Source organism: Telluribacter humicola, assembly GCF_017355935.1.
Taxonomy (GTDB): domain Bacteria; phylum Bacteroidota; class Bacteroidia; order Cytophagales; family Spirosomataceae; genus Telluribacter; species Telluribacter humicola.
In genome coordinates this window covers 1-57,671 of record NZ_JAFIQT010000006.1, presented here as the reverse complement: position 1 = coordinate 57,671, position 57,671 = coordinate 1, and the positions used below count along the sequence as shown (strand labels likewise).

The 57,671-nt window shown below is 48.5% G+C and carries 50 protein-coding genes, 1 other RNA gene and 1 pseudogene (1 of these 52 running past the window's edge); 28 read left to right on the top strand and 24 right to left on the bottom strand.

The window, feature by feature from the left end:
• The 3 genes from JUB14_RS21220 to JUB14_RS21210 form a co-directional block, all read left to right on the top strand.
• Positions 1–314, top strand: the 3' portion of a protein-coding gene (locus JUB14_RS21220) for a DUF1599 domain-containing protein (protein WP_310586179.1). Its footprint begins 232 nt before the window's first position; 314 of the gene's 546 nt are visible here — the last part of the coding sequence; the start codon falls outside the window, past its left edge; its stop codon occupies positions 312–314.
• A gap of 79 nt (positions 315–393) precedes the next feature.
• Positions 394–1,488: a BT_3928 family protein gene (locus JUB14_RS21215; protein WP_207508838.1), complete on the top strand. Its 1,095-nt coding sequence runs from the start codon at positions 394–396 to the stop codon at positions 1,486–1,488.
• Between the two features lie 8 nt (positions 1,489–1,496).
• On the top strand, positions 1,497–2,000 hold the full coding sequence (locus JUB14_RS21210) for a shikimate kinase (protein WP_207508837.1): 504 nt from the start codon (positions 1,497–1,499) through the stop codon (positions 1,998–2,000).
• Between the two features lie 97 nt (positions 2,001–2,097).
• Here the strand turns inward: JUB14_RS21210 and JUB14_RS21205 are convergent, their stop codons facing one another.
• A complete protein-coding gene (locus JUB14_RS21205) occupies positions 2,098–3,642 on the bottom strand; it encodes an OmpP1/FadL family transporter (protein ID WP_207508836.1) in 1,545 nt (514 codons plus the stop codon).
• A gap of 134 nt (positions 3,643–3,776) precedes the next feature.
• Complete coding sequence (locus JUB14_RS21200) at positions 3,777–5,105, bottom strand: hypothetical protein (RefSeq protein WP_207508835.1); 1,329 nt, start codon at positions 5,103–5,105, stop codon at positions 3,777–3,779.
• 179 nt (positions 5,106–5,284) lie between these two features.
• Between JUB14_RS21200 and proS the strand changes: the two genes are divergently transcribed.
• Complete coding sequence (gene proS, locus JUB14_RS21195; protein ID WP_207508834.1) at positions 5,285–6,760, top strand: proline--tRNA ligase; 1,476 nt, start codon at positions 5,285–5,287, stop codon at positions 6,758–6,760.
• A gap of 80 nt (positions 6,761–6,840) precedes the next feature.
• Positions 6,841–7,272 carry an FKBP-type peptidyl-prolyl cis-trans isomerase gene (locus tag JUB14_RS21190; RefSeq protein WP_207508833.1) on the top strand — a complete coding sequence of 144 codons (432 nt, stop codon included), beginning with the start codon at positions 6,841–6,843 and terminating at the stop codon, positions 7,270–7,272.
• Positions 7,273–7,325: 53 nt separating this feature from the next.
• On the opposite strand, the gene JUB14_RS21185 is transcribed toward JUB14_RS21190, so the two are convergent.
• Entirely contained in the window at positions 7,326–7,964 is a 639-nt protein-coding gene (locus JUB14_RS21185) for an AlbA family DNA-binding domain-containing protein (RefSeq protein ID WP_207508832.1), read from the bottom strand.
• Between the two features lie 7 nt (positions 7,965–7,971).
• Positions 7,972–9,030, bottom strand: a complete 1,059-nt coding sequence (dprA, locus tag JUB14_RS21180; protein ID WP_207508831.1) for a DNA-processing protein DprA — start codon at positions 9,028–9,030, stop codon at positions 7,972–7,974.
• Between the two features lie 484 nt (positions 9,031–9,514).
• Here dprA and JUB14_RS28035 point away from each other — a divergent pair, with 484 nt between their 5' ends.
• The gene (locus JUB14_RS28035; protein WP_310586178.1) at positions 9,515–10,261 is read left to right on the top strand and encodes a hypothetical protein; all 747 of its coding nucleotides are present in this window, start codon (positions 9,515–9,517) and stop codon (positions 10,259–10,261) included.
• A 121-nt stretch (positions 10,262–10,382) separates the two neighbouring features.
• Here JUB14_RS28035 and lepB read toward each other — a convergent pair whose 3' ends face one another.
• The 6 genes from lepB to JUB14_RS21145 all read right to left on the bottom strand — a co-directional run bounded on the left by lepB (position 10,383) and on the right by JUB14_RS21145 (position 16,033).
• Entirely contained in the window at positions 10,383–11,534 is a 1,152-nt protein-coding gene (gene lepB, locus JUB14_RS21170) for a signal peptidase I (RefSeq protein ID WP_207508830.1), read from the bottom strand.
• Between the two features lie 122 nt (positions 11,535–11,656).
• Complete coding sequence (dapB, locus tag JUB14_RS21165; RefSeq protein WP_207508829.1) at positions 11,657–12,376, bottom strand: 4-hydroxy-tetrahydrodipicolinate reductase; 720 nt, start codon at positions 12,374–12,376, stop codon at positions 11,657–11,659.
• Between the two features lie 45 nt (positions 12,377–12,421).
• On the bottom strand, positions 12,422–13,096 hold the full coding sequence (locus JUB14_RS21160; RefSeq protein WP_207508828.1) for a DUF5683 domain-containing protein: 675 nt from the start codon (positions 13,094–13,096) through the stop codon (positions 12,422–12,424).
• Positions 13,093–14,013 (bottom strand): ParB/RepB/Spo0J family partition protein, encoded by a 921-nt coding sequence (locus JUB14_RS21155; RefSeq protein ID WP_207508827.1) that lies wholly within the window; start codon positions 14,011–14,013, stop codon positions 13,093–13,095. The genes JUB14_RS21160 and JUB14_RS21155 overlap by 4 nt, the downstream gene beginning before the upstream one ends.
• Positions 14,014–14,048: 35 nt before the next feature.
• Positions 14,049–14,846 carry a ParA family protein gene (locus JUB14_RS21150; RefSeq protein ID WP_207508826.1) on the bottom strand — a complete coding sequence of 266 codons (798 nt, stop codon included), beginning with the start codon at positions 14,844–14,846 and terminating at the stop codon, positions 14,049–14,051.
• 164 nt (positions 14,847–15,010) lie between these two features.
• A complete protein-coding gene (locus tag JUB14_RS21145) occupies positions 15,011–16,033 on the bottom strand; it encodes a radical SAM protein (protein WP_207508825.1) in 1,023 nt (340 codons plus the stop codon).
• Positions 16,034–16,399: 366 nt separating this feature from the next.
• Here JUB14_RS21145 and JUB14_RS21140 point away from each other — a divergent pair, with 366 nt between their 5' ends.
• Positions 16,400–17,521, top strand: coding sequence for an NAD(P)/FAD-dependent oxidoreductase (locus JUB14_RS21140; RefSeq protein WP_207508824.1), 1,122 nt, complete (start codon positions 16,400–16,402; stop codon positions 17,519–17,521).
• Positions 17,522–17,548: 27 nt separating this feature from the next.
• Here JUB14_RS21140 and JUB14_RS21135 read toward each other — a convergent pair whose 3' ends face one another.
• Complete coding sequence (locus JUB14_RS21135) at positions 17,549–17,785, bottom strand: hypothetical protein (RefSeq protein WP_207508823.1); 237 nt, start codon at positions 17,783–17,785, stop codon at positions 17,549–17,551.
• An 86-nt stretch (positions 17,786–17,871) separates the two neighbouring features.
• Positions 17,872–18,330: an Lrp/AsnC family transcriptional regulator gene (locus JUB14_RS21130; RefSeq protein ID WP_207508822.1), complete on the bottom strand. Its 459-nt coding sequence runs from the start codon at positions 18,328–18,330 to the stop codon at positions 17,872–17,874.
• A gap of 188 nt (positions 18,331–18,518) precedes the next feature.
• On the opposite strand from JUB14_RS21130, the gene ald reads away from it, so the two are divergent.
• Positions 18,519–19,655: an alanine dehydrogenase gene (gene ald / locus JUB14_RS21125; protein WP_207508821.1), complete on the top strand. Its 1,137-nt coding sequence runs from the start codon at positions 18,519–18,521 to the stop codon at positions 19,653–19,655.
• 411 nt (positions 19,656–20,066) lie between these two features.
• The gene (locus JUB14_RS21120; RefSeq protein WP_207508820.1) at positions 20,067–21,827 is read left to right on the top strand and encodes a DEAD/DEAH box helicase; all 1,761 of its coding nucleotides are present in this window, start codon (positions 20,067–20,069) and stop codon (positions 21,825–21,827) included.
• A gap of 139 nt (positions 21,828–21,966) precedes the next feature.
• On the opposite strand, the gene JUB14_RS21115 is transcribed toward JUB14_RS21120, so the two are convergent.
• Positions 21,967–22,830, bottom strand: a complete 864-nt coding sequence (locus JUB14_RS21115) for a DUF4142 domain-containing protein (protein WP_207508819.1) — start codon at positions 22,828–22,830, stop codon at positions 21,967–21,969.
• Between the two features lie 235 nt (positions 22,831–23,065).
• Here JUB14_RS21115 and JUB14_RS21110 point away from each other — a divergent pair, with 235 nt between their 5' ends.
• Both JUB14_RS21110 and JUB14_RS21105 read left to right on the top strand, forming a co-directional pair.
• On the top strand, positions 23,066–23,968 hold the full coding sequence (locus JUB14_RS21110) for a YihY/virulence factor BrkB family protein (protein WP_207508818.1): 903 nt from the start codon (positions 23,066–23,068) through the stop codon (positions 23,966–23,968).
• Between the two features lie 110 nt (positions 23,969–24,078).
• A complete protein-coding gene (locus JUB14_RS21105; protein ID WP_207508817.1) occupies positions 24,079–26,568 on the top strand; it encodes a penicillin-binding protein 1A in 2,490 nt (829 codons plus the stop codon).
• A 15-nt stretch (positions 26,569–26,583) separates the two neighbouring features.
• Here JUB14_RS21105 and JUB14_RS21100 read toward each other — a convergent pair whose 3' ends face one another.
• From JUB14_RS21100 to apaG, 3 genes are all read right to left on the bottom strand, one after another.
• A complete protein-coding gene (locus tag JUB14_RS21100) occupies positions 26,584–27,936 on the bottom strand; it encodes a monooxygenase (RefSeq protein WP_207508816.1) in 1,353 nt (450 codons plus the stop codon).
• A gap of 82 nt (positions 27,937–28,018) precedes the next feature.
• Entirely contained in the window at positions 28,019–28,792 is a 774-nt protein-coding gene (locus JUB14_RS21095) for an O-methyltransferase (RefSeq protein ID WP_207508815.1), read from the bottom strand.
• A 72-nt stretch (positions 28,793–28,864) separates the two neighbouring features.
• Positions 28,865–29,251, bottom strand: a complete 387-nt coding sequence (gene apaG / locus JUB14_RS21090; RefSeq protein ID WP_207508814.1) for a Co2+/Mg2+ efflux facilitator ApaG/CorD — start codon at positions 29,249–29,251, stop codon at positions 28,865–28,867.
• 106 nt (positions 29,252–29,357) lie between these two features.
• Here apaG and ung point away from each other — a divergent pair, with 106 nt between their 5' ends.
• Positions 29,358–30,023 (top strand): uracil-DNA glycosylase, encoded by a 666-nt coding sequence (gene ung / locus JUB14_RS21085; RefSeq protein WP_207508813.1) that lies wholly within the window; start codon positions 29,358–29,360, stop codon positions 30,021–30,023.
• A gap of 79 nt (positions 30,024–30,102) precedes the next feature.
• On the opposite strand, the gene JUB14_RS21080 is transcribed toward ung, so the two are convergent.
• Complete coding sequence (locus JUB14_RS21080; protein WP_229368097.1) at positions 30,103–30,507, bottom strand: Dabb family protein; 405 nt, start codon at positions 30,505–30,507, stop codon at positions 30,103–30,105.
• A 310-nt stretch (positions 30,508–30,817) separates the two neighbouring features.
• Between JUB14_RS21080 and JUB14_RS21075 the strand changes: the two genes are divergently transcribed.
• Positions 30,818–31,909: a zinc dependent phospholipase C family protein gene (locus JUB14_RS21075; protein WP_207508812.1), complete on the top strand. Its 1,092-nt coding sequence runs from the start codon at positions 30,818–30,820 to the stop codon at positions 31,907–31,909.
• Here the strand turns inward: JUB14_RS21075 and JUB14_RS21070 are convergent.
• A complete protein-coding gene (locus JUB14_RS21070; RefSeq protein ID WP_207508811.1) occupies positions 31,890–32,810 on the bottom strand; it encodes a sugar phosphate isomerase/epimerase family protein in 921 nt (306 codons plus the stop codon). The genes JUB14_RS21075 and JUB14_RS21070 overlap by 20 nt on opposite strands.
• 96 nt (positions 32,811–32,906) lie before the next feature.
• Between JUB14_RS21070 and JUB14_RS21065 the strand changes: the two genes are divergently transcribed.
• The 3 genes from JUB14_RS21065 to JUB14_RS21055 all read left to right on the top strand — a co-directional run bounded on the left by JUB14_RS21065 (position 32,907) and on the right by JUB14_RS21055 (position 35,030).
• On the top strand, positions 32,907–34,109 hold the full coding sequence (locus tag JUB14_RS21065) for a class I SAM-dependent rRNA methyltransferase (protein ID WP_207508810.1): 1,203 nt from the start codon (positions 32,907–32,909) through the stop codon (positions 34,107–34,109).
• 26 nt (positions 34,110–34,135) lie between these two features.
• Positions 34,136–34,327, top strand: a complete 192-nt coding sequence (locus JUB14_RS21060) for a hypothetical protein (protein WP_207508809.1) — start codon at positions 34,136–34,138, stop codon at positions 34,325–34,327.
• 316 nt (positions 34,328–34,643) lie between these two features.
• Positions 34,644–35,030 (top strand): DUF1801 domain-containing protein, encoded by a 387-nt coding sequence (locus tag JUB14_RS21055; RefSeq protein WP_207508808.1) that lies wholly within the window; start codon positions 34,644–34,646, stop codon positions 35,028–35,030.
• On the opposite strand, the gene JUB14_RS21050 is transcribed toward JUB14_RS21055, so the two are convergent.
• From JUB14_RS21050 to lpxK, 4 genes are all read right to left on the bottom strand, one after another.
• Positions 35,006–37,915 carry a PD-(D/E)XK nuclease family protein gene (locus JUB14_RS21050; protein ID WP_207508807.1) on the bottom strand — a complete coding sequence of 970 codons (2,910 nt, stop codon included), beginning with the start codon at positions 37,913–37,915 and terminating at the stop codon, positions 35,006–35,008. The genes JUB14_RS21055 and JUB14_RS21050 overlap by 25 nt on opposite strands.
• An 81-nt stretch (positions 37,916–37,996) precedes the next feature.
• Positions 37,997–38,590 (bottom strand): MiaE family protein, encoded by a 594-nt coding sequence (locus JUB14_RS21045; protein WP_207508806.1) that lies wholly within the window; start codon positions 38,588–38,590, stop codon positions 37,997–37,999.
• A 146-nt stretch (positions 38,591–38,736) separates the two neighbouring features.
• Positions 38,737–40,695 (bottom strand): putative porin, encoded by a 1,959-nt coding sequence (locus JUB14_RS21040; RefSeq protein WP_207508805.1) that lies wholly within the window; start codon positions 40,693–40,695, stop codon positions 38,737–38,739.
• Between the two features lie 8 nt (positions 40,696–40,703).
• Positions 40,704–41,798, bottom strand: a complete 1,095-nt coding sequence (lpxK, locus tag JUB14_RS21035; RefSeq protein ID WP_229368096.1) for a tetraacyldisaccharide 4'-kinase — start codon at positions 41,796–41,798, stop codon at positions 40,704–40,706.
• Positions 41,799–41,837: 39 nt separating this feature from the next.
• On the opposite strand from lpxK, the gene JUB14_RS21030 reads away from it, so the two are divergent.
• Positions 41,838–42,941, top strand: coding sequence for an o-succinylbenzoate synthase (locus tag JUB14_RS21030; protein WP_207508804.1), 1,104 nt, complete (start codon positions 41,838–41,840; stop codon positions 42,939–42,941).
• Positions 42,942–42,945: 4 nt separating this feature from the next.
• On the opposite strand, the gene hemF is transcribed toward JUB14_RS21030, so the two are convergent.
• On the bottom strand, positions 42,946–43,878 hold the full coding sequence (gene hemF, locus JUB14_RS21025) for an oxygen-dependent coproporphyrinogen oxidase (RefSeq protein ID WP_207508803.1): 933 nt from the start codon (positions 43,876–43,878) through the stop codon (positions 42,946–42,948).
• A 246-nt stretch (positions 43,879–44,124) separates the two neighbouring features.
• Here hemF and JUB14_RS21020 point away from each other — a divergent pair, with 246 nt between their 5' ends.
• The 4 genes from JUB14_RS21020 to JUB14_RS21005 are packed head-to-tail and all read left to right on the top strand — an operon-like array spanning position 44,125 to position 47,198.
• Positions 44,125–45,165 carry a sensor histidine kinase gene (locus JUB14_RS21020; RefSeq protein WP_207508802.1) on the top strand — a complete coding sequence of 347 codons (1,041 nt, stop codon included), beginning with the start codon at positions 44,125–44,127 and terminating at the stop codon, positions 45,163–45,165.
• Positions 45,162–45,938 carry a LytR/AlgR family response regulator transcription factor gene (locus JUB14_RS21015; protein ID WP_207508801.1) on the top strand — a complete coding sequence of 259 codons (777 nt, stop codon included), beginning with the start codon at positions 45,162–45,164 and terminating at the stop codon, positions 45,936–45,938. Before JUB14_RS21020 ends, JUB14_RS21015 begins: the two co-directional genes overlap by 4 nt.
• Positions 45,939–45,991: 53 nt before the next feature.
• Positions 45,992–46,573, top strand: a complete 582-nt coding sequence (locus JUB14_RS21010; protein WP_207508800.1) for a hypothetical protein — start codon at positions 45,992–45,994, stop codon at positions 46,571–46,573.
• Positions 46,574–46,616: 43 nt separating this feature from the next.
• Positions 46,617–47,198: a hypothetical protein gene (locus JUB14_RS21005; protein ID WP_207508799.1), complete on the top strand. Its 582-nt coding sequence runs from the start codon at positions 46,617–46,619 to the stop codon at positions 47,196–47,198.
• Between the two features lie 64 nt (positions 47,199–47,262).
• Here JUB14_RS21005 and JUB14_RS21000 read toward each other — a convergent pair whose 3' ends face one another.
• Entirely contained in the window at positions 47,263–47,919 is a 657-nt protein-coding gene (locus JUB14_RS21000) for a TetR/AcrR family transcriptional regulator (RefSeq protein WP_207508798.1), read from the bottom strand.
• Positions 47,920–48,100: 181 nt separating this feature from the next.
• On the opposite strand from JUB14_RS21000, the gene JUB14_RS20995 reads away from it, so the two are divergent.
• The 7 genes and pseudogenes from JUB14_RS20995 to JUB14_RS20965 all read left to right on the top strand — a co-directional run.
• Positions 48,101–49,057: a sodium-dependent bicarbonate transport family permease gene (locus tag JUB14_RS20995; RefSeq protein ID WP_207508797.1), complete on the top strand. Its 957-nt coding sequence runs from the start codon at positions 48,101–48,103 to the stop codon at positions 49,055–49,057.
• 91 nt (positions 49,058–49,148) lie between these two features.
• Positions 49,149–51,359 carry a peptidase domain-containing ABC transporter gene (locus JUB14_RS20990; protein WP_207508796.1) on the top strand — a complete coding sequence of 737 codons (2,211 nt, stop codon included), beginning with the start codon at positions 49,149–49,151 and terminating at the stop codon, positions 51,357–51,359.
• 40 nt (positions 51,360–51,399) lie between these two features.
• Positions 51,400–52,767 carry an HlyD family secretion protein gene (locus JUB14_RS20985; RefSeq protein WP_207508795.1) on the top strand — a complete coding sequence of 456 codons (1,368 nt, stop codon included), beginning with the start codon at positions 51,400–51,402 and terminating at the stop codon, positions 52,765–52,767.
• 45 nt (positions 52,768–52,812) lie between these two features.
• A complete protein-coding gene (locus tag JUB14_RS20980) occupies positions 52,813–54,243 on the top strand; it encodes a TolC family protein (protein ID WP_207508794.1) in 1,431 nt (476 codons plus the stop codon).
• Between the two features lie 80 nt (positions 54,244–54,323).
• A complete protein-coding gene (locus JUB14_RS20975; protein WP_207508793.1) occupies positions 54,324–56,660 on the top strand; it encodes a TonB-dependent receptor in 2,337 nt (778 codons plus the stop codon).
• A gap of 117 nt (positions 56,661–56,777) precedes the next feature.
• Positions 56,778–57,151: a transfer-messenger RNA gene (gene ssrA / locus JUB14_RS20970) on the top strand.
• A 310-nt stretch (positions 57,152–57,461) separates the two neighbouring features.
• A pseudogene (locus JUB14_RS20965) lies at positions 57,462–57,671 on the top strand (acyl-CoA desaturase); the annotation flags it as partial.

Sequence of the window (57,671 nt, the reverse complement as noted above, 5' to 3'; positions counted from 1 at the left end):
CTCTAATCCAGATCGCCCTGGACCAAAAGCCCGGCGAACTCGACTCCGATGAGCTCAGCCGTCTGTACAATGAGCAGGTGGAGGAAGTGAAGCAACTGCTATTTAACAAGAACCACGACTACGGCGAGGCCTGGCGGGATATGCGCGTAAGCTCCATGACGGATATTATCCTGATGAAACTGCTGCGCATTAAGCAGATTGAAGATAACCAGGGACACACGCTGGTATCGGAGGGAGTGAAGGCTGGTTATCAGGATATCATCAACTACTCAGTGTTCTGCCTGATTAAGTCCAACGCACTGCTAACTAACTAACAGCACCAGATTTCTGAACATATCCGGCAATAAATCAGCCGGATTGTACTTTGCTATATAAACCCTCTTTGATTCTATCATGAAGATTGTTGCTCAATTAGCCCGCGTAGTAGTAGGAGTCATATTCATATTCTCGGGATTGATCAAACTAAATGATCCCGTTGGTACCCAGATCAAGCTGGAAGAGTACTTCGAGGTGTTTGCCACCGATGTACCTGCCCTGCACGACTTTTTCATGGCGCTGGTCCCGTTTGCGCTTTACTTCTCAGTTTTCCTTTGTGCCGCTGAAGTTATCCTTGGAGTAGCGCTGCTGGTCAGCTACAAGCCCAAAACTGTATCATGGCTGCTGCTGATCATAATTGTGTTCTTTACCTTCCTGACGTTTTATTCGGCCTACTTCAACAAGGTGACCGACTGCGGCTGCTTTGGGGATGCGATCAAGCTTAAGCCATGGACTTCGTTTGGTAAAGACATATTCCTGCTGGTACTTATCCTTATTATCCTCTGGCAGCGTCACCTGTTTAAGGCACTTCCTACGGGTTTCATTGTCGTGACTGCTACGGTATTCTCCCTGGGAGTCGCCTTCTACGCCATTCGTCACCTGCCCATCCTGGACCTACTTCCTTACAAAGAGGGAGCTAATATCCCAACGCAGATGCAGCCTTCGGAGCCCCTGCGGTACAAGTACGTGTTCGAAAAAGATGGCAATGAATACGAGTACGAGCAGTTTCCTTCGGATACTACCTACAAGTTTAAGGAGATGGTAATCTTGAATGAGAACGCTAAGCCTAAAATTACTGACTACCGGACCTGGAACGACGAAGGCGACTTTACTCAGGCTACCTTTGAAGGCAAAAAGCTCTTTATCATCATCAAGAATCTGAAAGACTTGAATCTGGCAGCTTTCCCAGATATCCGCAAACTGATGAAGGAGGTAAAGGCTCAGGGTATTGAGCCAATCATCCTGACATCAGCCAGTGGTACTGAAATGGAGAAGTTCATCAAGGCTCAGCAGCTCAATGTACCCTACTACTACGCGGATGCTACCGTTCTGAAAACCATCTCCCGCTCGAACCCGGGCATATGGCTACTCAATGAGGGTACCGTTAAAGGCAAGTGGCACTACAATGATACTCCAACAGCCGAGGAAGTAGTAGCGAAAGTAAACAGTTAGTAGAGCCGATGAAGAATATATTTCTGACAGGAATGCCTTCATCGGGCAAATCCACTCTTGGCAAAAGGCTGGCCAAGGAGCTATGGTACCGGTTTGTAGATATGGACAAGCTGATTGTAAAAGATCAGCAGATGACCATTCCAGAAATCTTTGCCCAAAAAGGAGAAGGGTACTTCAGGGAGGTCGAAAGTCGCATCCTCAAAGCTACCTTACCCAATCGGGGACTGGTTATAGCGACCGGGGGCGGAGTACCCTGCTTTTTCGACAACATGGACTTCATCAAAGCAAATGGTGTAAGTGTGTTTCTGGATGTACCGCCCGCCATCCTGGCTCAGCGGATCGAGAACCACGGCCAGGACGACCGGCCACTGCTGTCAGGAGTGTCATCTTTAGAAAAAGAATTGACTCTGAAGTACGAGGCACGACTCCCCTACTACTCCCGGGCCGACCTGACCATTTCGGGAGAAACGGATATTGACACGCTTCTGTACCTTATCCGACCGTTTCTGTAACAGTAGCTTCTATTTAAAATCACAACTAATAAGGGCTGCCGGTAATCCGGCAGCCCTTATTAGTTGTGTATGTACCAAGACTTCTATTGCTAGCGCATCAGAAGAAAGTACCTAGAGTCAGTACTACGTTTACATTCCGGTTATTGATATCTACCGATGCGTAGTCATTCGGATTGTTCAGCACGTAAGGCGTAAAGGTAGATTTGAAGGTATAGTAGGAACCTGTAACATCTACAAAGAAACGCTCGCTGCGGAAACCTACTCCACCAGAGAACAGCAGCTTGCTACGATCCAGGCCATCCAGCATAAAACGATAAGGATCGCCCAAGTAGGCTATACCCGCCCGCGCACGGAATTGATTGATACGGGCCTCACCTCCAAGTCGTACATTGACCGTATTATTGAAGGTATTCCTGATCTCACCGTTATTTTCATTCCGGAAGTTGGTGTTGTCAATTCCACTCAGGTTACGGGAGTTCACCCGCATGCCCCGGTAGCCAACGTACTCAACAGTACCCGAAAGAAATCCACTGGTACCAAAGAAGTAGGTAGCTCCACCCGATGCCCGAAGCGGACTGGTTATGCTATATTCAAAATCATTGGGAGCCAGAGGTATCTGGGTGATATCCGGCAAAAAGGTAGTCTGGTTATCTGCAGGTATGCCTATCACGTCCACTGATGCTACCTCATTAAATGTCTCACGCAAAGACATAAAGGTAGGTGATGTAATAGATCCGCCTAGCTGCAAAGTAGGGGTCGCCTTATAGATAAGCCCCAGAGTTCCGTTCAGACCGTTGCCGGTCACATTCAGGTCCTCGGTATGCGTAAGCCCTCTGAATACCTGCCCCCCCGTATAACGCTCATCCAATGTATGCGTGTAGTTGTAGTTAATGCGGTTAAAACCTAATGAAAGGCCTATGTACAGCTTGTCCGCGTAGTTGCCTGCGTAGGCAAAGGTCCACTGTGAATGAGCTCCTTTTGACTCAAAAGTACCTATCTGATCGGTTGGGCTGTTGCGATCATAACGGAAGTACGGAGGTCCCACCGCGGTAGAAGGATTAATGAGGTAAAGCTGGTAGTAGGCACCTTCCAGTGAGTAGGCTTCGTTGGAGTTGGGATTGTAATCATCCATATCCAGGCGCTCAGCCGAAATATTACGGGCGTTGGCCTGCTCAACGACGTAATCTCCAAATGAAGAGCGGTTGTTGGTTCCCCGGTAGGTAAAGAGGTTCTGAAATGACTGCTGCCGGGAGAATGATATACCAATAGAGGTACGTTTCCACTTGCGGTTGTAACTCTGCGGATTACCTGCAATAACGAGAGAAACGTTAGCCAGATTGGGAGTCGTCTTGCCATCGGTCGTAACCTGGCCGGTATAGCTGCTCCGGGTATTGATGTTAGTAAAGGCCGGACTTATACTCAGCTCAGAGCGATTGTAAAATCCCAGACCTGCCGGATTTCCTGTGATCGCACTGGCGTCTCCTCCCAGCGAAGCCTGGTTACCACCTATGCCCTGAAAGCGGGCTGTTCCCGTCTGAAACATTTCGGAGAACCGTAATGCATCGTAGGCATATTGCGCCTGAGTAGGCAGAGACAGCAGTAACGCGGCCATGCCACCTATCAATATTCCTGTTTTTTTCATGGACTGTATAGTATTGTAGTAGAATAAGCTATTTATATAACAACGAAAGACCCCGCAAAATATCACATTCTACGGGGTCTTTGTATATAACTCACTTCGGTGAATCTTGTTTCACCTATTTCATTCAACTCTTATCATCTAGGACCACGCGAACGGGGAGCGCTGCTGCCACCGCCACTGCTTGATGGCGCTGAGGCCGGAGCACTGCTACGCGGGCTGCTCTGGTTTCCCCACGAAGGAGAAGACTGGCGAGAGGGAGCCTGGTAGGTAGAGTTGCTACGCGTTCCACTATCGTAGGTCCTGCTGGACGGTTGACTGTTGGTTCCGTAGCTACGGCTGGTACCGTTGCTTCCTGAGTACGTTCCGCTGCTGTTGGAGCGGGGACGTGAGTAGTAATAATCGCTGTTAGACGAAGAACCACGGGTAGTGTTACCTGAGTAGGTAGATGTACCGGCAGCACCTGTACGGCCCGTGCGGCTCTCACCACTGTAGTAGGTTCCACTGCTATTGCTTCTTGGTCTAGCGTAGTAAGCATCGCTGCTGGTAGTACCACGGGAGTTATTAGTAGCTGAATTATCATATCCGCCATTGGCTCCCTGACGACCGGTAGCATTATTATTACGGCTGCTACGGGTGGTGTTTACAAAGTCACGGTTATAGGTATCAGTACTGCGACCAGTGGCACTTCCACGAGGACCGTAGGTACGGCGATACTCATTACGGTCGCTGTTATTGTTTACAACTACCACCGGACGGTTGTAGGCCCACGGATTATAACCATATCCATACATACCTCCGTAAGGACTGCCCCAGTTGTTAAAGCCTGAGTAGCCATAGAAAGGATCATACATACTGAATCCAAATGGACTACCCCAGCCGAGAGCACCATAGCCATAACCACCATACGGCATGCTAGCCATGCCCCAGGGACTATACATACCCCATGGGCTGTAGCCCATATGGTTCATAGCATACATACTGCCCATTCCCATACCGATAAAAGGGCTGAATCCCATACGCAGGGAACGGTTGACTCCCATCTGGAAGCCCATACTGAAAGAAGCACTGGCGCCAGGCCAGAAGCCTCCGTAGGAATTCATGAAAAATGGATCAAAAACGGCAGTCCGTCCAGCCAGGTATCCTTCACGGAAACCAGCGTTGTATCCTACTTCATCAGAAACAGGACGCTGCACCTTGCGGGATGACAGATAGTTTTCGTCGTAGTAATCGGCGGTGCCTTCATTAGCAGCAACGCCTTCAGTAGATTGAAAATCGGGATTGTCGTAGCGACTACGGGCTTCGTTGGTAGGTCGATTTTTTACGGCTACCTCAACATCAGATGAGTTGCCATAAAGATCATCATACTCTACCCCGGAGCGCGATGCATATTGGTTAGAGGAACAACCCCAAACCCCTATGAGAGCAACCACCGACAAGTACTTCACATTTCGTAAGGTAGTCATGGCACAATCGGGTTATATTCTATTAATTAACTCAAAAAATCCTAAATATGTTCCTGTTATTTACTCAACGATAGAGAAACTTTGTTAAGTACAAATATAGCATAAAAAACTATCTTTGCAACCTTTAAGCGTATTTGCCCGGCAATACGTCACCAATTGTATACTAACTACTACTACTCATGAGTAAAGCCTTACCTTCTCGTAGCGAAAACTACTCCGAATGGTACAATGAACTGGTAAGAAGGGCCGATCTGGCCGAGAATTCAGCCGTACGCGGATGCATGGTTATCAAACCCTACGGATACTCAATCTGGGAAAAAATGCAGCGGGCTTTGGACGATATGTTCAAAGAAACCGGCCATACCAACGCTTACTTTCCTCTTTTTATCCCAAAATCTTATCTTAGCAAAGAAGCCGACCACGTGGAGGGTTTTGCCAAGGAGTGCGCCGTCGTTACCCACTACCGTTTAAAGAATGACCCAGATGGCAAGGGAGTGGTTGTAGACCCCGATGCAAAATTAGAAGAAGAATTAATCGTAAGGCCTACTTCGGAGACCGTTATCTGGAGTACCTATAAGAACTGGATCCAATCGTACCGCGATCTCCCGCTACTTATTAACCAGTGGGCCAACGTAGTACGATGGGAAATGCGTACCCGTCTGTTCCTGCGTACAGCCGAGTTTCTGTGGCAGGAAGGTCATACGGCACACGCTACCGCTCAGGAAGCCATAGCCGAAACCGAACAGATGCTGGAAGTATACGCTACCTTCGCCGAAGAGTGGATGGCAGTACCTGTGGTTCGTGGGGTCAAAACGCCTAACGAACGCTTCGCCGGAGCCCTCGAGACCTACTGTATCGAAGCACTCATGCAGGACGGCAAAGCGCTGCAGGCCGGAACTTCTCACTTCCTGGGTCAGAACTTCGCCAAGGCCTTTGATGTAAAGTTTCAGGACCGTGACGGTAAGCTTGAACACGTATGGGGTACCTCGTGGGGTGTAAGTACCCGCTTGATGGGAGCACTCATCATGGCTCACTCTGATGACAGTGGTCTGGTACTGCCTCCCAAGCTGGCTCCTATACAGGTGGTGATCGTACCTATATTTAAGAATGAAGAGCAACTGGGCCAGCTGCGTGAGAAAGCCGATGAGATCCGGAAGGAGCTAAAGAAGATGGGCATCAGTGTGAAGTTTGACGACAGTGACGCCAACAAGCCCGGCTGGAAATTTGCCGAATATGAGCTTCGTGGAGTACCTGTTCGCCTGGCTATGGGTATGCGTGATCTGGAAAACGGTACCGTAGAAGTAGCCCGTCGGGATACCAAAACCAAGGAGACGGTATCATTGGAAGGCATCTCTACTCATATCAGTAACCTGTTGGATGATATTCAGCAGTCAATCTACAACAAGGCGCTGGCGTTCCGGGAGGACAACACCACCAAGGTAGATACCTATGAGGAATTCAAAGCAGTACTGGATGGAAAAGCAGGATTTGTTCTGGCCCACTGGGATGGTACGCCTGAAACCGAAGAGCGGATCAAGGAAGAAACTAAGGCTACCATTCGTTGTATCCCATTGAATGCTCCCGTAGAAAAAGGTACCTGTATTCTGACCGGTAAGCCTTCCAGCCGTAGGGTTGTGTTTGCACGTTCCTACTAATTATTTATTAGAACAATAGTGAACAATTTAGGCTTTACCTATTGTTTATAGTTTTTTACATCCTAAAAAAGAAAAACAACATGAAAACAGCACAATCCGGTGATACCGTTAAAGTGCACTACACTGGCACACTACCTGACGGACAACTGTTCGATTCTTCGGCCGGACGTGATCCTCTTTCATTCCAACTCGGAAGCGGACAAGTAATTAAAGGATTTGACGAGGGCGTAACGGGCATGGAAGTGGGCGAGAAAAAGACCATTCATATTCCAAGCAACGAAGCCTACGGAGATATAAATGAAGACCTGGTAATCAATTTTGATCGTAAAGAGATTCCTGCTGAAATTCCTCTGGAAATCGGTACTACCCTGAACATGCACCAGGATGGTAGCGGTCAGGTGATCCCGGTTGTCGTAAGAAATGTTACCGAAGATACAGTAGTATTAGACGCCAACCACCCATTGGCCGGCAAAGATCTGGTATTTGAACTGGAACTCGTAGATATCGAGTAGTCCATATTCGTTCACTAACAGAAAAGGGAGGCAATTAGAGCTTCCCTTTTCTGTTATTTGGCCAGCTTAAGACTATATGCAATGGGCTTATAGTGGCTCAGGCGAAGCAGAATGCTCTTCTCGGCCAGGTCGTTCAGCATACGGGAAGCTCTTTTTTCAGAGATATTAATCATCTGCGAAAGAATCTTATCCGTAATCAGGTCATTCTGCTTGAGGTACTGAATGATAGTTTTGACCTGTTTGGAAGCGAGCAACTTGTCCGTATCCGCGTCTGCTTCACCAGGTAGCATGAGGCGGTTGGTCGGTACGCTTTTGTCCTTGGTCCGGATATATATGATCCGTTCCCCCTTTTCATTGATAGCATAGTGAGGCTTATCTTCACTTTCCTCTACCTCTATCCTCAATACCAGCTTAGTACCCAGCCTGATGGCTTTGTACTGAATAAGCAGTTCTTTCTCGACCAGCTGTGTACTGGCTTTTTCGAGCTTTTGCATTTCACGCAACTCCGAAAGTACTCCTACTACATCCCTGTTGTCTGCTACTCCTACAAGTAATGTCCCCCCCGAAGTATTGGCAAACGAGGCCAGCGTACGGGCAATTCGGAAAGGACTATCAATACTGCGTTTAAATTCAATTGTGAGGCCTTCCCCCATCTGGATCAACTCCAGTGTACTTTTAGATGCATTCGCCATAGATTAGTTATACAAGTGCGTATTTTTTGCCGGGTAATGAACGCACCATACCCTGAAATTCCAGATTTAATAATAGCGTAGCCAGTTTGCCTAGGTGGATTCCACTCTGCCAGCTTAGTTCGTCCAGCTGCATATCACCCTGTCGTTTTAAGAGCGATAGCACCTGCCCTTCTTCCTGAGTAAAGCCTTCGAATATGTGATTTGGTTCAGGCGTATTAGTCTGAGTAGTGGGTTCGGGCTGTTTACCACGTTTCCACCCCAGCGCTTCGGCCATTTCGTCCACCGTTGTAAATACCGCAGCCTTATTGTCTTTGATCAACTGATGACAGCCCTCTGATTGTGGACTTGTCAGAGGGCCGGGTACCGCATATACCTCCCGGTGGTAGTTCTGGGCATACTCAACGGTGATCAGGCTTCCTCCCTTCCTGGTCGACTCTACCACTATAGTAACGTCGCTCAGGCCGGCTATGATACGATTACGGGCCGGAAATCGTTTAGAGTCGGGCTTGGTACCGATGGGATTCTCGGTTAGGATACCGCCGTTCTGCTGCATGTCCTGGGCCGTACGCCTGTGTACCGCCGGATAGATCACATCCACGCCACTTGCCATCACGCCTACCGTGGGAATCTGGTGCTTCAGACAAGCCCGATGCGCTGTGATATCTACTCCATAAGCCAGACCGCTTACCACTAATGGATGATAAGGTACCAGATCCCGGATTATCGACTCGGTGATGGTCTTGCCGTAATCAGTTACCTGCCGGGTACCTACTATACCTACTGTACGGTGAGCATTCAGTTCCATCTTGCCCTGGCTATATAGTACCATTGGTGAATCGTAGAGAGGCTTCAATCGGCGGGGATAATCCGAATCTGTGTAAAAGTATAATCGAACGCCCTCCTTCTGACAACGTATCCATTCTTTCTGAGCCAGTTCCACCCCCTGCTTCTGAAGAATGATTCGGGCCGCTTTATCGCCAATGCCCGGTATTTTTATCAACTTCTTGTAATCAGCCTTAAATACATTCGTTGCACCACCACAATAGCTGATTAGTTGTCTGATCATGACTGATCCAACTCCGGGTGTAAAAACAAGTGCTAATGTATATATAGAATCCTCTTCCTTATCGTGCATACAGAAATATTTCCTTACTCAATTGCTAAAGCAAATTAGATAAATTTTCCGAAGTCATTCCTATGATTGGTATAGCAACATCTGTACCTGACATGACTTTTGATCCTGTCAGAATACTACCTGTGCATTTAATTTCACAGCAGTTGAGATTATGTAACTGACCTTCTTACCACACACCAGGCTTCGAAAACTTTAACAAATTTTTTTTATCACTAATAATTCCAACGCCTTCTCTAAAATCCTCGCATTTAAGGCTTCCCAAAGTTTATAAAGTGATAAAACACCTTACAGGCTGGCTATTAAGGCTACGTATATTGGCCCAGCTATATCCACCATTGGTGACTTATTGGTATGATTATTTATCATTTCATACACGTATCATATATAACTAACAATCCCACAAACCTTTTTTGTTATGGAAAATTTCAGAGATTCAGACCGCGATTACAAATCAACTTCTCACGATTCAAACTTTGATCATGAAACAGGTACTATTACCGGTGTATTCAGAGACAAAGACGATGCGGAGAGAGCTTACCAGTCACTGATTGATATGGGCTATTCGCGCGATGAAATTTCAGTTCTAATGTCTAACGATACCCGCGATACCCACTTTAAGGGTGTCGACAAAGAGGACCGCTCAGAACTTGGTAATAAGGCAATGGAAAAAGCGGGCATTGGCTCTGCGATCGGTGGTACAGCTGGTGCTATCATTGGTGCTATCGCTGCCATAGGTACTGCAGTTGCCATTCCTGGTCTTGGACTGGTAGTAGCAGGCCCCATTGTAGCTGGACTTACGGGTGCTGGTGCTGGTGGTCTGACAGGAGGTATCATTGGTGCTCTGGTAGGATCAGGTATTCCTAAGGAACGCGCAGAGGTTTATGAAAACAGCATCAAGGAAGGTGGTATTGTAGTAGGTGTACAGCCTCGCTCCCGTGAAGAAGGTATGAAGATATCAGACACCTGGAGATCATACCGTGGTGAGAATATTCATACAGGATGGGATAGCGGCTCATGGAGTACTACCGGAAATACCAGTACAACCGGATCAACCGGTTATTCGGGTAATACAGGTACTACTGGTACAAGCGACCGTGATCGGTATGGCAGTACAGATAGTGACCGGTTCGGTACTACTGACAGAGATAAAGATAGATACTAATCAGCTTTATTGATAGGCGTAGCGAATACGAATAATAAGCCTATGCTTTATCAATGGACTGATAGTAAAAAGAGTCGCCAAATGGCGACTCTTTTTTTATGCTCTACATGTAGGATAATTCTTATTCAATTACCCGGAATAAGCGGTTCCAGCGAATTTTGTTGGCTATGCTGGTTGGGTTAGGATCAATAGACATCCATACAAACACCGCTTTTCCTACAATATGATCCTTAGGTACAAAGCCCCAGTAGCGTGAGTCAGCCGAGTTGTGACGGTTATCACCCATCATGAAGTAGTAATCCTGCTTGAAGGTATAAGAGGTGATAGCCTGGCCACCAATGCTGATGTTATTGCCATCGATAGCTACATTCTCGTTCCCATCATAATTCTTGATAACATCTTTATAGAGGGCTACATTCTCCGGAGTCAACTGGATGGTCATACCTTCGGCGGGAATTACTATTGGACCATAGTTATCACGATTCCACTTGAATAATGGTGACTGTGGGTACAGGCCAGGCTCAACATAGTCGCTGGAAGCTTTTACTACCCGTACATCCTTCACAAAATCATACTCTTTGAGCTTGGCAGCAATGGCAGAGGTTGTATATACTATATAACCTGATTCGTCATTGGCAGGAATAGAATCACCAAACGTTTCTGAATAGCTGTAATACTCAGAGATACCATTCTCTTTGAATACTTTATCTTCATTAACCGCTGTACTAGTAGCTACAAAGTACTCATCTTCCATGCGGGGAGGATTTTCAATGGCTTTCCCATTTACATATACCTGCGCATCCCTAATCACCAGTGTATCTCCCGGTAAGCCTACACAACGCTTAATATAGTTAGTACGCAGATCCACCGGATGCTGCAGCTCGGGAGGATAATTAAATACTACTACATCACCCCGATTCACCTCCGAAAAGCCCGGCAGACGGTACTGAGGCAACTGAATAGCATCCGAATAAGATGATATATTGGTTCCCCAGATAGTCTGGTGAGTCAAAGGTACCTGCAGAGGTGTCTTGGGCGTACGCGTACCATAGTGGAGCTTACTTACGAACAGAAAATCGCCTACCAACAGGCTATTTTCCATTGAGGGGGTCGGAATGGTGAAGGCTTCAAAGAAAAGCCAGCGGATAAGGGTGGCAGCCACTACCGCAAACAGTATAGAATCAAACCATTCGCGGGTAGCTGATTTCTTTTTGCCGTTAGATGTATCTCTTCGCTCTGCTTCCCTTTCGAAAGTCCTGTTTTTAGTGGTCATTTTTGAGTTTTTGTAAGTAACAATGTAACAGAAACAACTATTTACTACTTTTTATTCTTAATTTAAGAAAATTTAAGCTTTTAAGAATGAAGTTTCTCTTTTACCAGCCCTCTCCGATACTACTACTCCAGATTTTCCAGAAGATCATCCATTCCAAAAACACCTGTCTTTCCTACTAACCATTCGGCTGATACCACCGCTCCGGAGGCAAATCCTTTACGTCCGTGAGCAGTATGGCTGATTTCAATGGTGTCAATCTCTGAATCGTAGCGGATGATATGAGTACCCGGTACTTCACCCTCCCGCTCCGACTTGATAGGCAAATGCCCCTCTTTGGTTTCAGGTACTAAAGCCCAGCCTTTGATACTATCATTTACAGCGCTTACACCTTCGGCCAGGGTAATGGCGGTTCCGCTGGGAGCATCCAGCTTGTGTTTATGGTGGATCTCCGTCATCGACACATCATAAGCCTGCCCTTTCATGAGGCGAGCCAGGTAGCGATTCAGACGGAAGAAAAGATTTACGCCGATACTGTAATTGGAAGCGTAAAAGAATGCTCCCTGTTGCTGCTGGCAAAGGGTTTCGATTTCGGTTCTGTGTTCGAGCCAGCCGGTAGTACCACTCACGATTGGCCAGCCTTTACGCAGACAGTACGTGATATTGTCAAAGGCAGCCTCCGGAGAACTGAATTCAATGGCTACATCTACATCCTCTTTAGCTAATGCGTCCATTTCACTACGGTTCTGGACATCAATTTTTCCAACGATGCGATGGTCTCTTTCCAGAGCTATCTGTTCAATAGTTCGGCCCATTTTGCCGTATCCTATCAGCAGGATATTCATAATTCGTAAATAAGAGTAAATGTATATACAGAATATTAATGAGTTCTACCGTACCCCAAATACCAACCTGACTCCGGCAGTAGGGCCAGGCATATTGGGCTGGTAAAGTGATGGTTCTATGCGTAAGGATAAATCTTCGGATATGTCAAATGTCTTCAGGTGGGCAGCTACGTTGGCTTCGACGGCAGCCAGTGCGTACACCGCAACGGATATGACGTAGGAGTAGTCGCGGTAGCGACGGTAGGCGGTACGCCCCCGTTTGACCTGGTCCAGGGTTAGCTCGCGGGTTTCGTCGGTTCCTCTCAGATATACAGGATAGGTAGTAATATCAGTCCGAGGCTTACCCGTGGATAGGTCATAGAAAGCCTTATAAGCAGTCAGAAAATCATTGTAGCGCAATGTATTCCATCTGATAGCGTACACGGCACCTCCAAAGGCACCGTATACCAGCGGGAGCTTCCAGTAATCACGGTTATAGATCTGTCCACCTCCCGGAAAGGCAATGGCAAATATGGTAGCTTTGCGGGGTACTGGCCGGAACTTTTCTTTGGTACGCACAACCAGCGAATCTATGGCCAGATTGGGATCCACAGCAGGTTTGATGGTATCACCTTTGACGATAGGCAACACGACTTTCCCTAAGCTGTCCGTATTAACGCGCTGTGCCTGTGCACCTCCGATACTCAGAGCTACTATCCCTATCCAAAGCCACCTGCTCAAGCCTTATTTTCAAATTTCAAAGTGTCCAAAATCCGGTCAAGTTCTTCCTGGGAAGTAAAAGGTATTTTTATTTCTCCCTTATGGTTATCATCACTCTTGATGGAAACCTTAGACCCAAAGAAGGATGACAATCTAAATTGTAACGACCGTATCTCCTGCTTGATTGTCTGGGGACGACGTTCCTTTTCGGAAGATTCGGGCACTAGTGATAGTTTCCGTACCTCTTCCTCCACTTTCCGTACCGACCATCCTTCTTCGATGATCTTCTTGAAGATCTTTAGCTGGATATCAGGGCTATCGATCGTAATGATGGCCCGGGCATGTCCCATACTGATCTGGTTGTCGCGCAGAGCGGCCTGAATCACCGGTGGGAGCTTCAGTAACCGGATGTAGTTATTGACTGTCGTACGGTTTTTGCCTACGCGCTCACCCAATTCCTCCTGCTTCAGGCTACATTCGTGCATGAGCCGCTGGTAGCTGAGGGCGATTTCGATGGCGTTGAGGTTTTCGCGCTGGATGTTCTCGATCAGCGCCATTTCCAGCATTTGCTGGTCATTGGCTGTACGAATGTAGGCCGGTATCTTGAGCATACCAATGGACTTGGAAGCCTGCAGACGCCGCTCTCCCGAAATCAACTGGTACTTATCCTTACTTATCTGCCTTACAGTAATTGGCTGTATGATACCCTGCACCCGGATCGAGTCAGCAAGCTCCTGCAGAGCCTCCTGGTCAAATCTGGAACGGGGTTGGAACGGGTTTGCCTCGATGAGATTGACATCAATCTCATTCATGGCGCTTATAGTTTCAAACGGTGTTGGACGTGTGGGGGTCCGTGGAGCGTTTACTGAGTCCGAATCCTGCAACAAAGCACCCAGGCCACGGCCTAGCCCCACCATTTTCTTATTTTTATTTTCCATACTGCACAAGTGTAAATCTAAGGGTTGACTCGGGACTAGCTAATCCCAACGGGTTGGTCCTGTGAAAGCAGGCCATTTTTTGTAAGTATCTCGCGGGCCAGGTTCAGGTAGCTAATGGCTCCCTTACTGTCAGCATCCTGCGCCAGTACGGGCAGACCATAGCTGGGCGACTCGCTGAGGCGGATGTTACGAGGAATAATCGTATTGAATACCAGTGACTGGAAGTGAGTAGTGACCTCATTGACTACCTGATTGGATAAACGCAGGCGCAGATCATACATGGTCAGAAGGATACCTTCAATAGCCAGGTTTGTATTTAGTCTGGACTGGATGATTGTAATGGTATTGAGCAGCTTACCTAACCCTTCAAGAGCAAAGTATTCGCATTGTACCGGTATGATCACCGAATCGGCCGCGGTAAGGCTATTGATAGTGATCAGACCCAGCGAAGGCGAGCAGTCAACTATGATAAAATCGTAGTCTTCCCGAATACCTTCCATGGCTTCCTTCATCCGGTCTTCCCGGTTCTTGAGGTTGATCATTTCGATCTCCGCTCCTACCAGGTCTATGTGAGAGGGTAGCAGGTCCAGGTTAGGGAAGTCCGTCTGGATGATGATGTCCCGGGTACGAATCCCTTCTACCATACATTCATATATGCTGTACTCGATCTCCTTGGGGTTAAATCCAAGGCCGGACGTAGAATTAGCCTGAGGATCAGCGTCAACGATGAGGGTCCGGAATTCGAGAGCGGCTAAGCTGGCAGCCAGGTTTATGGCCGTGGTTGTTTTGCCTACTCCGCCTTTTTGGTTTGCAATTGCAATTACTTTGCCCATTGTTCTTTGAGTTACCAGTTCCAAATTTCAGGTATTCGCCTCAAATACACAACTAATGTTCCACGGAGTTTTTTAGAATAATATTTGAATACTGTAAATCAGTATTTTACTGCATATTATTTTTTCTGAAACTTCGGACAAAGCTAATTTTTCAGCCGGATGTTTCACGCCCACACCTTGGTACCTTCCGTACAATTCTTACACATCTCTATCTCCGAACGGGAACGTACAAGTGTTTCGCGGAACTGATGGTAGTCACTGCCCCGCCATAGCTCCCGGAAGGTCTGCCGCTTCATATCCCCCAGACGGTGATGGGCGTCCTTATCGAAACAACAGGGTACTACCAGGCCATCCCAGGTAATGACACACGAGTGCCACATTTTCCAGCAATGATCCAGCAGTTCATTCTTGATGGAGTAGGTACCTCCCTCTTCCGGTTGGTACCGCGAGTATTTATCAATAGTAGGTATCAGGTCCGAGCCCTGCTCATAGTCGTAGATCTGGGCGGTCTTCAATCCCACCTCGTCTACGCCCAGCTCCTTAGCCAACTTTTTCACCTCATCGATCTGGTGCTCATTGGGACGTACCACCAGGAACTGAAATACGGTATGCGGTGTGCTGGATTTAAGCTCCTTCTTCCACTTGATAATATTCCGGGTTCCTTCCAGTACCTTTTCCAACTTACCCCCGATGCGGTACTGCTCGTACACATCCTGGGTGGTTCCATCAATAGATATTATTAGTCTATCAAGACCTGACTCCACAGTACGCCGGGCTTTCTCATCCGTCAGGTAGTGCGCGTTGGTAGAAGTAGCGGTATAGATACCCTTGTCGTGGGCATAACGCACCAGATCAAAAAACTTGGGGTGAAGATAAGGCTCGCCCTGGAAGTAAAAGATAAGGTACAGCAGCGTTTCGGCCAGCTCATCGATGGTCTTTTTGTAGAGGTCTTCTTCCATCATACCGGTAGGCCGCGTGAAAGATCGCAAGCCGCTCGGACACTCAGGACACCGCAGATTACAGGAAGTAGTGGGCTCAAAAGAAATGGCCACCGGCATCCCCCAATGCGTCGCCTTACCCGAGTAGCGGGAGTAAAAATAGCTAGCTAGTATCTGCATAGCGTTCCAGGCTCTGCGGGGCGTCACCTTTGACATCAGGTTCAAACCATCCTTCCAGTTTCGGTTCATTAGTAGTTATTCGATAATCTAAAATTTTCTTACTCTTACTTCTTGTCTCTTCTTCTCTCCTCCTCTTTACGATTTGTTCATCATCGCTGCAAATGCAACAAGCCAGGTAGCTAACTGTTCATCGTACTAACCGGTCTTAGCCTTAGCTGCACCTTGCAGCATCACACTATCACTTAATTTGCAGCTACTCACTACGCTCACAAACTGGATAGACTCTACACCTTGTGCAACCGCAAGTTCACTAACTATTAGTACGATTGAATCTTTGTCAATCCTCAGGCAGCTACGATCAGCAGATAATTTTCAAACATTTGGAGAGCAGATTGCTTTATTTACTACATGCGAAACTAAGCAAATCTCAGCAGAATGACGTATCCTGTCCTAATTATAGGTGGTGGTTTAGCCGGACTTACCACTGGCATTGAACTGTCCAGGGCGGGTATCCGGGTGCTTTTGATCGAACGAAAAAACTACCCGCACCACAAGGTATGTGGTGAATACATATCGAATGAAGTAAGGCCCTACTTAATAAAGCTGGGCCTTGATCCGGCTATAATGGGGGCGGCTGAGATTAATTCATTCCGATTTACCTCCCCCAAAGGCCACATTCTGGACTCTCCCCTGCAGATGGGTGGATTTGGTATCAGCCGCTACCAATTCGACGATCATTTATATCAACTAGCCCAGGCGTCTGGAGTGGAATTTCTTCTCAATACCACTGTCTCTGATGTACATTGGATAGAAGATCATTTTATAGTACAAACCGCTACCGGAGATGAATTCAAAGTTGAGGTGGTGATTGGAGCTTACGGCAAAAGGACTCGACTGGATCGTGAACTTAAGCGGGACTTTATGCAGCAGACGTCTCCCTATATGGGGGTTAAGTATCATATACGTTATGAATTCCCCAAAGACACCATAGCCCTTCATAATTTTAAGAATGGCTACTGTGGTATATCTGCTATCGAAGAAGATAAGTACTGCATGTGCTATCTGACCGAGCGGAGCAATGTAAAAAAGTACGGAAGCATACCCGAAATGGAACGGCATGTGCTGGCTCAGAACCCACACATTTATAATATACTGAGGGAGGCGGAATTTCTGTACGAAAGCCCGGAGGTGATTAATGAAGTATCATTTGCCCCTAAGAAGGCGGTAGTGAATCATGTACTGATGACTGGTGATGCAGCCGGGCTTATAACTCCACTTTGCGGCAATGGAATGGCCATGGCTATACATGGGGGCTGGCTGGCGGCTCAGGAAATTATTGACTACTTCAGCGGGCACCGTAACCGAAGGCAACTGGAAAAAGGGTACACCCGTCACTGGAAGAAGCAATTTTCAAACCGCCTCTGGGTAGGAAGAAATGTACAACGTATGTTCGGTAACGAAACCCTTTCGGAATTTGCACTTCACTTTTTTGGACTCCTTCCTCCCCTGCTGCGGCTGGTAATCCGTAGTACCCACGGAAAACCGTTTCATGTTTAGTTCAGCAATTGCTTCCATGCTATTTGATCAGGAACCACCATAAGCCGGCTGATCAGTTTTTTCTTTATCTGTATTCCGATTTGGATTATTAACCGGTACTACATCCGGATCAGGTTGTCCGTTTTTGTCTGTGTACTTGTCACGTATTTCCTGACGTTCGTCCAGGGTATCACTATCTACAATTTTGGAAGAAGCTTTGGACTTTTCTGCTTGAGTTGGAGCACCTTTACTGGCACTACCAGGCTGTTTGCTTTTATAAGGCATAGTAGTTTCGGGTTAGTGAAAAATAAATTTATACGCTCTAAAACCTCAAAAAACCATACCATCAGAAGAGTTTAAGGTAGTTATACCTAAAGAGGAAGTTCAGTAGTACCTTTTACCTCAGACATAACAAAGAAGCTACTTATATGCAGGACACTGTTTAAGACTGAAAGTTTCTGCTGATAAAACTGGTTATAGGCTTCTACATCGTTGGCGACTACTTTCAGCAGGTAGTCAAAGTTCCCCGACACCACACAACACTCCAGTACCTCAGGCATACTACTAATAGCCGCGTTAAATTCTTCAAAGCTTTCTTTACGCTGCTTGTCCAGTGTGACATTGCAGTATACGAGCAACGACTTACCCAATTTGCGCCGGTTGAGCAGACATACGTACTTATCTATAAATCCTTCCCGCTCCAGCTTTCGGATCCGGTCATGTACCGGTGTAAGCGAAAGATTGATTCGGGAAGCAATTTCTTTCATCGTCAGCTGAGCATTGCTCTGAAGCAGGCCCAATATTTTTTTATCGGTAGCATCAAGATTCATAACAGAAGTTTTTTTTAGCAAAGGTACCCATATTCACTATTCAACAGGAAATATTTCTAGACATGACCAATTTACCAAAATACTTTCCTGTAATTATACATCACACTAACAAAATTTACTACAACGGGTAAATTTGTACGTATAAAATTCATTGCGACATAAGTCAACACCTAAACTAATCAGCTATCATGATTATTGGCGTACCGAAGGAGATCAAGAATAACGAAAATCGCGTAGCCGTTACCCCGGCCGGTGTTACCGAGTTTGTAAAGCAGGGTCATACGATCTATGTACAGGCCAGTGCCGGACAAGGCAGCGGATTTTCGGATGAAGAATATACACAGGCCGGAGCAGTAATACTTCCTACTATCGAAGAGGTATATGCTATCGCCGAAATGATAATCAAAGTAAAAGAGCCTATCGAGAGAGAGTACTCACTCATCAAGGAGAATCAGCTACTCTTTACTTACTTTCACTTTGCTTCCTCTGAGCCACTTACCCACGCTATGATCGAGCGTAAGGCGGTATGTCTGGCTTATGAAACAGTAGAGAAAGCCGATCGTAGCCTGCCCCTGCTGGTACCTATGAGCGAAGTAGCGGGTCGTATGGCTATCCAACAGGGAGCCAAGTACCTCGAAAAACCAATGGGTGGACGTGGTATCCTGCTGGGTGGTGTAGCCGGCGTGAAACCTGCCAATGTACTGGTACTGGGTGGTGGTATAGTAGGTACGCAAGCCGCCAAGATGGCCGCCGGACTGGGTGCCAACGTAACCATTGTCGATATTAGTCTGCCGCGCCTGCGTTACCTGGAAGACATCATGCCTGCCAATGTCGATACTGTAATGTCCAATGAGTACAATATCCGTCAGCTCATCCAGAGCTCCGACCTCATCGTGGGGGGAGTACTGATACCCGGGGCCAAAGCGCCTTCGCTCATTACCCGTGAAATGCTCAAACTCATGCGGCCCGGTACCGTTATGGTTGACGTAGCCATTGACCAGGGTGGATGCTTCGAAACCTCACATCCGACTACCCACCAGGATCCTATCTATGTAGTAGATGAAATTGTACACTATTGTGTAGCCAACATGCCCGGTGCCGTACCTTATACTTCTACCCTGGCACTTACCAACGCCACGCTCCCCTATGCGCTGCAACTCGCGAATAAAGGATGGCAGGTAGCCTGTCAAACCAACGAAGAGCTGCGTAAAGGCCTTAATGTGGTCCAGGGACAGGTGGTGTACAAGGGTGTATCCGATGCATTTGACTTACCTTTTACTGACGTTACCAGCCTACTTACTAATTATACGGCGGTAACCGAATAGATTTTTCACTTCATAATCAACAGGCTAAAGCGGCCGGTCCTGGACCTGGCCGCTTTTTATTTTCTAAAAATATTACAATTAGTATCCCTTCACAGCTTGCATTACAAATACTTCTTCTTACTTTTGCAAAAATAGATAGAACGAACATCCGTTCAGTTCTCTGCTTCTACTCCGGGTCAGGCGACAGTATCGCCACCAGTTTAATCTGATTTTAACTGGTCCTTCCGAATTCGTCTTGCAGAGCCCCACGGATGTATTGTGGTGGACATTGCGCAATCCCTCTTTTTGAAATTTTTGGTAGCACTACATGGTTGTAAGGCCATATTGGTCTAATAATTTTAGGCTTTGCTGTAAACGTATAGTGCTGCTTGATCCCAGTTTAATACCTAGAATAATACTAATTTTTTTATAATGACAACTGAAACATTTGCCGACTTAGGGCTATCGGAGGACATTCTGAGAGCCGTAACAGAGATGGGCTTTGAGAAGCCATCTCCCATTCAGGCCCAGGGTATTCCTCCCGTTCTACAGGGCTATGATGTTATTGGCCAGGCCCAGACAGGTACGGGTAAAACGGCCGCATTTGGTATTCCGGTTCTGGAGCGTATTGATCCGTCCAGCAATGCCGTACAGGCGCTTATACTGTGTCCTACCCGTGAGCTGGCCGTACAGGTATCCGAAGAGTTGGGTCGCCTTGCCAAATATGTACGTGGAGTACGCATTGAAGTAATATACGGAGGTGACTCTATTGAGCGTCAGATTCGCTCACTTAAAAGAGGTGTACATATAGTAGTAGGTACACCGGGACGTGTGATGGACCACATGCAGCGTGGCACCCTCAGCTTTGAAGAAGTACGTATGATGGTACTTGACGAAGCAGATGAAATGCTGGACATGGGATTCCGTGAAGATATCGAAAGCATTCTGGCTGAAATGCCCGAAGAACGTCAGACTATTCTGTTCTCGGCTACGATGTCTAAGCCTATCATGTCTATCACCAAGCGCTTCCAGAAGGACCCTGTACTGGTGAAGGTAGTTCGTAATGAGCTGACTAACCAGAACATCGAGCAGGTTTTCTTCGAAGTAAAGCCACAGGCTAAGGTTGAAGTAATGACCCGCCTGATTGACATGTACCACCTCAATTCACTACTGGTATTCTGTAATACCAAGCGCAAGGTTGATGAGATCGTAGAAGAAATGCAGCTCCGTGGCTACGCCGCCGAAGGTTTGCATGGTGACCTGCGTCAGCAGCAGCGTAACAACGTAATGAGTAAGTTCAAAGCGGCGGTTACGACTGTACTGGTAGCTACCGACGTAGCAGCTCGTGGTATTGACGTAAGCGGTCTGGATGCTGTTATCAACTATGACGTTCCCCTGGATGAGGAGTACTACGTACACCGTATTGGTCGTACAGGCCGCGCGGGTATGTCCGGTAAGGCATTCTCACTGGTAGCCCGTGATGAGAAGTTCCGTCTGCGCCAGATTGAGAACTATACAAAGGTAAAGATTGAAAAAGGAGTTATTCCTTCGTACGAAGATATCGTAGGTGTACGGAAGGCTCGCTTTATTGAGAATATATCTGCGGCAATTCAGGAGGGAGATCTTGATCTCTATCATGATGTACTGGATAGTCTGCGCCACAGTGGCTTCTCCATTGAGCAGATCGTAGCGGCCATGGCCAAGCAGATTATGGGTGTTCAGAAGAACGAATACGCTGACAGTAATCTGGCCTGGGAAGAAAAGCGCAACAGTGACCGTCGTGAGCGCGGCGAACGCAGCGATCGTGGTGACCGCTTTGGTGATCGGGATCGTGGCAGCCGGTTTGACCGTGACCGCGATAGCCGTCGTGGTGATCGTTCGGACGCACCTCGTGGTGATCGTCGTAGTGATGCCCCCCGTGACCGTGGCAATTCAGCTCCCCGTACTTCGGCTGAGCCAGGTATGACCCGTCTGTTCCTGAGTCTGGGTCGTAAGGATAATATCCAGCCCCGTGATATTGTAGGCGCTATTGCCGGTGAAGCTAATATTCCGGGCAAGGCCATTGGTGCTATTGACATCTATGACAAGTTTACTTTTGTAGATGTACCGGAGCGTGATGCCCGTACAGTACTTCGCGCTATGGATGGCAACACCATCAAAGGCAAGCAGGTACAGATTGATATAGCTAAATAAGGCTGACAGTCATTCTTATAGTATAAGGGATCCATAAAAATGGATCCCTTTTCTATATAGCTAACGCTTTACTACTAATAAAGAAGCATCTGTTCATTACAGATGCCTCTTTTTAGTATTTATAATCGACTCACTCTACTTATTTCTGTCGCTTTGCACCGTTCTGCTGATCGTTACTGGGTCTCTCTGAGGTAAGTTCATCCCCTTTACGTGTAACATTGGTAGTTACTGCTGTCTTCACCCTTTGAGCTTCTTCAAGGTGCAACTGCAACGTTGGGATGTTCTTTACAGCCCAGCTTCTAAAGTCATTAGCGGGCATGGTAGGTTGCTCGTTTTTAGCATCGGTACCACCAGAAGTTCCGGCCGTTGCGGCCCTGTTGTTATCTCTGGATGTTCCGGAGCCTGCTGCTGTATTTCCTCCCTGGGGAGTACCTGTGACCGATGGCGAACCATCCACTGTAAGCGGACCCGTTTTTTCCGAATAATCCATCAACAACTGGATCGTCTTCTGATGCGAATCAACCATCAACTGAGCATAGGTACGATCAAACTCTACACCCTTGAGTCTTGATAACTCAGTGAATTTATTCATCCACTGCTGGCTCAGACGGGTAGGCATATCAATACCATTTCCCTCAGCAAGGCCTTTTAGTTCCTGATTCAAGGCACTGTGTGCTTTGACCATCATTTGCCCGAATCGCTTCACCTCAACATTACTGGCATTCTGCTGAGCCAGCTGCCCTAGTTGTACTTCCAGCATACTGCTTTCGGCTACATTTCTTGCAAAAGCAGGAGTGCTTATATTGTCGTCGGCTGTCCCACCTCTGGGACCATCATTATCTGCATAGCCCGTGTTTGAATCACTATGGAAGATTACATTATCCTGGCTCTCTATGTCCTGGGCAAGTTCGTGAGAACCATTGCTATCATTTTCAGTGTCTTTACATGCTGCTACCGATAGCATAGTTGCTACCAGCATTATATTTAATAAGTGCTTTTTCATATTTCTAGAATTGAATTATGGTGTTAAGTAAGGTTGTAAAAAAACATACCACCCTATTTGCCCTCGTTTCCCGTTTTTGATTTTTGGCTTCTTCCAAACAATAGGCCATACTTCAATAGTTAAGCTGCAAAGGCGTTATTTATCAACTGATTAATTTACAAATCAAACTACTGTGGCTACACTACCTCAAGCTTTAAAAAGTTCTGCCCTTAATACAGGCAGATTTCTGGGCCTGATGAAAGAGGCGCTACTGGTACTAAAGAAAAACGATCCGCTCAGAATGGCCGGGGCTACGGCCTTTTTTACCACGTTTGCTCTCCCTCCCATTCTTATTATTCTCGTTCAGTTGTTTGGACTGGTTATCAATCCGACTACGCTTAATTCCAAACTGATCAATGATATTGGAGCTATTATCGGCAAGGAAGGCGCCGCTCAGATCAAACTGGTTATAGAAAACATCAGAGCCCTGAACAAGGAGTGGTACATGACCGTAGGTGGCTTCCTGTTTCTGATGATTGTAGCTACTACCTTATTTAGCGTGGTAAAAAACTCACTTGATCAGCTATGGAGTATCCGCGTCAAAGACAAACCTGGTTTGGGGTTCAGGCTGAAGTTACGTTTGAGATCCCTGGGTATTATCTTCCTGGCTGGCCTGCTGTTCATCATTGGTATACTTTCCGAGGGCCTGATTGCTTTGATTGGTAACTACCTGGTATACCTGCAGCCAGGAAACAGCCTCTTTTTGACCTACCTGATCAATGAGCTGTTTTTCATTGCAATAATTACAGTTTGGTTCTCTATCCTGTTTAGGTACCTTACCGATGGCCGGCCCGACTGGAGCCTGGCCTTTATGGGTGGATTCTTTACGGCAATACTATTAAATGGTGGAAAGCTGATCCTACGATGGCTCCTGACTTATAACAATATTAGCACCATATACGGAGCCTCCGGGTCCATTGTTCTCATTATGTTGTTTGTTTTCTACTCCTCTATCATTTTTTACTACGGTGGAGCGTTCATCAAAGTACTTAGTGATACTAATGGCAAGCCCATACGCCCAATCAGGAAAGCCTACAGGTACGAAGTAAATGAAAGCAAAGCCGAAGAGAAACCTAGTACCTCCCGGCCAAGAACATAAGCTGTCATGTTCTACATCCATTTTGAGATATAATTGGTTGTAACTACACCGGGCACACCTTTTTTAACTATTCCGATCAGATAATAGAAGTACCACTAACTCCATAAACCTTGGCAAATACATTTTGGCAAAAAAATTATCAGCGACTGCAAAATTTATTCACTGCCTCCTATTGGAAGCAACTACCTCGCCGTATACGGACCTACAACTGGCGGGAGGCTAGTTTTAAAGATATTCTTCGTATTGCTTTTTTCACTATTGCAGGGTTGTTTATCCTGTTTGGCGCTGCCTGTGTCGCCTTCATCATCACAGTATGGATGGGCTTTTATGGGGAGATACCATCCCGAAAAGAATTAAGAAACAAGCGCAATGATACAGCCTCAGAGCTGTATTCGGCAGATAGTGTACTGCTGGGCAGGTACTTCATTTATGACCGCACCAATGTTAACTACAACGAGATATCCCCGGTAACCTTCAAAGCACTGGTAGCGACTGAAGATGCCCGCTTTTATCAGCACAGTGGCGTCGATATCCGAAGCCTGGGACGGGTAGCCGTCAAAACACTCATGATGCAGGATGAAAGTTCAGGGGGTGGAAGTACTATAACTCAGCAGTTAGCCAAGAACCTCTACCCTCGTCGGGATTACCGGTACCTTGAGATGCCTATCAACAAGCTCAGGGAGATGATCATGGCCCGGCGGCTCGAGATGGTATATAGCAAAGAGGAAATACTGGAACTATACCTTAACACGGTATCTTTTGGGGGCAATATATTTGGTATAGAAAGGGCCTCCAGACACTTCTTTAATGTACCTGCCCGAAAGCTCAAAGCTGAGCAGGCGGCGGTACTCATTGGGATGCTGAAGGCTACTACTTCTTATAATCCCATCAACCGACCTGAAAGAGCCAAACTCCGGCGCAACGTGGTACTGAATCAGATGGCCAAGTACAAGTACCTTACTCCAGAGCAGGCAGACTCCCTCAAGAAACTCCGACTGAAGCTAACCCGGGAACAAAAGGTACAAAACCAGAATATAGCTCCTTACTTTAGAGAGCAACTGCGCCAGGAACTGGCCGAATGGTGTGCCAATCAGACCAAGTCCAATGGTGACCCGTACAACCTGTATACCGACGGCTTAAAGATCTATACGACCATTGATTCGAGAGTACAGCTAGCCGCCGAGCGTGCTGTCAGGGCTCGTATGGCATCCCTTCAGAAGCAGTTTAATGATCACTGGAAGGGCCGCACTCCCTGGGGCAATGATAAGTCAGTACTTGACAACGCGCTTAAAGTATCGAGGAGATATCGGGTCCTGAAAGAGCAGGGACTGTCGGATGAAGAGATAAGAGCCATTTTCAGGAAGCCGGTGCCCATGACCTTATTCAGCTGGAATGGCGTTGTCAAACGGACGATGAGCCCAATGGACTCCCTGGCCTACTACCAGCGCTTTCTGAATACGGGGCTGGTTGCCATGGATCCCGAAACGGGCTTTGTTCGTGCGTGGGTAGGTGGAGTCAACCACAGCCTGTTTAAGTACGATCACGTTCTATCCAAGCGTCAGGTAGGCTCTACATTCAAACCGATCGTATATGCGGCAGCTCTTCAGCGTGGTATCGAGCCCTGTACGTACTTCCCTAATGTACTCACTACCTATAAGGAATACGAAGACTGGCGACCTCAGAATGCTACCAACCGCTACGGGGGTAAGTACTCTATGAAAGGAGCGCTATCTAATTCTCTGAATACCATCTCCGCGCAACTGATCCTGAAAGTCGGTGTAGATCCGACCATCCGGCTGGCCCGGAACATGGGTATCAGGAGCGATCTGCCGCGAGTACCTTCCCTGGCGCTGGGAACAGCTAATATTTCATTACTGGAGATTGTAACAGCCTATACAGCTTTCGCGAATGAGGGACGCCGCAGTGAACCTATCTATGTAACACGCATAGTGGACCGTACCGGCCGGGTACTCCGCCAGAACAGACCTGAGCGTGGCAAAAAAGTACTGATTGCTGAGAATGCGGCCATTATGCTGGAAATGATGAAAGCGGTAGTAGAAGATGGAAGTGCCCGCCGTCTGCATTCAGAGTTTGGATTGAAGCTGGATATAGCGGGCAAGACAGGTACTACCCAAAACCAGAGTGATGGCTGGTTTATTGGCATCGTACCCGGTCTGGTGACGGGCGTTTGGGTAGGAGCTGAAAGTCCTCTCGTACGCTTCCGCACGCTTGAACTTGGCCAGGGCTCCAACACAGCCCTACCCATTTGGGGAGACTTTGTTTCAAGAATTGTCGAAGACGATGAGGCTTCGGTTATAAAGGGAGAAAAATTTGAAGCCATTACTCCCGAAATAGAAGAACTACTAAGCTGTGCATCTTACATACCTGATCCACCACAGCGTGACCCCGATGATTCATTCTTTGATCGGGTACTGGAGTCGCTACCGTTTAATCTGGGCAATCCGGAGCGCCGGCAGGAGCGCCAGGAACAGCAGGAAATACGCCGTCAGGAACGGGAAGAACAAAAGGAAAAAAGAGGAGGCAGGCTCCGCAACCTGTTCAGGCGGAAGAACAGAAATGAACCTCAGGAAGAGCAATAGTTAACTCATCTTTGGCTACTCTTCGTAGTAGTAGCCAAAGATGATTCCCATTTCATCCTCACTGGTGAGTCCAAAGCGTATGGTCTTGCTGGTCGTGTTATTATAGGTAATTTCGGAAGTAAGACCTTCACCTGCTTTCAGCTCAATTGGGGCAGGAAAGTTCTTGATCAGCGGGTGTTCCCAATCCGTACTTTCGTAGACTATTTCACCGTTGCGGCTGCCCCCGTTGATCCGTATCACAAACTTCTCTCCCCGGCTGTGGGTATGTGACGTCAGCATCAACACCTTAATGGGCTTCTTAAATGTAAAAGTCTTGGAGACAGTCGTTTTAGTACCGGCGGCCAGAGTAAGCCCTTCATTTGCCAGATTCAATGACTGCACAACGTGCTTTACCGTTTCCTTCGGAGTAGTGTATAAGTTTACGTGAACCTCTCCCTGCATCGCCTTATCCGTCTTGTTCACGTAGTGCGAATTCATATCGTACGAGGCTCCTGCCGGTACCAGCAGAGCTGCTCCCTCCGGAAATGTATAGTCATGATCGGGGGTCTGGGTTCCGGTCCAGAAGATATGGTTCTGCATAGAAGCAAAAGTGGCGAAATTGACCGATCCGTTGGTATTCCGAATGTCACGCAGGTCATTCATAGTCGGTAGCTTCGACTTATCCGCAAAGTCATACAGGATAAAGTGGTGGCTTCCGGAGCGCATCTTTATCTCCACCCGATTTACATATAGCTCCTCGGTGTTACCCACCTGCTTCCGGCTAAACAATTCTCTTTCAAAACGGGGAGCTACCTCAAAAGGCCCCAGACGCATTTGTACTCCCTGCCCGGCAGCCGGAGCGGTAAGTCCAACAAAATCAACCTGGTTTGCCGGAGTTTTATCACTAAGCAGCGTGGTATCTACTACACTGCCGGTACGTGGTGCCCCAGCCTCAATCCAGCGACGGACAAATTCCGTCTGGCCTACACTCAGGGGCTCTCCACCCAGCGGCATAGGCAACCCATACTGCTTGCCTCCGTGGTGGGAGGCATCCCAGTTGAGCTTATGATACAGCAGGCTCTCGTTGGAGTTATAGGGCTTGACCCGCATCATACCTTCGCTCTTGGCATCCGGCTGGTTTGAGAGTTTATTGATCAGGTTTTCATAAGACTTACCTTTAGCCAGTACCAGGCTATGCTGCCGAAATGTACCATCGCTCTCGGAAGCATGACAGCCAGCAGTGGCGCAGGTTGGGGTCAATATCCGGTCCTGAATCAGGTCGTAGGTAGCCAATTCAGTCGGCTCCGTAACCGGGCTGTTTTCCTTACAGCTAACTACCGCTACCGCCGTAGCTGAGAGTAGTAGCCCATAGAGGTATATCTTTTTCATAAACTGGTATGGTAATACACGAGTGGCTAGTCAACGAAACTCTTCTTTGGTAAATAAACGGAAGGCAGAGCCGGTAAATTGGTCAGAAACGTAAAACAAAGTTTTCCTTTACCTGCTCTTTCCTGAAGTACACGAGTCCGATCCAGAACAAGTCTACGGTTACCGTAACCTGCGGATGCGCTTTTATGTACTCCCAGGCCTGGGTCATTTCGTCGGACCAGTAAATATCATCGAATATAAAGAGACTATCGTTCCCGGCAAAGGGCAGGCAGGCTTCAAAGTACCTGACCGTAGGCTCGTACCGGTGGTTGGCATCAAAATACACCATATCCAGCGTCTGATTCTGCCGCTGCAGCGTTTGCCCAAGCGTTTCATCAATATTACCCGTCACTACCTCTATACCGGATTCACCTGCCTTTTCAAAATTGGTACGTGCCAGCCGAACCGTCTCCGGACATCCTTCCAGAGTAGTTACCTTTCCGGCCGGATTGGCTTTGGCAAAATATAGGGTAGTAAGGCCCAGCGAGGTACCCAATTCAAGTACATTAGCGGGCCGGTAGTGACGCACCAGCCGGTGGAAGAGCCGCCCGAATCGCTCAGGCTTTTCGGCATTTTTAGCGATCTGCCGTACCTTTCGCTTATTAGAACGATTAACTCTTGAACCTGCCCCCAGATCCAGTACTTCTATTTCTTCGGTGGATGATAGCATCTGCTTACGAAGGGCCTGCAACTGATCATAATCAGAGTGCCGGTCCTTGGGGCGGATTACTTTGGTATACAAGTCGTAAACAAAAGGCGAATGAATAGCGTGCTCATTACCAGAGCGAAGCAAGTACTTGATGTAGGGAATAACCAAGGAAACTACAAACGTTTAATTAACACTATCAGCAAAGAAACGGCTGATTGGCAGGATAAACAAATGTAAGGATTAATTGAGGCGATATGGCACGATGAGCGTAAACTCCGGAATCACCACCCGGAACTGACGACCATCCAGTACCCGCTCCATCAGGTAGGTGCCGGCCATCTTGCCCAGGTTGGTTCGTAGGTTACAGCCCGATACGTACTCATGTACTTCACCGGGCTCCAGTACAGGCTGCTGACCTACCACTCCCTCCCCTTCCACCTCGCGGACGGTTCCGTTCGAATCATAGATTAGCCAGTGCCGACGTAACAGTTTGATTGTATTTTCGCTGTGGTTTTCGATCACTACCTTGTAGGTAAATACAAAATGAGCCTGACGCGGACTAGAGTAGTCCGGCTGATACTCAGTCAGGACGGTCACTTTAACACCCTCAGTCACTTCAGATACCATACAGCGTAGGAAGAGATTTATTTGTTAAACGAAAATAGTGAAGCTAAGTTTATAAATACAAGCCTCCATTCCTATTAATTTTAACATTCAATTTTTATTCCAGCCCATGAACGTTCAAATCGAAGAATCCTGGAAAAAGCGACTTCAGCCCGAATTTGAAAAACCTTACTTTAAGGACCTGATTCAGTTTGTCAAAAAGGAGTACGAAACCTACACCGTTTTTCCTCCCGGTCGACTGATCTTCAACGCATTCGAAAAGTGCCCGTTTGATACCTGTAAGATAGTTATACTGGGGCAGGACCCCTACCACGGTCCCGGACAGGCGCACGGGCTTAGCTTCTCAGTCAATGATGGTGTACGCAAGCCACCTTCACTACTGAACATTTTCAAGGAAATACAGGACGATTTGGGTAAGCCTGTCCCCACATCGGGTAATCTGGAACGCTGGGCCGTACAGGGAGTACTACTACTGAACGCCACCCTTACCGTACGACAAGGTGAAGCAGCTTCGCACCAGGGCAAAGGCTGGGAAACCTTTACGGACGCAGTGATCAAACACCTAAGCGATGAAAAGGAGGGGGTAGTATTTCTGTTGTGGGGTAAGTACGCGCAGGAAAAAGGAAAGATCATTGATGAGGCAAAACACCATGTACTCAAAGCGACTCACCCCTCTCCTATGGCATCCAAGTGGGGAGGCTGGTTTGGTACCAAGCACTTCAGCAAGACCAATGAGTACCTCCGATCCCAAGGCCAGACTGAAATAAACTGGTAGCTTACAATTGTTGGTACCTTAAAATAAAAAGAGCCGCATCAATGATGCGGCTCTTTTTGGTACTAATCCTCTTCTTCTTTTATTTCTGAATGTCTGAATTCACTTCGAGTATATTGTCCCAATGAGCTTTGTTTGATGCCACAAACTCCAGACGCTTGGGGTGCTTGGTAAATGAAGCTATCCCTTCTTCATTTCGGAATGTGATGTAATGTACTACGTCAAACTCGCCGTTGGTACTTTCATTGGCCAGTACACGTCCGGCCGAATAGCCTACAATATCAGGTATCTCACGACGGAGGCTGGCAAACTCGCGCAGGTGCTGGTCAATGTCGGCCTGAGTGGCATCCGCTTTGAACTTCACACATACAACGCGCTGTATCTCGGCTTTCTGATGGGGAGTATAAGCTCCGTAGATAATCAACATAAAAACACCCAGTACAAATACCGGGAGCATATATCCGAAAAATTTATTTTTAGGTTTCATTTTTGAATGCTTGGCTAGAGAAATAAGCGATGTGTATTATTTACCTCACAAAGGTAAAAAGAAATTTAAATATTGAACTATTTCAATAATAAATAGTATCAATTTGGCAAAATAACCAGTTGGGGAAATTTTTTATATTAAATAAGGTAGAGAAGGAAATAAAATTCTGATACTTATAAATCAGTTATTTATAGAGAGAGAAAACAGACGTTTGTATTTTATAAAACCTGGCAAAAAAAGAGGCATAATGTGTAAAAACAGGTGTCTGGGCAGATAGCATTACCCTCAAAAGCTTCCAGTTTCAATAAAAATGGCAGATAGACAGCGAAATAGAGGCACAGAATATTCTTTGGCAGGCTGGTCATGGCTTAGGCGCCGCTCAGTAAATTTTTTTCGTCATTTTCTGAAGCAATCTATCCTAAGTACGCTCTTCATAGTACTTGTTACCCTATTTATCAGCTTTCGTCCGCACTGGGGTTTCTGGGCTCACCGTCATATCAACCGCCTGGCTGTGTACCGACTGCCGCCCGAGATGCTGGTCTTCTACAAGAAGCACATTGGCTACCTGGCTGAAAACGCTGTCAATCCCGACCAGCGCCGATATGCTATAGTCGGGGAAGCTGAACGACACTATATAGATCTTGATGTGTACGGTGACAGTGCCCTGCAGGTACTACCCCTTTACTGGTCGGCCGCAAAGGAGAAATTTGGCGAAGACAGTTTACGCAAGCATGGTATAGTACCCTGGTACATCCAGACTGCCACCTACCAGCTAACGGAAGCATTCCGGGCCAAAGATGCCAAACGTATCCTGCGTATTTCGGCGGATCTGGGCCATTATGTGGCGGATGCTCACGTACCGCTGCATACAACCCATAACTACAACGGTCAACTCACCGGTCAGGTAGGTATCCATGCCTTTTGGGAATCCCGGCTGCCGGAGTTATTTGCTGCTGACTTTGAGATGTGGACGGGGCCTGCTGTCTATATTGAAAATCCGGCACGGGCGGTGTGGGACGTAGTAGCCCGGACTCATGCAGCCACCGATTCGGTACTTGATCTGGAGAAGCAGCTAAGTCAGGAATTTAATGACGACAGGAAGTATAGCTACGAAACCCGGAACGGGATACTGGTCCGTACGTACTCTTCTGAATTTTCCAGAAGGTACCATCAGCTACTGCAGGGGCAGGTCGAAAGGCAAATGAAGGCTTCGGTACGTATGGTTGCCGATATATGGTATACCGCCTGGATCAACGCCGGTCAGCCTGATCTGGCTCCTCTGGCAGAGCTCCGATTTACGGAAGAGGATAAAAAACAGGAAGCCGCCGAGCAACAAGGGTGGCTGCGGCGGCTTCTGCGGGTCAGACCCGAGGCGGATGATATTACGCCTCCGATCCGGTGATTTGCTTCATATACTGAGCGTCCTGCGCCATACTGGCCATTACTGACTCTGGATACTCTTCCTGCTCCACGATATAGTGCTTCATACCATTGTCAGCCGCCACCCTCAGAATCTTGGGAAACTCGATAACACCCTGTCCGAGGTTAACCGAATGAGGCTTGGGCTCACGCTGCAAATCCTTGATGTGACACAGTTCATAACGGCCGGCATACTTGGTCAGGTGCTCGGTAGGATCAACCCCTGCCGCCACAATCCACATCAGGTCAAGCTCATACATTACCAGTGAAGGATCTGTGTTGTCCAGTAGTATGGCCTGTGGCATCTGTCCATCCAGCATCTGGAACGAGTAGTCGTGGTTGTGGTAGCCAAACTTGACACCTGCCTTATTACAGATTTCACCTCTTTTGTTAAACTCTTCGGCTCTTTTCTTCCACTCATCGATGGTTTTCTGAGGACCTATGTACGGCTGAAGTACGTAGCTAAGTCCAGCCTCAGCAGCCTGACCGGCCAACTTTTCCAGATCTTTGGTGGTATCAGCGTGGGTACTGACCGCGGTCATTCCCACTTCATCCATATAAGCCTTAAATTCTTTTGGAGACATACCCCAGAATACCCCCTGGTCTCCCTGATAGCTCTCCACCTTTTTATACCCCAGGTCAGCCAGTTGCTTTATCACACCCTTTGGATCTTTGCCGATCAGGTCACGAACACTATACAACTGGATTCCAAAATCAGATGCAACCGATAAGTTTGTTGAGCCGCCTGTTACCGTCGTATCTCCTTCGGCGGTGGCTCCTTCGCTGGAACTACCGGATTGTGAACAGGAAGTAAGGGGCCAGGTTAGAGATCCGGCAGCAGCTATACCAGCAGCTTTCAGAAAGAAACGGCGATTGTATGCCATAGATAAGTAAGCTTAGGGTTAATTTTTAACTAATTTTGTATGTTTAGTAACAGCTATAAGGCTGCAAAAGGCCTAATTTAACTGATAAATCCTAAAATGACTCGTAATAACACTTCATCATACAGCGAATTACCCCGCATCATTTTAAACAAAGGCAAGGAAGAAGCCCTTAAACGCCTGCACCCGTGGGTGTTCTCGGGAGCTATTGCCAAAGCAGATAAACAGGTAGAGGATGGTGACCTGGTACAGGTAGTAAGTGCCTCGGGACAGTTCCTGGCCATCGGGCATTACCACGACGGCAGCATCAAGGTCCGTATCCTTACTCATACCCCTACTGATATCGGACCGGAGTTTTGGGAAAGCAAATTCCGCAATGCCTATGAAGCCCGCAAACAACTTGAACTACCCGCTACCAACTGCTTCCGTCTGGTACACGGCGAAGGCGACGGCCTGCCCGGCCTGATCGTGGACTACTACAATGGCGTAGCTGTACTACAGGCACACACCATAGGCATGCACCGTACACGTCATGAACTGGCCGAGGCGCTAAAAAGGGTTATAGGAGAAAACCTGATAGCTATATACGATAAAAGTAAAGAAACCCTCCCCGGCTCGTATGCATCGACGATCCAGAATGGCTACCTCTACGGTGAAGTACCCCTCCCCCATAAGGTGGAAGAGTACGGCCGTGCGTTTGAGATAGATTGGGAGAATGGGCAAAAGACGGGGTTCTTCCTGGATCAGCGCGAAAACCGGAACCTGCTGGCTCACTATGCCGCCGGCAAGAAAGTCCTTAATGCCTTTTGTTACTCGGGTGGCTTTTCGGTGTATGGTCTTACAGCCGATGCGGCCGAGGTACATTCGGTTGATATTTCGGGAAAGGCTATGGCGCTATGTGAGCAAAACGTCGCGCTTAACGAAGGGCAGGATCGCCACCACAGCATTACTGAAGATGTCATGAAATGGCTAAAAGTGGAAGAAGAGCAGTATGATATAGTAGTACTCGATCCACCGGCCTTTGCCAAAAGCCTGTCAGCTCGGCACCGGGCGGTACAGGGCTATAAGCGGTTGAATGCCGAAGGACTTAAACGAGTAAAACAAGGAGGGCTGCTATTCACCTTCTCGTGTTCGCAGGTGGTAGATCGTGAGCTGTTCTACAATACTATAGTGGCGGCTTCGATGGAAGTAGGTCGTCCGGTACGGGTACTACACCAGCTTACGCAGGGGCCCGATCACCCGGTAAATATATTTCATCCTGAAGGTAGCTACCTGAAAGGTCTGGTAGTACGGGTAGATTAATAACTTATATCAAGAAGGAGACTTGAATGGAATTTCTGGACTACTTAAAGCAGAAGAAAATAGACGCTCAGGCTTTTGAAAAGGCTGAACCGGATCGATTTCGGGAGTGGCAGGAGCTATTCGGAGAAATGCATCCGGAAAGCTTCACCACTCAAAAGAAGTTCCTCGTAAATGATGTACGCAGGCGATACTTGCTGGCCAGTGATGATAAGATCTGAGGCCAGTCTCTGACAAAAATTAGGATAAATGGTAGTAGTACCACCATGATCAGGCATGTAATAACCAGCGCAACCAGCCAGATAACTCCCATCAATATTCTTATAATCACTGCTGCCATACTAGTAGTCTTTCGTTATGAAAAGACCAATAGTATGCCAGTAGGGTTGGAAGTAGTCACTGCCTTAGCAGAGAAAACAATGACCACTTGATAATTTTTTGTTGCTACTCTTATATATAGTTGTTTCTTAGGGCCATTGTCACCACTTATATAATATCTGTGATCAGTTGCTGCTACTACCACCGTTGACCCTGAACATGACGGCAGAAGACTACATTGAGCAACAAACGCCCCAGATGCGCAGTCTACTTTATGCACTGCATAAGGTACTTATACAATCTGACGATAATATCACTTCAAAGCTAAACTGGGGGATACCCTTCTATTACTACCGCGGAGCATCGTGGTGCTACCTGGCCTATATCAAAAAATGGGGGTGTGTAGAAATAGGATTTACTAAAGGCCAGCTACTAACCAACGCTACAGGTTTACTGCTGGAGCGGGGCCGAAAAACTGTCCGCTCCATTGAGTTTAGAAGCTACGATGACTTTCTTGATCGTGAAGAAGCCGTCAGAGAATTGATACAGGAAGCTCTCCTGCTCCAAAACAGACAGTATGGCTACCTGCCACAGATGCCCCGATAGTCACAGTATACACAAACATTAAGGTCCTGCGTTTGGCGGAAGGGTTCTTCAGGATTGAGCAGACCACTCACCAGTACTTTCAGCAACCGCTCCGACTCCGCTATAAAGGGCTCAGCCCCACCATCTTCCACCAGGTCCAGCTGACTGGCTTTGAGACTGGTTGGCTCACGGAAGGAGTAGAAGCCTGATTGAATCCGGTAGCTTTCGGAGGGGTATGTCACATCATTGATCACCAATCCTGACCCGTCCACCATCTTTTTGTACATGAGGTACTTGTACAGCCATAGCTGCCGCTCGTACCCGGCTTTGATATCCGTATCAGTAAGCAGGATCTGTTCTTTCTTTACCGGATCAGACAGGTTCCTTGAGCCACTCAGCTGCACGCTACCTGTTTTGTAGTCCATGACATAGAGGGTACCGTCATGGCTCAGCTCCACACGGTCTATCTTTCCGCCTACCTGTATCGTGACAGGTGTTCCTCCTATTTCAAGCTGCACTTCGGCCCGTAGGGGCTGCTCGGCGGCAATGACCTTTCGGCGCGGCTGTACCGCCATCTGGTGGTTCAGGAAGGTAAGTATCTGCTGCTCCCCGATCTGGTAGTAGATGCGGTTGAGCCCTTCCTCGGTCACATAGCCCCGGAATAGTTGTTCAAACTCGCTTCTGAGTACGGCCCTGATCTGCTCTTCGGTAGGATCAGTCCCAAGGAGGAAGTACTCCTGGTCTAAGCGTTCGAGGCTGGCGTGTAGCCAGGTACCTATCTTATCCATGCCCAGGTCCTCTTCGATCTCTTCCTTGTCCTCTACCCCCACGATATGCTTGAGGTAAAACTGCATGGAGCAACGGACCAGCTGATTGAGGTGCGTTGGGTACAGGCCTTTGGTACCAAGGTGGGTACGGATTGAGGCCAGCATCGGCTCATCTTTCACTACCTCTTCGCTCAGTTTCTCGACCTGCCTTTCCTCAAACTCCACTACTTTATTTACGACCTGAATAGCCTTGTTGTACTGGGTCAGCTCAAACTCTACCTGCTGCACAAAACGGCTCTTTTCCCCTCCTCCCGGTGAGTCGTTGGTACTTACGTACAGCATATGTACATCCTTGGCTCGCTGCAATAGCCGGTAGAAGTGGTACGACATGACCGCCTCCTGGTGCTGGTGCGTAGGTAGCCCTACCTCCTGAGCTATATCAAATGGTATGAGTGAGTTTTGTTTTTTGGCCTGGGGAAGTACGCCTTCGTTGAGTGAGAGGATGATAATCCGTTCAAAGTCCAGGGCCCGGGTCTCTAGCATACCCAGGATCTGCAACGGGCTGATGGGCTCCCCACTAAATGGAATACGGGTCTGCCGGATCAGCTCGTACAGGAACGAACGCAGCGTACGCAGTGTCAGAGGTTCAGACCGTCTTTCCAGCGTTTGTTCAAACTGCTTGAGTAGTGTAAAGAACAAGTATAGGTACTCCGTTTCGAGAGCATTCTTATAATCGCGGTATACCTCCCGCAGCAGATCGATCAAATCATAGAACGTCTGAAGTACCTGCTTGGGATTGTCTTTGGCCCAGCTGGTAAAGAGTACCTTGAACAGGTCGTGACCTTCGGCTATGGTATGTAGGTCATCACCACTCAGAAAAACCCGGTTGTTATCGGTAATCTCCCTAAGGGTACGCTGGATGGCGGTTAGTCCGTCCGCGCCGGGTCCCATGGCGATCTGCTCGTAGTGTCGGACAAAGGGGTGGTTAAGTACCTTGGTAATGGACTTATGGTTGAACTTAGGTATGCGTAGCGTTCGACCATCCTTGGCTTTAAACTCGGCTACATTCTGCTGTAATTCAAATATACAATCAATGAGGGTATACAGCATGGAGTTCCGCAGCGAAAGCCCCATCGTCACGTTCAGGTCTGTAATGCCTTCATCCAGTGAGTACAGCATGGGCAGGAGCAGGTTCTCATCGGCCAGTACAATGGCAGTCGGCACCGGTGCCTCCAGTTCATCCCCCACCTTCATATCGGCGTAGAGCTGTCCGGCTACTTTGGTCTGTAGGGTAGCGTTGGGTACCGCGTAAGTAGTAATGGTTTTGGCAGATTTGGCCAGGCCATCTCCCGTCCACTTCCAGCCACCAAAGGTAGCGCTGTCCCGGTACTCTCGCAGGCTGGTACCGGCTTCCACACCAGTATTTTCGGTCATGTAGTATTGGTCCGTATCCCAGAGTACCTCCGCACGGCTGGCTTTAACGAGTTTCTGAATAATCTTCTTTTCGGACTCTGTAAATGCGTTGAACCCGGCGAAGTAGATCTTCTCGTAGTCGGTCCGGGTGAGCAGCAGTTCGTCCACATGCTCGGCCAGCTGGCGGTAGGCCATACCACGATAAGCCTGTCCCTTTTCGAACAATCTGGCCCGGAAGGCAGCGTATACTTTCTTTATATTTTCAAAGAGTGAAAAGTACTGCTTGGTACCTCCTGTGTTCTGAAGGCTACGGCCATCAGGCAGATCTTTCTGCCAGCGCTCCACGGCCTTGGCCTCCGACATATAATCAAAGAGGTAGTCGGTATCGACCAGGTATTGATCGATCTTATCCAGATCACTTATCAGTACCGACGCCCAACCCATAAACCGGTCGAACTGTACCTGAGGATCTATCTCCTTAAAGGTCTCATACAATTCAAACAGCAGGCTTACTGAATCGGCTACTTCCAGGGTACAGATGCCTTCCACAAAGTCATCAATGGCCTCTACCATGGGACTAATCAGGGGCGTCTTGGTCGTATTGGCCAGCTCCTGCTTCACATAGAATGCGGCCCGGCGCGTGGGTACCACAATGGCGACCTTTTCCATGGATGATCCATGCCGCTCTAATATATGCTCTGCTACAAGATGGAGGAAGGTAGTCATGTTCAGTATCGAGTATGGGTTATGGTGCGCAGGCGGAGTCCGCAGGGTATTAGCAAGTATCTACTTCTTTTTATATTTAGTCTAATGCATACGGTCACCGCGTGCATCGAGGCTCATCATAATTTCAGCTTCAGCGGTCAGTAGTTCTTTCCACCGCTGGCGAACCTGCTCGTGGGGCATGTACTCCTCGGCCAGTTCTATAAAGGTACGATAGTGTCCGGCTTCAGATACCATCAATTCATGATAAAACTTCCGCAGGCTCTCATCACTGATATGCTTTGATAATAATTTGAACCGCTCACAGCTCCGGGCTTCGATTAGCGCACAGAACAGCAACTTGTCCAGGAAGGCCCGGTTAGAGTCTCCTTTCTTATAAAGTACTTCCCTCAGCCGATTTACATATTCATCCTTACGCTGGTGCCCAAGTGGAATATTGCGCTTGCGTAGCTCTTTGAGTACCCGCTGAAAGTGTCCCCACTCCTCCGCCACAATGGGCGTAAGTACCTCCACCATCTTGGTTTTATCGGGATAATATACAATGAGTGAAATACAGGAGGAAGCGGCTTTCTGCTCACAGTAGGCATGGTCGATCAGGATCTCACCAATCTGCATCTCGGCAATATTCACCCACCGTGGATCAGTGGGTAGTTCAAGTCCCAGCGTAGTAAGTGACATGTAGGTAGGGCTATATGCTTTAGGCTGTATGCCTTAGGCTTTTAGTTTCTATTTATGAATTAATCTGTCGGCTCATCCTTTTGATTGAAGCCTTCTGCGCATATAATTGGATTATTGCATACAGCTTATAGCCTACTGCTTAAAGCTTAATCAAACAACGGCCAGCTGATACCAAAGGTGAATGTGCGGCGGAGCCCCAGGTAGCCGGGGGTAGTAAAGTAACCGGGTACGCCCAGGCCTTCGTTGAGGTGCGTCATTTTCAGAAGCAGCCTGACCCGGCGAATCCGCATATTGGCAAATACATCCACTACCGCGTAGCGATCCACCATGGAATTATTCTGCAGGTAGAACTGCTGCGTCAGGGGCATGTAGGCATCAGCCAGGTACGACGACTTATAATGTACGGCTGTACCTAACTGGATGAATAGGACTTTGGCATAAATAAAATCATAGGTCAGCTGCGCACTCACGAAGAGGGGTGGTATACGTAGCACATCCGGATTGGAATTGAGTGTATAGTACGTAAGGGCTGAGGCATTCCAGCGATTAGCATTCCAGCGCATGGCTCCCCCGAAGCGTAGTAAACTGAACGAACCTCCCAACTGCTGGGGCCGACCGGTGGTATCGTAGTACACGTAGTTAGTGACCAGATGGTACTGCATTTCGGGCTCCAGAGTCAGACGACCTAAACGCAAGGGTATGGAACCGTAGATGGTATTTGCTCCCGTCAGGTTAAAGTTATTGCGCCACTGCATATGGTTGCTGATGTACCGCTGCATGAGCAGATCCGGAGTCCAGAAGGCAGTCTGGTACCCGGCTTTGACCCAGCGCGTCGACAATTCACCCCGGATCAGGAAGTCCCGGCCCAGCAGGTGCTGCGCCTCGGCGGTCAGGTGCTGCGTTGAATCCTTCAGGTAATAGCTCACCCATAGCCCCAGAATATTCTCGAAACGGGTACCGTAGCGATAGGTAGCCAAGGTCGTATCGGTCACATTGTAGGAATCTTTCATGTTGTATATTCGCTGCCGCAGGTAAGCCCGGTAGTTGAAGCCCGAGAATGTCCCCTTGATCCCCATCTTGTTTTCCACGATCCGGTAGTCCACTTCCTGCCGGGTCGTATCCTGATCATAGACCGGGAATGGATAGACACCATTAGTAGCTCCACGTTGGGGATCGGTATCGTCGTAGCGGTTGATAACGCGACGGTACTCGGCCTGCTGAAACAACTGAAAGCCATTGGCCAGGCGGTACTGGTGATACAGGTGGAATACATTGCGGCGCTCCCACGAGCGGGTATTGTCACCCAGGCGGGCGGGGCCCTGATAGTTATAGATATCCCTTATGGCACCCGTACTATCCTCCTGCAGCCCCCCCTGCTCCTTGACCTGGTGGTTGAGGTGGCGGAAGTGCCCGAGCAGGGTGTACTTCTTATCCTTGGAAGTATAGTTGGTATGTGCCAGGAAGGTCCAGTTCTGCGCCAGGTTTGCTTCTGAATTAACGGCGCTGAATGTACCATACTGTTTATTGGAGGTGAAGCGCTGAAACTGGAAGCCCGCGTTCAGCCGGGGGTTGATGTTCTGGTTGAAGCCAAACCGCAATATATTACGCCCTCGTCCTCCCATAAAGAAGGTCATGTCCGTAAAGGGGGAGCGGGTATTGAAATACTGTACTTCATCGGCCCGGATAGCGTACGGATCATACGCCCGAAAGCCCAGCTCGGCCCCGACTTCGGTGCGGGGCTGGAAGAATACGTTGCGGGTAGCAGTTCCCAGATTACCCAGGTTGACCAGGCGGTCCCAGGAGCGATCTAACCACGTCCAGCGGTGAAAGTTATCCAGCGTGGTATCAACCCGGTAGCGCACCGAATCCCGGTTGTTCAGAATATCATCCTCAAAAAAATGCAGTGCAGTATTAGGGCCGTATATGTTTTTGGTACTGTCGTCGAGCTGTACTCCACCACGGGTTCCCCCTCCTCCTAACCCGCCGCCGCCACTGTGCATCCCGCTAGGAAGCCGGATCCCCCCCGGCAGTCCCTGTCCATAGGATACAGAACATAATAACAGGCCAATGAACAAAAAAAGTAATGCGTAACGGTTCGTTTTCATACAACAGGTTAATTCCGCCGAGCGGCATTCAGCAAAGGTACCTGGACAGCCTTATCCAACCATTGCTCAAATAGGTTCTGATCGTCCCCAAAGTCCATACGGATGGGCAGATACAGAAACTGACTGACTACCCCGGCCGCCGTAGCCAGCGGGTAAAGCTTGACCTTGTCCTTTTCGGTCGTAACCACAAAAGTACCTTTTTTTACGTATTTCAGCAGGTCTTTGAGGTCCGACGGACTGTAATCGTGATGGTCTGGATATATAACTTCTTTTACCACCTCAAAATTATCACGTAGGTAGGCCAGAAATGGCTCCGGGCGGGCTATTCCGGCCAGAGCTACCACCTGCTCAGGCAGAACTTCTTCTTCACCAGCGTACGCCACCGGCTGCTCGTAACGCACCGAGGCAAAAAATACCGGCGTGCCGTGGCGGGTATAGCGACTAATCTGCTGCTTTATCTCCTCTTTTTCTGCCTGTGCTAATCCGGCCGGACATTTGGTCACTACCACGGCATCCGCCCTGGTGGCGCCACTTCGCCCCTCCCGCAGGTACCCGGCCGGGAATGGGTGGTCATTATAGAAAGGGCGGTTGTAGTCATTGAGCAGGATGTTGACGCTGGGCCGGATGCCCCGGTGCTGGTACGCGTCATCCAATAGCAACAGGTCAACGTCAGGGAATAGAGCAGTTATCTGTCGGCTGCCTTCGGCCCGGTTTTCACAAACAGTCACCTTTATCTCTGCACCAAATTTTTGATAGTATTGTAAAGGCTCGTCACCAATGGTCCTGGCCGTTGCACCTGGGTCAGCCACTCTAAATCCTTTGGTACTTCTGCCGTATCCCCGACTCAGTGTAGCAATTTTTTGTTTATCTTTAAAGTAACGAATCAGGTACTCAACCATGGGTGTCTTACCCGTCCCTCCAACAGTCAGATTACCTACCGAAACTGTAAACTGAGCAGGTGTGAATGAGGCGAATACTCCCTGATCATATAGCTTGTTACGCAGAGCAGTAATACCTTTATAGAGCCAGGCCGCCGGTTGCATTATTGTAACCGATCTATGATGTTGGCCCCCAGAAGTACTATTGTTACGTTTATTTTTCATATAATTGAGGCTTGTTTTAGACCCAGACTCCCGCTCTACATGTCATTAAAGATTGAATACCAGCCATATACCCTGGATTTTAGATTCGAAGCAGGTACCTCAAGAGGGGTACTTACCAGAAAAACGTCATGGCTGATCAAAATTTCGGACGAAGAGCAACCCGGAGTCGAAGGGTACGGTGAGTGCGGCCCGCTTGCGGGGTTGAGTGTCGACGATATACCTGACTTTGAGGTACAGCTGGCGGCGGTCTGTAAGTTGTTCAATAGTCTTGACCTGGAAGTATTTCCGTTCAACCTGCCCATCATTCTCCAGCAGGTCATTCCTAACAATCTGCCTTCGGTGAGGTTCGGAATAGAAACGGCGCTACTTGACTTCATGAACGGAGGTACCAGGGTTATTTTCAATAATGCATTTACCAGGGGTGAAAAGGGAATAGCTATCAACGGGTTGATCTGGATGGGCAATGAGGACTTCATGGCGCATCAGATCGAAGAAAAGCTGGATCACGGCTTTACCACTCTCAAAATGAAAGTAGGCGCACTGGACTTTGAGCAGGAGTGCCGTTTATTGAGCTCTATCCGCTCACGCTATACCCCCGACCAGATTACCCTTCGGGTAGATGCCAACGGTGCCTTTGATGCCAACGAGGTAACCGAAAAGCTCCAGCGACTATCGGAGTTTGAACTGCACTCCATCGAGCAACCCATCCGTACGGGGCAGTACGACCTGCTTACCCGCCTCTCGACCAGCTCACCGATAGATATCGCGCTGGACGAAGAACTCATCGGCAAGTTTGACTACATGGAGAAATTCAGTCTGCTCAAAAAGATCCAGCCCCCATTCATCATCCTGAAACCTACCCTACTGGGTGGCTTCCAGCACTGCCGTGAGTGGATCGAGATAGCCCAGCGCCTGTCCATTGGCTGGTGGATCACTTCGGCTCTTGAATCCAATATCGGTCTCAATGCCATTGCCCAGTTTACAGCTCAATACGAAAATGCCCTGCCACAGGGGTTAGGTACCGGTTGTCTGTACCATAATAACATCCCCTCTCCCCTGAGGGTACACCAGGGCCACCTGTACTATACTGAGTCTATTAACTGGGACCTATCCTCCCTGCAATCCGGCTGGATTACCGCCTGATCCTTTACTCGTAGTTGACCCAGTCGATCCCTTTCTGAAGCAGCTCCATAGTACGCGCTTCGGGAGTACCCTCTTCCGGTAGATGATTGTATGCCCACTGGGCCTGCGGCGGCAAACTCATCAGAATGGACTCGGTACGTCCGCCCGTCTCCAGCCCGAACTTTGTCCCCCGGTCCCACACCAGGTTAAACTCCACGTAGCGCCCACGGCGCAGGTACTGCCACTGTTTTTCGGCCTCGCCAAAGGGCTCGTCCCGGTGCTTGCGCATCAGGGTGGTATAGATAGGGGCGAAGCTCTCTCCTACTCCTTTTACTAAATTGAAAAGCTGCTCCTTGCTATGCTTTCCTACTATGGACTCTTCGCCCGCTGCGCAGGGCTTGAGATAGTCAAAGAAAATACCTCCGATGCCCCGGGTTTCTTCGCGGTGCCTGATGTAGAAGTAGTCATCCGCCCAAAGCTTGTATTCGGGATAAAAAACCGGATCGTGCTGGTCACATACCTCTTTCAACTGAGTATGAAACCAGCGGGCATCCTCCTCTACTACGTAGTGAGGAGTCAGGTCAATGCCGCCACCAAACCAGCTCGTCCCGTTACTGAGCTCGAAGTACCGTACATTCATGTGGATGATGGGTACCCGCGGACTGTGCGGGTGCATCACAATGGATACCCCGGTAGCAAAGAAGTGCGCCTCCTCCCCTTCGGGTAGTTCCATCTGGGCGCGCAGACGCGGATGTACTTCTCCCCGTACACCCGAAAAATTGACTCCCCCTTTTTCTAATACGGCCCCATCCTGGATCAGTCGGGTTCGGCCACCTCCACCGGAATGGTGTACCCATTGGTCCTCCTGAAACTTCCCCAGACCATCTTCCTGCTCAATAGCCGCGCAGATCTGGTCCTGTAATCCTTTAAAATATTCTTCTATTTGATGAGCTTCCATATAGTGGCTATTTGTACTGCGATAATTCAGCCGCCTGATCAGGTAATCCAACGCCGCGGCCTAGGACTGCAAAGCTACAAGGAAGTATCTAAATATCCCTATCAGCCTTTTTACCCTGATTACGGGTCAGTATAGAGATTCTACCGGTTGGTCAACCAAACCGGTCAGTCAGTAGGATCTCTATTGGCTGTCCGAAATCCTATAACTTATTTTGAATCAACAATCACCAGTAAAAAAGTCCCCAAAGTGAAACTCGCCGACAACTACCGCGTACGCATTATCGGAATTGCCGTGATCACGGCACTCCGCTTCGGTTTTTACAGCAGTGAAATGCTGGCGGGAACCGAACCTTTTACGTGGGAAGGTGTACGTGGTAATTTCATCTTTACGTTTATCTCGGCTATACTCATGTGGGAGATCAGTAGGGCGGTTGTGGTATACTATCATAAAGTATCCCCTATTTCCAAATCATCGGACTGGCGACTTATGATAGAAGCACTCTATCTGATAGCAGCCAATGGTATGCTGTATGTACTCACCATGGCCGTTTTCTTTTATATGGATTTTGAGGGACACCCTCGCTATGTTTTTCTCCTCTTCGGCCTACTGGACCGCATCCTGTACGGCATACTAATCGGAGGCTTTTATGAATTATTATTTCTGGTAAAAGCATGGAACACGGCTACGCAGGAGGCTGAGCAGCTCAAAAAGGTGAACCTGCTGGTACAGCTCGAGTCCCTGAAAAATCAGGTAAAACCGCACTTCCTGTTCAACAGCCTCAATACCCTCACCGGACTGGTGGAGAAAGACCCGGACCGGGCGGTAAAGTTCATTGCAGAGTTGTCGAAGGTGTACCGCTACCTACTGCAGAGTAACGAAAAAGAATTGATTGGGCTCACCCAGGAGCTGCAGTTTACGGAGGCCTACTTCTTCCTACTGCAGACCCGCTTTGGTACCGGCATATCGCTGGACGTTCGGGTTGATGAGGCGGCCCAACAACTACAGATCCCTCCCCTGACCCTGCAGATACTGGTTGAAAACGCGGTGAAGCATAATCAGGTATCCGTACGCAAGCCCCTGCGGGTAGAGATCAGGTCTGAAGATGGGAAATGGCTGGTGGTAGAAAATAACTTTCAGCCCAAGCGGCAGGCTGCTCCCTCCAATGGTATGGGGCTGAATAACATTACGACTAAGTACCGCCTCCTGAACCAACCTCAGGTGCAGATATTCAACGACGAAACCAACTTTACGGTCAAGGTACCCCTCTTAACTCCTATACCCGCATGAAACTATTTATCATTGAAGACGAGGCCGTTGCCTCCGCACGTATCCAGGAATTGGTACATAGAGCCGCTCCGGACGCTACTATTCTGGGAGTTGCCGATAGCATTGAAGAAAGTGTGAGCTACCTGAGTCAACACCCCATGCCTGACCTGATCCTGATGGATATCGAACTGGTAGACGGCCAGAGCTTTGAGATATTCAATGAAGTAGTTGTTACCTGTCCGGTCATATTCACGACGGCTTATGATGAGTTTGCCCTTAAAGCATTCAGGGTACATAGCATCGACTACCTGCTCAAACCCATCCAGCTGGAAGATCTGCAGAATAGTCTGAACAAGTTTCGTCAGCTGCAGGCGGTATATAGTACCGGACCGGCCCTCAATGTCAATCAGCTGATCCAGGAGCTACGGAGTACGTCCCTGCCAGCCACTCCGATGTTTCGGCAGCACTACCTGGTACGCCAGGGTCAGCATCTGATATCGGTAGGTATTGAGGATGTCGCCTACTTCTACAGCGAAGACCGCGTCAGCTTCCTCAAAACCCACGATGGGCGCTACTACGCGCTGGACTACCCGCTGGAAGAAATTGAGCAACAGGTAGACCCGCAGCAGTTTTTCAGGGCCAGCCGCAAGTACCTGGCTACCCGGAAGTCTATCCACCATATCTATGTTCACCTCAACGGCAAGTACAAGGTTGACCTCAAGCCTGCTATCAAGGATGAGCTACTGGTCAGCCGTGACCGGGCACCGGAGTTCCGGAAATGGCTGGGTGCCTGATCTCAATGTATAAAACCATTTTTTTATCTAATAACTATAAACAACTAGTAGCCATGAACAACAAAACACTTTCACTACTGGCCCTGCTGGGCGCTCCAACTATGGCCCTGGGTGTACTGGGCGGATACTACTTTCCCTCCCTCGGTGACTCTTGGTTTACAGCAACATGGGGCATTATCTACATCACCACCTGGATGGCAGGAGTAGTATGTATGCAACGCATGAAAGCCACGGGTAACAGCCGATTTGGCAAAGCACTCCTGTGGATACTTATCTGCACCCTTACTATTGCTGATATCTCAAATACTTTCTGGGTCATCTACCCCGAAGGCAAACCGGATGCTTTCTTCTACCTAGACCTGTGCTGGCCGCTGAGCCATTTGCTGATGTTGCCCGTTGGTATCATGGTTATCCTGGCCAAAGGCCTACCTGGCTGGTACCGGTATGTACCCCTGGCGCAGGGATTCTGGTTGCCCGTAGCTTTGGGTTCAAAGTTTGCCTGGGGCGAGGCAGAAAGCTCACTGTACCTGGGTTGTGTCTATTCGGCAGTTGCCTGGGTACTGATGAGCCTGATTCTTTATCGGCAAAGTCAGAAGGAAGAGATACACTCCACTTCTGTGTTGCAAACGGCTTAATCTTACCCTTTCAGTTCCATAAACAGCTTTACTGAATATAGCCATGAAAAACTCAACACTTGCTCTACTCGCCCTGCTGGGCGCTCCTACCCTCTGGCTGGGCTTCTATATTGAAGGCCGCTTCCCCCATCTTTCCAACTCCTGGTTTACGGGGCTATGGGGCATCATCTATATGTGCGCCTGGATGTGCAGCATTGTTTGTATGCAACGGCTGGAGGTTACCGGGAAGAGTCGATTTGGTAAAGGCATCCTCTGGGTGCTACTGGGTACCCTTACTCTTGCCAATATATCTAACCTGATACTGGTAATTTCGCCCAACCACAAGCCTGACTACTTTTACCTGCTGGACGCTTTCTGGCCCATCAGTAATTTCCTGATGCTACCCATCGGCATCACGGCATTCGTAGCCAGGGGACTCAGTGGCTGGAAGCGATACATTCCGCTGCTGCCGGCGTTGTGGTACCCGGTCCTGGTCACTTCCATGCTGCTACTGGGACGTACTACTGCCACGGGCCTCATTCTGGGTATTCACTCCGCTATAGGCTGGACCCTACTGGCGCTGGCACTGTACCTGGAAACCAGGAAGAATGTAGAAAAGGAAGAGGTCGCATACGCACTGGCCTAGAATAGGTACCGTGACTACAAAAAGGGCCTGCAATAGCTATTGCAGACCCTTTTTGTACACTTTCTTATTTACCTAACCTAATGTTGTTTAGCACCAGTACCTCCAGAAACTCATGCAGCTTCCGCGGGTCCTTTTCCTGTCCGAAGTCAGTTAGTGACGGCAGGTTGTGCATAAAGAAGTACTGAAAGTGAGCCATCTCCACCAGGGTACTGGCCAATGACCGGGGGAAAGGATAATCAGGATTGTATTCAGTAAAGAGGTTGGCTATACGGGCACATAAGTCCTTGTAGGGTTTAAAGAGCTGTGCCTTATTATTCTCTTCTACATCTTTAGTCAGGTACACCTTGTTGCTTTCGGCTATAACGATCTGGTACAGAGCCTTGTGGTCAATATCGCTCCCGCCTATATTATCATCAATTTCTTTGGAAAGTAGCTCGATCACCTTCCTGATTTTCATTTCCGGATCGGTTATATTATTGATCTGGTAAAGGACCTGGTACTCCAGCAGGTTCCAGTACCAGGTTACCAGGTACACCAGCAGGCGGTGCTTGTTCTCAAAGTACCTATAGATACCCGCTTCAGTGGTATGAACGGCCGCAGCCAGCTTCTTAAAGGTAAAATCTTCAAAGCCTATTTCGTAAATAAGGAGGATACTCTGCCGCACAATCTTTCTTCCCAGCTCCGTTGACTCCGGATCCCTCAAAAAAAGATTCTCATTCATTTTAATCCTTATCTGTAATTCCATCAGAAACAGCAGTTGGCTTGGGTTGAAGTGAAAGGACAAAGGTAGTAGAATTTAATTATAGAACTATCAATACTGATAGTAATTTATTTTTTTGTGATAGCTTTACTATCATTTCAAAAAGTAGATATATATTTGCAGCGTAATCATACTACCGATCATGCAATCACTACTTGACCCTGTCGTCCTCTTCTTTTTGCTTGGCGCCTTTGCCGGAATGGTCAAATCTGATCTGCGTATTCCGCAGGCGTTTTATAATACATTGAGTATCTATCTATTATTATCTATCGGGATTAAAGGAGGGATTGAGCTGTATAAGAATAGTCTGTCAAGTATAGCCTTACCCGCCCTGGGAACGATCGCACTGGGGGGAATTATAACCGTAATAGCCTTTCTGATCCTGAAACATCTGGGCAAGTTTGATAAGACCAACGCCGTTGCCATCGCTACGCACTACGGGTCAGTGAGTGCGGTTACGTTTGCCGTAGTACTCAGCTACCTGCGCGACCGCCACGTGGGCTACGAAGAGTACATGACGGTACTGCTGGTTATGCTGGAGATTCCTTCCATAGCGGTAGGCATATTTATGGCTAAATGGAGCAATGGCCCCACCCGTATGAATCCTAAGGCCCTGTTTCATGAGATATTTCTGGGGAAGACGATCCTGCTGCTGGTAGGTGGACTACTGATCGGCGTCGCCACTGCCTACACCGGCAATCAACAGCTCAACTTCTTTTTCTTTGACCTGTTCAAAGGATTTCTGGCCGTATTTATGCTGGAAATGGGGGTAGTAGCCTCCAAGCGTTTCCCGGACCTGAAGAAAGTAGGCTTATTCCTAGCAAGCTTCGGCATCATCATGCCACTCCTTTCGTCCCTGATCGGAATTGGAGTAGCCATCATGACCGGGCTATCGGTAGGTGGGGCTATCGCCCTGGGTACTATGGCAGCCAGTGCCTCCTACATTGCAGCACCGGCGGCCATGAAAATAGCGCTTCCCGAGGCCAATGCCACCTACTACCTGACGGCATCACTCGGGATTTCGTTTCCGTTCAATATCATATTCGGGATACCGATCTACTACTTCCTGGCTCACTACCTGTACCAGGTGCTGGGATGATCGCACAAACTGATAATACAAAAATTGGTTGTAAACTTGGAGCAAACCTTCAGGTACTTGTAGAAAATACTATCGACAATAAACCCACTCAATGGATACCAAACTTATTCATACCATTTGTAAACAACTAAGTAATGCCTTAGGAAAGGGCGAGGGGAAACCCCACACCATTCCCGATGGTATTTACTCGGTTACCTACTCGTCGGATGAATTATCACGCTTTATCAGTGATCTTATATCCACAGCCCATAAGTATAATCTTACTTTTGTTGGTAGTCATATAGCTCCTACTAAGCTGGATCAGCTATTAGGAGAGTCTAACTATCCTATCTTATATCTGGAACGGGAAGGGCAGAACATTGTACCAGTGATCGGAGGTAAAACGGTCAAAGGCACTCCCCTGCACGAACGTATCGAGGCACAGGGGCGCGTTACTACGGCACAATCCCCGGTGCGTAATCCGGTAGTTTTTCAGGATACTCCTGATACCGCTAAAAACGGCCAGGCGATGTACTTCACGGCCTTTCCGATGGAAACCCTGGTAAGTATGAACCAAAAGCCGGGTGAAAGTCAGAAACCACTCACACCTTTGCAACGGCTTTACCGGCTCCTCACCAACGAGCGCAAGGATATCGGGTATATCTACCTCTATGCCATTGTCGTTGGTATCATAACGCTCTCTATTCCACTTGGTTTTCAGGCCATTATCAACCTTATATCAGGAGGAATGGTATTCAGCTCGGTGTACCTGTTGGTGGGGCTTGTAATCCTGGGGGTATTGCTTACGGGTATCCTGCAGATCTACCAGGTTTCGCTGGTGGAGGTGTTACAGCAACGGGTATTTGCCAAGGCGGCCTATGAGTTTACCTACCGTACCCCCCGCATCCGAACCGACGCGCTGCTGGGCTACTACCCGCCCGAGTTGATGAACCGCTTTTTTGACGTGATCACGGTTCAGAAAGCCCTGCCCAAGATCCTGATCGATATTACCGGTGCCGTACTTCAGATTATATTTGGTATCCTGCTGCTGTCATTCTACCATCCCTTCTTTATTGCATTCGGGCTGCTTACGTTCGGTATCCTGTCACTAATCATCTACTTCAATGGTCCCAAAGGTCTTCAGACAAGTCTGGTGGAGTCCAAGTACAAGTATAAGGTAGTGCAGTGGCTGGAAGATATCGCCAGGTCTTTAAACTCATTCAAACTGGCCGGTTCGTCTAACCTCCCCATTGATAAGATGGATGGCTATGTCAACAACTACCTCAATTATCGTAAAAATCACTTTAAGGTACTGCTGACGTTTTTCTGGCATGCCGTAGGCTTCAAGACCACGGTGATCGGAGGTCTGCTCATCCTGGGAACCATCCTGGTAGTAAACCGTCAGATCTCGCTCGGACAGTTTGTAGCTTCTGAGATCGTAATCGTGCTATTGACCAGCTCCGTCGAAAAATTGATCCAGAGTATCGACGTCATATTTGACGCCCTGACGGCCGTCGAAAAACTGGGCGCAGTCACCGACCTGCCGCTAGAAAAGGACGAAGGATTCAACTTCAAACCCGCCGATGTAACCAAAGGGCTGTCCCTACAGGTTGTAAACCTGAATTATCAATACGATGAGCATCATAAATACACCTTACGGGATGTATCATTCACGCTTAATGCAGGCGAGCGTCTTTGTATTACAGGTACTAATGGTTCGGGTAAGGACACACTCCTGAAAGTACTGTCGGGACTGCTTACCAACTATGAGGGTGGCGTCATGTACAATGGTATATCACTGCGCGACCTGAACGTCAACAGCCTGCGTACCTACATCGAAAAAAACGTCACCAATGACGATATTTTTGAAGGTACTATCCTGGAGAATATCACGCTGGGCCGTAAGGGAGTAACCTTAGATGATCTGGAATGGGTGATTAATGCGCTAAAGCTAAATGAAGTGATAAGCCGCCAACCGGAGGGAATTAATACTATGATGGTACCCGGTGGGCGTCGCTTCTCGGAAAGCTTTATCAAAAAAGTTACCATAGCCCGATCTATTATCAACCGGCCTCGCCTGCTGATGATCAATGACCTGCAGAGCCTCGAGAAGTCCGAGCGTATGCGGATCGTAAACTTCCTGACCGACCGTCAGAATCCATGGTCACTCATCATTATATCCAATAACCCGGAAAAGATGAAGCTGTGTGATAAAGTGATGGTTCTGTACGAAGGAGAGATCATTGCCTTAGGTAACTATCAGGAAGTCAGCAAGGACAGTCGTTTTCAGAAACTGATCAACCACCAATTGGAATCTGTGTAGGTACAATCTGATACGAAACAGGATAAACTAACTAGTAACTATGCTTAATATATCTCGTCAGCGAGTTAACGACGAAGTAATACAAAAATATAATCTCCAGGCGCTTAGTACCCTCAGTACACCACGTACGGGATTACGTTTTGCCCGGATGATGCGGGTGATCGTGGTGATCGTGGTGGTAACGCTGTTTCTGCCCTGGCAGCAGAATATCCGCGGTACTGGTAACGTAACTGCCTTCAGCCCTACCGACCGCCCTCAGAATATTCAGAATGCCATACCCGGCCGCATCGAAAAATGGTATGTTGATGAAGGACAACTGGTCCAGGCGGGAGATACCATCCTGGCCCTGTCAGAGATCAAGGATGACTACCTGGACCCCCAGGTACTGGCACGTACGCAGGAGCAGATCGAAGCCAAAAAGTCAGCCATCGGCAGCTACGAAGATAAGGTGGTAGCGCTGGATCAGCAGATAGAGGCGCTCCGGTCAGGACTCCAGCTCAGTCTGCAGAAAGCCCGTAACAAGGTAGATCAGGCCCGGCTGAAAGTGTTAAATGATAGTACTGATCTAATCGCCCAGCGTACCAACTACCAGATAGCGCAGACCCGCCTCCAGCGCTATGAGCTGGGTTATAAGGACGGGCTGTTTTCGCTTACGGATCTGGAAACACGTCGTCTTAAACTGCAGGAAGACAACGCTAAGCTAGTCTCGCAGGAAAACAAACTGGGTATCGCGCGTCAGGAACTGATCAATGCCCGCCTTGAGCTGGGGTCTTTACAGGCCGAGTACCAGGACAAAATATCCAAAGCCATCTCGGACCGTAGTACTGCCCTTTCCAGCCTGGCCGATGCGCAATCGGAGCTGTCTAAACTGGTGAATAAGTTTGCCAACATCGAACAGCGTCAGAACCGGTACATAGTAAGGGCACCTCAGTCAGGCTTTGTAGTACGGACCCTTAAAGCTGGCCTCGGCGAAACCATCAAGGAAGGGGAATCCGTAGCTACGCTGCAACCTCATAATCCTAACCGGGCCGTCGAGCTGTACATCAGACCAACCGATGTGCCACTCGTAACAATAGGTCGGGAGGTACGGCTGGAATTTGACGGATGGCCGGCATTACAGTTCGCCGGTTGGCCTGATGCTTCAATAGGTACTTTCGGAGGTATAGTCCAGGTGGTGGACCAGGTTAATAGTGCCAATGGCCAATACCGGCTACTGGTTACTCCCAAGCCGGATGAAGAGTGGCCCGAGGCCATACGTATCGGATCGGGTGTATACGGCTGGGTAATGCTCAACGATGTACCGGTATGGTACGAGCTCTGGCGTCAGCTCAATGGCTTCCCGCCGGATCTGAATCAGAAGCAGCTGGATAAAATAACGGCTTCGCCCAAGGAGGAAGGAAAGAAATAGTAATGACGGCTCTGAGCGAGCCAGTTAGGCTAAATGAAATGAACCATGTTAAGATACAGCTATCTGCTACTTATAGCAGGCTTACTTTGTAGCAACATCACTCAGGCGCAGATTCCCGACAGTTCAAGGGTATTTACGTACCGGGAGTTTTTTCAGCAGGTACTCAGCTACCATCCTGTGGTACAGCAGAGTGACCTGATCGCTGAGAGCGCCCGGCGTGACCTGCTCATTGCCCGTGGCGGATTGGACCCCAGTATTCAGGGTACCTTTGACCGAAAAGTGTACAAGGGCAAGGAGTACTTCAACCGCAGCGATTTTTTCCTGAAAGTACCCGTGTGGCTGGGTGGTGCTGACCTCAAGGTTGGGTGGGACCGCAACGTGGGCGAAACCCTCAGCGATGATATTCGTACCGGTCCTGAAGGTATTACCTACCTGGGCCTGACCGTACCACTGGGCCAGGGACTATTGATCGACTCCCGACGCGCTACCCTCAGGCAGGCCGTACTATTTCAGGATATTGCCGATGCTGAGCGGGTTAAGGCGGTCAACAAGATTGTACTGACCGCCGCGAAAGACTACTGGAACTGGTACTTTGCCTACCAGCAGTACCGGCTCATTCAGGATTTTTACCAACTGGCCGAAACCCGCTTCCGGGCTACCCGCCAGCGGGCCCTTATCGGGGATATAGCGGCCATTGATACCACCGAGGCCCTCGTGACGCTACAGGACCGGCAGGTACAGTACAACCAGGCGGTACTGGATCTGCAGAATGCCCGGCTGGTCTTGTCTAATCATTTGTGGGGAAAAGAACGGGTACCTCTCGAACTACCCGATGACGCCATCCCTCAGCAAACGGCGGGGCGAATACTGACGGATGCTACCCTGAGTGACCTTCTGCAGCAGGCCCGGCTCCGACACCCCGAACTGCTCAAGTTTGAAATCAAGAGTCAGCAGTTACGTATTGATGAACGGCTCGGGCGCGAAATGCTTAGGCCCAGTATATTCTTCAATGCCTCTACGCTCTACCGCGGGTTGTCCTTTAACGGTTCTGAAACCAAGTCCGGCTTTCCTTACCTCAACGATAACTATAAGTTCAGTGTTGATCTCTACCTCCCGCTGCTCTTTCGGAAAGAAAGAGGCAAATTACAGCAAATCCGGATTAAGCAGCTGCAGAATGACCTGGAGCTGACCCAGGCCCGGCGCGAAGTATCCAATGAAATTAACGTGGCTTTTAATGAGGTAAAGCTGCTGGAAGATCAGATCATTGTACAACAACGTGCCGTCCAGAATCAGGAGCTGCTCCTGAACGCCGAGATCAGGAAGTACAACATTGGAGAGAGTTCCCTGTTTCTGGTCAATACCCGCGAGGCTAAGCTCAATGAATTACGGGTAAAGGTAGAATCACTGCGAACAAAATATGAAAAAGCTCTGGCTACCCTGCTTTTCGCCGCCGGATTAGCCGATTGGCAGCAGTAGAGTTTTCAGGATTGCTAAGATATGTTTTACCTTCGTTGCTGATAACCTGCAACGAAGGTATTTTTTGTCTTTACAAACACATGATACGATTTCTACTCCTTTTATTATTCTGTACTACTATCAGCCGGGCTCAAACCGTTACTTCCACATTGAGAGGTCAAATCACGGACGCGGAGACCCACCAGCCCCTCCCCAACGCCAGCGTACAGCTGATTCCATCAGGTACCGGTACTACCTCCAATGACCAGGGGTATTTCCGATTCGGCAATCTACCCGTCGGACGTTATACCGTAGCAGTCAACTACCTGGGTTACCAGACGCTCACCATTCCGGAGGTACTGGTCGAATCAGGAAAAGAACAAGTACTGGATATCGAGCTTAGCCCAGCCAGCACCCAGCTGCAGGAGACTACCGTCAGGACCACTCGGCCGGCCGCTATCAACAGTATTCAGCCCATTACCATTGAGCAAACCCTCCGCTACGCGGCTACGTACATGGATCCGGCCCGTGTTACTACTTCCTTTCCGGGAGTAATCCTATCCAACGATCAGGCCAACGGACTGGTGATCCGGGGTAATACCCCCAATGGGATGCAGTGGCGGCTGGAAGGGGTGGAGATTGTCAATCCTAACCACCATACCAATGCCGGTACCATCAGCGACCGCCCTACCCAAACGGGTGGTGGCGTCAATATCCTCAGTACCCAGCTACTGTCTACCTCCTACTTCCTGACCGGTGCTTTCCCTGCTGAATATGGCAATGCCCTATCGGGAGTAATGGATATGAAGCTCCGTGCGGGAAACAACGAGAAGCAGGAATTTACCGCTCAGGCCAGCCTGATCGGCTTTGATGTGGCGGCTGAAGGGCCCTTCTCCAAAAATTCAAAAGCCTCCTACCTGGTCAACTACCGCTACTCCTTTACAGGATTACTGGGAGCTATGGGGGTGAATTTTGGAGGGGAGGATATCCGCTACCAGGATCTATCCTTCAACATCAATGTACCTACCCAACGAGCCGGTGAGTTTACCATCTTTGGTGTAGGAGGTACCAGCAGCAATATTTTCAAGTCCCAGCCCGACACAGCCCAATGGCTGGTTCAGAAAGATGGCTTCGATATTGACTATACCAATAAAATGGGAGCACTGGGTTTGACCCATACGATAAACCTGGGGCCACGTACCGGCTTGCGTACGGTAGCGGTGGCATCAGCCCTGAGCAGCCGTCGTGACAGCTACGTGCACTCTATCATCAACACAGCCGACCGCTATCCTGCAGAGAGGGATGCTGTTGATAAAACAAGGCTGTCGTTCTCAACGGCGTTGTCCCATCGGCTGGGGGAGAAGAACCTGCTCAAATCCGGTATATTCCTTACCTACCAGGATGACGAAATCTTATCCATAGGCCGGGTACTGGCTCAGGGTCAGCTACAGGGTCTGGTCGTACAGCCTTACCTCTCCTGGCGCTGGAACATTACCCCTACCCTAACCTCCGAAGCCGGCCTGCACTACCACAGCTATACTTACAACAAGACCAACTCCCTGGAGCCCCGGGCTTCCCTGCAGTGGCAGGCTACTCCCCGGCAGGTACTTAGTCTGTCGTACGGGCTGCACAGCCAGTTGCAGCAGCCACAGGTATACCTGGCCATCAAGAACAGCAATAGCCGGCTCATGGAACGCCCCAACCGCTACCTCGACCTGACCAAGTCACACCATCTGGTAGCGGGCTATCAGTACCACCTTTCCAACTCGAGCAGCCTCAAGGTAGAAGCCTACTGGCAGGAGCTCTACGATGTACCCGTCGTAACACTATCACCGGCGGTGAGCTACCGGGTACTCCCCAGCTTCTCGACGCTGAACCTGGTCGAAACGTACGTAGATCAGGAATTAGAAAATGCCGGAACGGGTCGCAATGTGGGGCTTGAAGTATCCTACCAGAAGTTCCTGACCGACTCGTACTACATGTTGATATCCGGCTCCCTCTACAACTCCACCTACGTGGGCGGTGACGGTATCCGGCGCAGTACCCGCTACAACGGCAACCATACCTTTAGCTTTACGGGAGGTAAAGAGTACAAGACCAACCGGAATGGCATCTGGGGTATCAACACCCGAATCCTGTGGTTTGGTGGCTTCCGTGACACCCCTATCAACGTAGAGGCTTCGCGTAGTGAACTGGCTACGGTGTATGAGGTGAATAACGCGTTTACGGTAAAGCTTAAGGACTACTTCCGCCCCGACCTGCGTATCTACTGGAAGAAAAACAAGGAGAGGTACAGCCGTACGCTGGCCCTGGACATCCAGAATATATCCGGCACTCAGAATGAGTCGTACCGGTACTACGATGTATGGCAGCGGAAGGTCGTACAGCAGTATCAGTTGGGTCTGATTCCGGTACTTAGCTACCGCTGGGAATTCTAGTCCCGGAATGGTTCTGGAATCTTTCTGTTTCCAGAACCATTCCTACTTAATAATTGTAGTATATTTGCAACCAACAACGGCTAGTGTGACCTGCTACCGTTGATCGCTTTTCAAAATGGGGGTGACTGGTTTTGACAGCGGGTTGAAGGTCTGTGTGTAAGCATGTCGGGAGTTGAGGGTATCTCCTGTAAAAAATGCCTTTCAAACAATAACAGGCGAAGCTTCTTACGCTATGGCCGCCTAATCTGATAGATTAGACGAATGCCATCGTCCCTCCGGTCCACGCATTGCCGAACGGAATCAGGGGCGTCGAAATGCGATGCTGGTCAGTATAGTGGTACGAAAAACTGACGAGATCCTAGTACCTAAGGCTTAGATGAAGGTCCGCCGTGAACCCTGTCTGAGCCCTACAATCCAATCACGGATAAGCATGTAGAAGACGCAGGGCTTCCCTGTTCTGGACGAGGGTTCGAATCCCTCCATCTCCACAACAAAGCATGTAAGTCAACTAGTTACAGGATTTACAAGCATTTTAACAACACTAGTTTAGAAAGGGAGCACTAACAGGTGTTCCCTTTTTTTGTAATTCTTTTGTGCTGCACAACGGTACTTGATGTTACTAATTAAACTCCCTTTTCAAGTCTGAAAGGGTTCATTATATACTGTGTTAAACTAAAGCCCAAATCTTAACGTTTTGAATTAGAACGGCTCCTTGATTAGGTTTAGACTTCTTCTCTTCCATCCTTCCTTCTTTTAGTCCTTCACCACACCCATTACCATCAAATCACAGATTACCATAACATGAAATTAAATGAAAAAGTAAAATTTGCTGCACTAGAAAAAAGTGAGTTCTTTCCGATCCTGAAAAAAAGGGTGGATCAGTATTTTATCGATAGCCATAACACACGTTATGCCGATAAAGGCATGATCATCAAGACCTCTGTATTACTAGCCCTCTACATAATTCCTTTTATTCTTTTGCTAACCTTGCAGCCTCCCTTCTGGGCTAGT

Coding starts and splice junctions, on each gene's coding strand:
- JUB14_RS21110 (WP_207508818.1), top strand. CDS start 23,066: ATGAAAGAGGCGCTACTGGTACTAAAGAAAAACGATCCGCTCAGAATG.
- JUB14_RS20975 (WP_207508793.1), top strand. CDS start 54,324: ATGATACGATTTCTACTCCTTTTATTATTCTGTACTACTATCAGCCGG.
- JUB14_RS21045 (WP_207508806.1), bottom strand. CDS start 38,590: ATGTCACTTACTACGCTGGGACTTGAACTACCCACTGATCCACGGTGG.
- JUB14_RS21050 (WP_207508807.1), bottom strand. CDS start 37,915: ATGACTACCTTCCTCCATCTTGTAGCAGAGCATATATTAGAGCGGCAT.
- JUB14_RS21140 (WP_207508824.1), top strand. CDS start 16,400: ATGACGTATCCTGTCCTAATTATAGGTGGTGGTTTAGCCGGACTTACC.
- JUB14_RS21185 (WP_207508832.1), bottom strand. CDS start 7,964: ATGGCGAATGCATCTAAAAGTACACTGGAGTTGATCCAGATGGGGGAA.
- JUB14_RS21150 (WP_207508826.1), bottom strand. CDS start 14,846: ATGGGCAAAGTAATTGCAATTGCAAACCAAAAAGGCGGAGTAGGCAAA.
- hemF (WP_207508803.1), bottom strand. CDS start 43,878: ATGGAAGCTCATCAAATAGAAGAATATTTTAAAGGATTACAGGACCAG.
- JUB14_RS21030 (WP_207508804.1), top strand. CDS start 41,838: ATGTCATTAAAGATTGAATACCAGCCATATACCCTGGATTTTAGATTC.
- JUB14_RS21155 (WP_207508827.1), bottom strand. CDS start 14,013: ATGGAAAATAAAAATAAGAAAATGGTGGGGCTAGGCCGTGGCCTGGGT.
- JUB14_RS21210 (WP_207508837.1), top strand. CDS start 1,497: ATGAAGAATATATTTCTGACAGGAATGCCTTCATCGGGCAAATCCACT.
- JUB14_RS21215 (WP_207508838.1), top strand. CDS start 394: ATGAAGATTGTTGCTCAATTAGCCCGCGTAGTAGTAGGAGTCATATTC.
- JUB14_RS21070 (WP_207508811.1), bottom strand. CDS start 32,810: ATGGCATACAATCGCCGTTTCTTTCTGAAAGCTGCTGGTATAGCTGCT.
- JUB14_RS21190 (WP_207508833.1), top strand. CDS start 6,841: ATGAAAACAGCACAATCCGGTGATACCGTTAAAGTGCACTACACTGGC.
- JUB14_RS21060 (WP_207508809.1), top strand. CDS start 34,136: ATGGAATTTCTGGACTACTTAAAGCAGAAGAAAATAGACGCTCAGGCT.
- JUB14_RS20980 (WP_207508794.1), top strand. CDS start 52,813: ATGTTAAGATACAGCTATCTGCTACTTATAGCAGGCTTACTTTGTAGC.
- JUB14_RS21200 (WP_207508835.1), bottom strand. CDS start 5,105: ATGACTACCTTACGAAATGTGAAGTACTTGTCGGTGGTTGCTCTCATA.
- apaG (WP_207508814.1), bottom strand. CDS start 29,251: ATGGTATCTGAAGTGACTGAGGGTGTTAAAGTGACCGTCCTGACTGAG.
- JUB14_RS20985 (WP_207508795.1), top strand. CDS start 51,400: ATGCTTAATATATCTCGTCAGCGAGTTAACGACGAAGTAATACAAAAA.
- JUB14_RS21205 (WP_207508836.1), bottom strand. CDS start 3,642: ATGAAAAAAACAGGAATATTGATAGGTGGCATGGCCGCGTTACTGCTG.
- JUB14_RS21145 (WP_207508825.1), bottom strand. CDS start 16,033: ATGAACCGAAACTGGAAGGATGGTTTGAACCTGATGTCAAAGGTGACG.
- JUB14_RS21005 (WP_207508799.1), top strand. CDS start 46,617: ATGAAAAACTCAACACTTGCTCTACTCGCCCTGCTGGGCGCTCCTACC.
- JUB14_RS20995 (WP_207508797.1), top strand. CDS start 48,101: ATGCAATCACTACTTGACCCTGTCGTCCTCTTCTTTTTGCTTGGCGCC.
- JUB14_RS21040 (WP_207508805.1), bottom strand. CDS start 40,695: ATGAAAACGAACCGTTACGCATTACTTTTTTTGTTCATTGGCCTGTTA.
- JUB14_RS21100 (WP_207508816.1), bottom strand. CDS start 27,936: ATGAAAAAGATATACCTCTATGGGCTACTACTCTCAGCTACGGCGGTA.
- JUB14_RS21010 (WP_207508800.1), top strand. CDS start 45,992: ATGAACAACAAAACACTTTCACTACTGGCCCTGCTGGGCGCTCCAACT.
- JUB14_RS21075 (WP_207508812.1), top strand. CDS start 30,818: ATGGCAGATAGACAGCGAAATAGAGGCACAGAATATTCTTTGGCAGGC.
- JUB14_RS21080 (WP_229368097.1), bottom strand. CDS start 30,507: ATGAAACCTAAAAATAAATTTTTCGGATATATGCTCCCGGTATTTGTA.
- JUB14_RS21130 (WP_207508822.1), bottom strand. CDS start 18,330: ATGAATCTTGATGCTACCGATAAAAAAATATTGGGCCTGCTTCAGAGC.
- lepB (WP_207508830.1), bottom strand. CDS start 11,534: ATGACCACTAAAAACAGGACTTTCGAAAGGGAAGCAGAGCGAAGAGAT.
- JUB14_RS28035 (WP_310586178.1), top strand. CDS start 9,515: ATGGAAAATTTCAGAGATTCAGACCGCGATTACAAATCAACTTCTCAC.
- JUB14_RS21055 (WP_207508808.1), top strand. CDS start 34,644: ATGACGGCAGAAGACTACATTGAGCAACAAACGCCCCAGATGCGCAGT.
- JUB14_RS21015 (WP_207508801.1), top strand. CDS start 45,162: ATGAAACTATTTATCATTGAAGACGAGGCCGTTGCCTCCGCACGTATC.
- dapB (WP_207508829.1), bottom strand. CDS start 12,376: ATGAATATCCTGCTGATAGGATACGGCAAAATGGGCCGAACTATTGAA.
- lpxK (WP_229368096.1), bottom strand. CDS start 41,798: ATGAAAAATAAACGTAACAATAGTACTTCTGGGGGCCAACATCATAGA.
- proS (WP_207508834.1), top strand. CDS start 5,285: ATGAGTAAAGCCTTACCTTCTCGTAGCGAAAACTACTCCGAATGGTAC.
- JUB14_RS20990 (WP_207508796.1), top strand. CDS start 49,149: ATGGATACCAAACTTATTCATACCATTTGTAAACAACTAAGTAATGCC.
- ald (WP_207508821.1), top strand. CDS start 18,519: ATGATTATTGGCGTACCGAAGGAGATCAAGAATAACGAAAATCGCGTA.
- dprA (WP_207508831.1), bottom strand. CDS start 9,030: ATGATCAGACAACTAATCAGCTATTGTGGTGGTGCAACGAATGTATTT.
- ung (WP_207508813.1), top strand. CDS start 29,358: ATGAACGTTCAAATCGAAGAATCCTGGAAAAAGCGACTTCAGCCCGAA.
- JUB14_RS21065 (WP_207508810.1), top strand. CDS start 32,907: ATGACTCGTAATAACACTTCATCATACAGCGAATTACCCCGCATCATT.
- JUB14_RS21115 (WP_207508819.1), bottom strand. CDS start 22,830: ATGAAAAAGCACTTATTAAATATAATGCTGGTAGCAACTATGCTATCG.
- JUB14_RS21135 (WP_207508823.1), bottom strand. CDS start 17,785: ATGCCTTATAAAAGCAAACAGCCTGGTAGTGCCAGTAAAGGTGCTCCA.
- JUB14_RS21000 (WP_207508798.1), bottom strand. CDS start 47,919: ATGAATGAGAATCTTTTTTTGAGGGATCCGGAGTCAACGGAGCTGGGA.
- JUB14_RS21120 (WP_207508820.1), top strand. CDS start 20,067: ATGACAACTGAAACATTTGCCGACTTAGGGCTATCGGAGGACATTCTG.